The organism is Streptomyces sp. WG7 (genome assembly GCF_049975785.1).
GTDB lineage: Bacteria > Actinomycetota > Actinomycetes > Streptomycetales > Streptomycetaceae > Streptomyces.
In genome coordinates this window covers 57077-113301 of sequence record NZ_JBNGGE010000009.1, presented here as the reverse complement: position 1 = coordinate 113301, position 56225 = coordinate 57077, and the positions used below count along the sequence as shown (strand labels likewise).

50 protein-coding genes (2 of these 50 running past the window's edge) are annotated in these 56225 nt (G+C 72.8%); 20 read left to right on the top strand and 30 right to left on the bottom strand.

Annotated features, from left to right (window positions below; genetic code table 11):
* Together ACP4J0_RS12675 and ACP4J0_RS12670 are read right to left on the bottom strand one after the other, a co-directional pair.
* Positions 1-294 carry the 5' end (the start) of a deoxyguanosinetriphosphate triphosphohydrolase gene (locus ACP4J0_RS12675; RefSeq protein ID WP_426598743.1) on the bottom strand. It extends 987 nt beyond the left edge of the window, so 294 of the gene's 1281 nt are visible here — the first part of the coding sequence; it begins with the start codon at positions 292-294; its stop codon lies beyond the left edge, outside the window.
* 139 nt (positions 295-433) lie between these two features.
* Positions 434-1216, bottom strand: a complete 783-nt coding sequence (locus ACP4J0_RS12670) for a sirohydrochlorin chelatase (protein WP_426598742.1) — start codon at positions 1214-1216, stop codon at positions 434-436.
* Positions 1217-1380: 164 nt separating this feature from the next.
* Here ACP4J0_RS12670 and ACP4J0_RS12665 point away from each other — a divergent pair, with 164 nt between their 5' ends.
* From ACP4J0_RS12665 to ACP4J0_RS12655, 3 genes are all read left to right on the top strand, one after another.
* Positions 1381-2124, top strand: a complete 744-nt coding sequence (locus tag ACP4J0_RS12665) for a SanA/YdcF family protein (protein WP_426598741.1) — start codon at positions 1381-1383, stop codon at positions 2122-2124.
* 47 nt (positions 2125-2171) lie between these two features.
* Positions 2172-4352: a molybdopterin oxidoreductase family protein gene (locus ACP4J0_RS12660; RefSeq protein WP_426598740.1), complete on the top strand. Its 2181-nt coding sequence runs from the start codon at positions 2172-2174 to the stop codon at positions 4350-4352.
* Between the two features lie 126 nt (positions 4353-4478).
* A complete protein-coding gene (locus ACP4J0_RS12655; protein WP_426598739.1) occupies positions 4479-5408 on the top strand; it encodes a LysR family transcriptional regulator in 930 nt (309 codons plus the stop codon).
* Here the strand turns inward: ACP4J0_RS12655 and ACP4J0_RS12650 are convergent.
* From ACP4J0_RS12650 to ACP4J0_RS12640, 3 genes are all read right to left on the bottom strand, one after another.
* Positions 5357-6100: an SDR family oxidoreductase gene (locus tag ACP4J0_RS12650; protein ID WP_426598738.1), complete on the bottom strand. Its 744-nt coding sequence runs from the start codon at positions 6098-6100 to the stop codon at positions 5357-5359. The genes ACP4J0_RS12655 and ACP4J0_RS12650 overlap by 52 nt on opposite strands.
* Before the next feature lie 64 nt (positions 6101-6164).
* Positions 6165-6941, bottom strand: a complete 777-nt coding sequence (locus tag ACP4J0_RS12645) for an oxidoreductase (protein ID WP_426598737.1) — start codon at positions 6939-6941, stop codon at positions 6165-6167.
* A 218-nt stretch (positions 6942-7159) separates the two neighbouring features.
* Positions 7160-7747: an NADPH-dependent FMN reductase gene (locus ACP4J0_RS12640; protein ID WP_426598736.1), complete on the bottom strand. Its 588-nt coding sequence runs from the start codon at positions 7745-7747 to the stop codon at positions 7160-7162.
* Between the two features lie 289 nt (positions 7748-8036).
* Between ACP4J0_RS12640 and ACP4J0_RS12635 the strand changes: the two genes are divergently transcribed.
* Both ACP4J0_RS12635 and ACP4J0_RS12630 read left to right on the top strand, forming a co-directional pair.
* Entirely contained in the window at positions 8037-8570 is a 534-nt protein-coding gene (locus ACP4J0_RS12635; protein ID WP_426598735.1) for a hypothetical protein, read from the top strand.
* Positions 8571-8704: 134 nt separating this feature from the next.
* Positions 8705-9334, top strand: coding sequence for a class F sortase (locus tag ACP4J0_RS12630; RefSeq protein ID WP_426598734.1), 630 nt, complete (start codon positions 8705-8707; stop codon positions 9332-9334).
* A gap of 56 nt (positions 9335-9390) precedes the next feature.
* Here the strand turns inward: ACP4J0_RS12630 and ACP4J0_RS12625 are convergent, their stop codons facing one another.
* Positions 9391-10173, bottom strand: a complete 783-nt coding sequence (locus ACP4J0_RS12625) for a sulfite exporter TauE/SafE family protein (protein ID WP_426598733.1) — start codon at positions 10171-10173, stop codon at positions 9391-9393.
* Positions 10174-10353: 180 nt separating this feature from the next.
* On the opposite strand from ACP4J0_RS12625, the gene ACP4J0_RS12620 reads away from it, so the two are divergent.
* The 6 genes from ACP4J0_RS12620 (at position 10354) to ACP4J0_RS12595 (ending at position 17129) form a co-directional block, all read left to right on the top strand.
* On the top strand, positions 10354-11610 hold the full coding sequence (locus ACP4J0_RS12620; protein WP_426598732.1) for an NAD(P)/FAD-dependent oxidoreductase: 1257 nt from the start codon (positions 10354-10356) through the stop codon (positions 11608-11610).
* A complete protein-coding gene (nirB, locus tag ACP4J0_RS12615) occupies positions 11610-14222 on the top strand; it encodes a nitrite reductase large subunit NirB (protein WP_426598731.1) in 2613 nt (870 codons plus the stop codon). The genes ACP4J0_RS12620 and nirB overlap by 1 nt, the downstream gene beginning before the upstream one ends.
* Complete coding sequence (gene nirD, locus ACP4J0_RS12610) at positions 14219-14584, top strand: nitrite reductase small subunit NirD (protein ID WP_426598730.1); 366 nt, start codon at positions 14219-14221, stop codon at positions 14582-14584. The genes nirB and nirD overlap by 4 nt, the downstream gene beginning before the upstream one ends.
* Before the next feature lie 48 nt (positions 14585-14632).
* On the top strand, positions 14633-15217 hold the full coding sequence (locus ACP4J0_RS12605) for a TetR/AcrR family transcriptional regulator (RefSeq protein WP_426598729.1): 585 nt from the start codon (positions 14633-14635) through the stop codon (positions 15215-15217).
* An 82-nt stretch (positions 15218-15299) separates the two neighbouring features.
* Positions 15300-16067 (top strand): SDR family NAD(P)-dependent oxidoreductase, encoded by a 768-nt coding sequence (locus ACP4J0_RS12600; protein WP_426598728.1) that lies wholly within the window; start codon positions 15300-15302, stop codon positions 16065-16067.
* Positions 16068-16178: 111 nt separating this feature from the next.
* A complete protein-coding gene (locus ACP4J0_RS12595) occupies positions 16179-17129 on the top strand; it encodes an SMP-30/gluconolactonase/LRE family protein (protein WP_426598727.1) in 951 nt (316 codons plus the stop codon).
* 54 nt (positions 17130-17183) lie between these two features.
* On the opposite strand, the gene ACP4J0_RS12590 is transcribed toward ACP4J0_RS12595, so the two are convergent.
* Positions 17184-18116 carry an oxidoreductase gene (locus ACP4J0_RS12590; RefSeq protein WP_426598726.1) on the bottom strand — a complete coding sequence of 311 codons (933 nt, stop codon included), beginning with the start codon at positions 18114-18116 and terminating at the stop codon, positions 17184-17186.
* Between the two features lie 181 nt (positions 18117-18297).
* On the opposite strand from ACP4J0_RS12590, the gene ACP4J0_RS12585 reads away from it, so the two are divergent.
* Positions 18298-18753: an excalibur calcium-binding domain-containing protein gene (locus ACP4J0_RS12585; RefSeq protein WP_426598725.1), complete on the top strand. Its 456-nt coding sequence runs from the start codon at positions 18298-18300 to the stop codon at positions 18751-18753.
* Positions 18754-18793: 40 nt separating this feature from the next.
* Here the strand turns inward: ACP4J0_RS12585 and ACP4J0_RS12580 are convergent, their stop codons facing one another.
* Positions 18794-19996 (bottom strand): acyltransferase family protein, encoded by a 1203-nt coding sequence (locus ACP4J0_RS12580; RefSeq protein WP_426598724.1) that lies wholly within the window; start codon positions 19994-19996, stop codon positions 18794-18796.
* Between the two features lie 333 nt (positions 19997-20329).
* Positions 20330-23068: a pyruvate, phosphate dikinase gene (gene ppdK / locus ACP4J0_RS12575; protein ID WP_426598723.1), complete on the bottom strand. Its 2739-nt coding sequence runs from the start codon at positions 23066-23068 to the stop codon at positions 20330-20332.
* 477 nt (positions 23069-23545) lie between these two features.
* On the opposite strand from ppdK, the gene ACP4J0_RS12570 reads away from it, so the two are divergent.
* Positions 23546-25309 (top strand): CDP-alcohol phosphatidyltransferase, encoded by a 1764-nt coding sequence (locus ACP4J0_RS12570; protein WP_426598722.1) that lies wholly within the window; start codon positions 23546-23548, stop codon positions 25307-25309.
* Here ACP4J0_RS12570 and dusB read toward each other — a convergent pair whose 3' ends face one another.
* The 5 genes from dusB to ACP4J0_RS12545 form a co-directional block, all read right to left on the bottom strand.
* A complete protein-coding gene (dusB, locus tag ACP4J0_RS12565) occupies positions 25310-26473 on the bottom strand; it encodes a tRNA dihydrouridine synthase DusB (RefSeq protein ID WP_426598721.1) in 1164 nt (387 codons plus the stop codon).
* Between the two features lie 255 nt (positions 26474-26728).
* Positions 26729-31087 (bottom strand): cation-translocating P-type ATPase, encoded by a 4359-nt coding sequence (locus tag ACP4J0_RS12560; protein ID WP_426598720.1) that lies wholly within the window; start codon positions 31085-31087, stop codon positions 26729-26731.
* A gap of 9 nt (positions 31088-31096) precedes the next feature.
* A complete protein-coding gene (locus tag ACP4J0_RS12555) occupies positions 31097-31888 on the bottom strand; it encodes a hypothetical protein (protein WP_426598719.1) in 792 nt (263 codons plus the stop codon).
* A 141-nt stretch (positions 31889-32029) separates the two neighbouring features.
* Positions 32030-32644 (bottom strand): LysE family translocator, encoded by a 615-nt coding sequence (locus ACP4J0_RS12550; RefSeq protein WP_426598718.1) that lies wholly within the window; start codon positions 32642-32644, stop codon positions 32030-32032.
* Between the two features lie 174 nt (positions 32645-32818).
* Positions 32819-34201 (bottom strand): glycine--tRNA ligase, encoded by a 1383-nt coding sequence (locus tag ACP4J0_RS12545; RefSeq protein WP_426598717.1) that lies wholly within the window; start codon positions 34199-34201, stop codon positions 32819-32821.
* 170 nt (positions 34202-34371) lie between these two features.
* Between ACP4J0_RS12545 and ACP4J0_RS12540 the strand changes: the two genes are divergently transcribed.
* From ACP4J0_RS12540 to ACP4J0_RS12525, 4 genes are all read left to right on the top strand, one after another.
* Entirely contained in the window at positions 34372-35487 is a 1116-nt protein-coding gene (locus tag ACP4J0_RS12540) for a metal ABC transporter substrate-binding protein (RefSeq protein WP_426598716.1), read from the top strand.
* 20 nt (positions 35488-35507) lie between these two features.
* Positions 35508-36275 carry a metal ABC transporter ATP-binding protein gene (locus ACP4J0_RS12535; RefSeq protein ID WP_426598715.1) on the top strand — a complete coding sequence of 256 codons (768 nt, stop codon included), beginning with the start codon at positions 35508-35510 and terminating at the stop codon, positions 36273-36275.
* 10 nt (positions 36276-36285) lie between these two features.
* On the top strand, positions 36286-37188 hold the full coding sequence (locus tag ACP4J0_RS12530) for a metal ABC transporter permease (RefSeq protein WP_426598714.1): 903 nt from the start codon (positions 36286-36288) through the stop codon (positions 37186-37188).
* A 68-nt stretch (positions 37189-37256) separates the two neighbouring features.
* Positions 37257-37676: a Fur family transcriptional regulator gene (locus ACP4J0_RS12525; protein ID WP_055416814.1), complete on the top strand. Its 420-nt coding sequence runs from the start codon at positions 37257-37259 to the stop codon at positions 37674-37676.
* Between the two features lie 58 nt (positions 37677-37734).
* Here the strand turns inward: ACP4J0_RS12525 and ACP4J0_RS12520 are convergent, their stop codons facing one another.
* From ACP4J0_RS12520 to ACP4J0_RS12505, 4 genes are read right to left on the bottom strand one after another with little or no spacing between them, the layout of a single operon-like run.
* Positions 37735-38595: an isoprenyl transferase gene (locus tag ACP4J0_RS12520; RefSeq protein ID WP_426598713.1), complete on the bottom strand. Its 861-nt coding sequence runs from the start codon at positions 38593-38595 to the stop codon at positions 37735-37737.
* Positions 38596-38611: 16 nt separating this feature from the next.
* On the bottom strand, positions 38612-39361 hold the full coding sequence (gene recO / locus ACP4J0_RS12515; RefSeq protein ID WP_426598712.1) for a DNA repair protein RecO: 750 nt from the start codon (positions 39359-39361) through the stop codon (positions 38612-38614).
* A gap of 23 nt (positions 39362-39384) precedes the next feature.
* Positions 39385-39600 carry a hypothetical protein gene (locus ACP4J0_RS12510; protein ID WP_426598829.1) on the bottom strand — a complete coding sequence of 72 codons (216 nt, stop codon included), beginning with the start codon at positions 39598-39600 and terminating at the stop codon, positions 39385-39387.
* A complete protein-coding gene (locus ACP4J0_RS12505; RefSeq protein ID WP_426519720.1) occupies positions 39600-39806 on the bottom strand; it encodes a hypothetical protein in 207 nt (68 codons plus the stop codon). The genes ACP4J0_RS12510 and ACP4J0_RS12505 overlap by 1 nt, the downstream gene beginning before the upstream one ends.
* Positions 39807-39921: 115 nt before the next feature.
* Between ACP4J0_RS12505 and ACP4J0_RS12500 the strand changes: the two genes are divergently transcribed.
* Positions 39922-40755, top strand: coding sequence for a helix-turn-helix domain-containing protein (locus tag ACP4J0_RS12500; RefSeq protein ID WP_426598828.1), 834 nt, complete (start codon positions 39922-39924; stop codon positions 40753-40755).
* Positions 40737-41066 carry a DUF397 domain-containing protein gene (locus tag ACP4J0_RS12495; RefSeq protein WP_426598711.1) on the top strand — a complete coding sequence of 110 codons (330 nt, stop codon included), beginning with the start codon at positions 40737-40739 and terminating at the stop codon, positions 41064-41066. Before ACP4J0_RS12500 ends, ACP4J0_RS12495 begins: the two co-directional genes overlap by 19 nt.
* On the opposite strand, the gene ACP4J0_RS12490 is transcribed toward ACP4J0_RS12495, so the two are convergent.
* The 10 genes from ACP4J0_RS12490 to ACP4J0_RS12445 form a co-directional block, all read right to left on the bottom strand.
* A complete protein-coding gene (locus ACP4J0_RS12490) occupies positions 41063-42133 on the bottom strand; it encodes a hypothetical protein (protein ID WP_426598710.1) in 1071 nt (356 codons plus the stop codon). The genes ACP4J0_RS12495 and ACP4J0_RS12490 overlap by 4 nt on opposite strands.
* 138 nt (positions 42134-42271) lie before the next feature.
* A complete protein-coding gene (locus ACP4J0_RS12485; RefSeq protein WP_426598708.1) occupies positions 42272-42940 on the bottom strand; it encodes a response regulator in 669 nt (222 codons plus the stop codon).
* Between the two features lie 3 nt (positions 42941-42943).
* A complete protein-coding gene (locus ACP4J0_RS12480; RefSeq protein ID WP_426598707.1) occupies positions 42944-44239 on the bottom strand; it encodes a sensor histidine kinase in 1296 nt (431 codons plus the stop codon).
* A gap of 67 nt (positions 44240-44306) precedes the next feature.
* Positions 44307-46397, bottom strand: coding sequence for an MMPL family transporter (locus tag ACP4J0_RS12475; RefSeq protein WP_426598706.1), 2091 nt, complete (start codon positions 46395-46397; stop codon positions 44307-44309).
* Positions 46398-46550: 153 nt separating this feature from the next.
* Complete coding sequence (locus tag ACP4J0_RS12470) at positions 46551-47663, bottom strand: hypothetical protein (protein ID WP_426598705.1); 1113 nt, start codon at positions 47661-47663, stop codon at positions 46551-46553.
* 84 nt (positions 47664-47747) lie between these two features.
* Positions 47748-48728 (bottom strand): SCO2521 family protein, encoded by a 981-nt coding sequence (locus tag ACP4J0_RS12465; RefSeq protein WP_426598704.1) that lies wholly within the window; start codon positions 48726-48728, stop codon positions 47748-47750.
* Between the two features lies 1 nt (position 48729).
* Positions 48730-49695, bottom strand: a complete 966-nt coding sequence (locus ACP4J0_RS12460) for an SCO2522 family protein (RefSeq protein ID WP_426598703.1) — start codon at positions 49693-49695, stop codon at positions 48730-48732.
* A complete protein-coding gene (locus tag ACP4J0_RS12455) occupies positions 49692-50609 on the bottom strand; it encodes an SCO2523 family variant P-loop protein (protein ID WP_426598827.1) in 918 nt (305 codons plus the stop codon). Before ACP4J0_RS12455 ends, ACP4J0_RS12460 begins: the two co-directional genes overlap by 4 nt.
* 2 nt (positions 50610-50611) lie before the next feature.
* Positions 50612-52456, bottom strand: coding sequence for an SCO2524 family protein (locus ACP4J0_RS12450; RefSeq protein ID WP_426598702.1), 1845 nt, complete (start codon positions 52454-52456; stop codon positions 50612-50614).
* Between the two features lie 54 nt (positions 52457-52510).
* Complete coding sequence (locus tag ACP4J0_RS12445; RefSeq protein WP_426598826.1) at positions 52511-53284, bottom strand: SCO2525 family SAM-dependent methyltransferase; 774 nt, start codon at positions 53282-53284, stop codon at positions 52511-52513.
* A 255-nt stretch (positions 53285-53539) separates the two neighbouring features.
* Between ACP4J0_RS12445 and ACP4J0_RS12440 the strand changes: the two genes are divergently transcribed.
* The gene (locus ACP4J0_RS12440) at positions 53540-54079 is read left to right on the top strand and encodes a GNAT family N-acetyltransferase (protein WP_426598701.1); all 540 of its coding nucleotides are present in this window, start codon (positions 53540-53542) and stop codon (positions 54077-54079) included.
* 21 nt (positions 54080-54100) lie between these two features.
* Here the strand turns inward: ACP4J0_RS12440 and ACP4J0_RS12435 are convergent, their stop codons facing one another.
* Entirely contained in the window at positions 54101-54796 is a 696-nt protein-coding gene (locus ACP4J0_RS12435) for a TerB family tellurite resistance protein (protein WP_426598700.1), read from the bottom strand.
* A 184-nt stretch (positions 54797-54980) separates the two neighbouring features.
* A protein-coding gene (gene leuA, locus ACP4J0_RS12430; protein WP_426598699.1) for a 2-isopropylmalate synthase crosses the window boundary here: on the bottom strand, positions 54981-56225 show its 3' portion. Its footprint extends 477 nt past the window's final position; only the last 1245 of its 1722 coding nucleotides appear in the window; its start codon lies off the right edge, out of view — the gene reads right to left on this strand; the stop codon is at positions 54981-54983.

The window sequence follows — 56225 nt, the reverse complement described above, 5'->3', positions numbered from 1 at the left end:
CTCGACGAGGTCGGGGTCGCAGCCGAGGGCGGCGCCGAGTTCGCGGCCCACCTGGGCGCATTCGAGGGAGTGCGTGAGGCGGGTGCGGGGGCTGGCGTCCCAGACGGGGCTGCCCTCCCCCGGCGCGACGACCTGCGTCTTGCCGGCGAGGCGGCGCAGGGCCGAGGAGTGCAGGATGCGGGCGCGGTCGCGCTGGAAGGCGGTGCGGCCGGGGCGTTTGTCCGGCTCGGGGGCGTAGCGGGCGGCTGACGCCGGGTCGTACGGGGGCGGGGGCTGGGGTGCGGTGCCGTCCATGCCAGGAACAGTATGCGAGCGGGCGGCGGGCGCGGCGAGGCGGAAGGGCGGAAGGTGCGGCCGTCGTGGCGCCCTTGGAAAGCAGTCGTGGCGCCCTAGGGAGGCAGTCGTGGCGCCCTTGGGAGGCAGTCGTGGCGCTCTAGGGAACCGCCACTGCCCGGCGCCGCGGGGCGCGGCCCGTCCTCAGTTCCTCGTCGTAGCGGTGCAGGAGCAGGCGGGCCATCGCCGGGTGGGTGCCCAGGGGAGCCGAAGCGATCCACGGCGCCGCCGCCGCGCACTCCGTCGCGAAGCGGCCCGGCGCCGTGAAGCAGGAGGCGACGGCCACCCGGCGGTACCCCCGGGCCGTCAGGGCGCGGATCGCTTCCGGGACCGTCGGGGAGGCCGCCGACGCGTACGCCGGTACCACCGGGGCCGCGAGGCGTGCGGACAGGAGGGCTGCCGTGCGGGCGGTGCCGGCGCCGGACTGCGGGTCCCGGGAGCCCGCGGCGGCGAGGACGACGGCGTCGTCCGGCTCCGCGCGGGCCGGCCAGCCGGCCTCCAGGAGGCGGGCGTGGAGGGCGTCCACGAGCAGCGGGTGCGGGCCGAGCGGGGCGGCCACGCGGGTGTGTGCCGGTGCCGCCGCGGCCGTCTCGGGGATGTCCCGCTTGACGTGGTGGCCACGGCCGAGCAGGAGCGGGACCAGGACCGCCGCGCCGTCGCCGAGGGCGGCCAGCGTGTCGGGCAGCAGGGGCGCGTTCAGCTCGATGTGCCCCAGGTGCACCGGGAGGCCGGGGCGCAGGGCGCGGACCCGGTCGAGGAGGGCGCGTACGGTGCTCAGCGCGCGGGGGTCGCGGCTGCCGTGGGCGACGACGACCAGGGCGGGGGCGGGGGCGCCGCCGGTGGCCGCTGTGCTCGTGCTGCCTGTCACTGTCGTCACCGTCATGCACCGAGGGTGACGGCGGCACGTTGCCTTTCCGTTGCGTGGGTGTCACAGGGACTTTCCGTCGGTCCGCACGGCACCGCCCACCGCGTGTGAGCGGCCGGTGAACCGGACGGCGCGCCCGGACGTCCCTGGTGGCAGGAACCGACCGGGGAGGGAACCGTCCGATGCGCACCCCGAGACTTCGCAGACCGCGCCTGCCGCGCACCCGCCGGGGGCAGCGGCGGCTGATCCGGGTGGTGACGGCCGGGTGCGTGCTGGCACTGCTGCCCTCGACGTGGCTGCGCCTGGTCACGGAAGACCGGCTGCGCACCACGGCCGACGTGCCCCGCACCGACGTCGCGGTCGTCTTCGGCGCCGGACTGTGGGACGGGGAGCCGTCGCCGTACCTGGCGCACCGGCTGGACGCGGCGGCCGAGCTGTACCGGGCGGGCCGGATCGAGGTGGTGCTCGTGACCGGGGACAACAGCCGTGAGGAGTACGACGAGCCGGACGCCATGCGGGGCTATCTGGTCCGGCACGGGGTGCCCGACGGGCGGATCGTCAGCGACTACGCGGGTTTCGACACCTGGGACTCCTGCGTGCGCGCGAAGAAGATCTTCGGTGTCGACCGGGCCGTGCTGATCAGCCAGGGCTTCCACATACGGCGGGCGGTCGCGCTGTGCCAGGAGGCGGGGGTGGCGTCGTACGGCGTCGGGGTCGACGACGTCCACGACGCGACCTGGTACTACGGGGGCGCCCGGGAGATCCTCGCGGCGGGGAAGGCCGCGCTGGACGCGGTCCTCGAACCGGACCCGCACTTCCTCGGGCCGCGGGAGCCGGGGGTGGCGCGGGCCCTGGCCGACGCCGGACGAGCCGCCGCCTCACCACGGGCCGGGGGCGACGGGGAGGTCACCGTCCCGGCGGCGTAACAGACGGCCGCCCGGTCGCGTAACACGGGCGGCGCACCCTGGGCGGCATGCAGAACACCGCCACGCCCACGCCCACGCACTGCCCGTACTGCGCCCTGCAGTGCGGGATGAATCTGACGCCCGCCGCCGACGGGACCGTCGAGGTGTCCGAGCGCGCGGACTTCCCGGTGAACCGGGGCGCGCTGTGCGGCAAGGGGCGTACGGCGCCGGCGGTGCTGGCGTCGGGTGCCCGGCTGACCTCGCCGCTGGTGCGCGGCCGGGACGGGGCGCTGGTGCCGGCCACCTGGGACGAGGCGCTGGGGCGGATCGCCGGGAACCTGGCGCGCACGCGGGAGGAGCACGGCGCGGACGCGCTCGGGGTGTTCGGCGGGGGCGGGCTGACCAACGAGAAGGCGTACACGCTGGGCAAGTTCGCCCGGGTGGTGCTGGGCACCTCGCAGATCGACTACAACGGTCGGTTCTGCATGTCGTCGGCCGCGGCGGCCGGCACGAAGGCGTTCGGGCTGGACCGGGGGCTGCCGTTCCCGCTGGAGGACATCCCGAGGACCGGGTGCGTGATCCTCGTCGGGTCGAACCCGGCGGAGACGATGCCGCCGTCCCTGCGGTACTTCACCGAGCTGCGCGAGAACGGCGGCACGCTGATCGTCGTCGACCCGCGCCGCACGAAGACCGCCGAACACGCCGACCTGCACCTGGCGCCCCGGCCGGGCACCGACCTGGCCCTCGCGCTGGGCATGCTGCACCTGGTCGTCGCGGAGGGGCGGGTCGACGAGGGGTACGTCGAGGAGCGCACGACGGGCTGGGAGGAGGCGCGGGCGGCGGCGATGGCGCACTGGCCGGAGTACGTGGAGCGGATCACGGGAGTCTCCGTCCCCGAGCTGCGCGAGGCGGTACGGCTGTTCTGCGCGCCGGACGCCGCGATGGTGCTGACCGCGCGCGGGCCCGAGCAGCAGGCCAAGGGCACGGACACGGTGGGCGCGTGGATCAACCTGTGCCTGGCGACCGGGCGGGCCGGGCGTCCCCGGTCGGGGTACGGCTGCCTGACCGGGCAGGGCAACGGGCAGGGCGGGCGCGAACACGGCCAGAAGGCCGACCAGTTGCCCGGCTACCGCAAGCTGACGGACCCGGCGGCGCGGCGGCATGTCGCCGGGGTGTGGGGGGTGGACCCGGACTCGCTGCCGGGGCCCGGGCGCAGCGCGTACGAGCTGCTGGACGCGCTGGGCACGGACATCAGGTCGCTGCTGGTGATGGGCTCCAATCCGGTGGTGTCGGCGCCCCGCGCGGCGCACGTCGAGGAGCGGCTGCGGTCGCTGGACTTCCTGGCCGTGTGCGACGTGGTGCTGTCGGAGACGGCGGCGCTGGCGGACGTGGTGCTGCCGGTGACGCAGTGGGCGGAGGAGACGGGGACCATGACCAGCCTGGAGGGGCGGGTGCTGCTGCGGCGGCGGGCGGTCGCCCCGCCGGACGGCGTCCGCAGCGACCTGGAGGTGCTGCACGGACTGGCCGGCCGGCTCGGCGTGGAGAAGGGCTTCCCGACCGAGCCCGAGGAGGTCTTCGAGGAACTGCGCCGGGCGAGCGCGGGCGGCCCGGCGGACTACTCGGGGATCGACTACCGGCGGCTGGCGCGGGAGGGCGGGGTGTTCTGGCCGTGCCCGGCCCCGGAGAAGACCGCCGCCGGGACCACCGGCCCGCATCCCGCACCGCAGGAGACCACCACCGGGACCACCGGCCCGCATCCGGGCACCCCTCGCCTCTTCCTCGACCGCTTCGCCACCGACGACGGCCGGGCCCGGTTCGTGCCCGTCTCGCACCGTCCGAGCGCCGAGGAGCCGGACGACGAGTACCCGGTGCTGCTGACCACCGGGCGGGTCGTGGCCCAGTACCAGTCCGGCGCGCAGACCCGGCGCGTGGACGAGCTGAACGCCGCCGCGCCCGGCCCCTTCGTGGAGCTGCATCCCCGGCTGGCGGCGCGGCTGGGGGTGGCCGAGGGCGGTCCGGTGGCGGTCGTCTCGCGACGCGGCCGGGCGGTGGCTCCGGCGCGCATCACCACCGGCATCCGGCCCGACACGGTGTTCATGCCCTTCCACTGGCCGGGCGAGGGCCGCGCCAACACCCTGACCAACCCGGCCCTCGACCCGACCTCGCGGATGCCGGAGTTCAAGGTGTGCGCGGTGCGGGTGGAGGCGGCTGCGGCGACGGAAGCCGCGACCGTGGCTGCGACCGCGTAGGCGAGCATCAGCGCGGGTGAACGCGGGCCTGCGGCCGGTCCCGGAGGGGAACGGACGCGCTCCCCTACGCTTGCGACGAGACCACGGCGCGGACCGCGGTCCACCGCAGCGAGGGGACGGGATCCGATGAGCCTTCGTCAGTTCGAATACGCCCTGGCCATTGCCGAACAGGGCTCGGTGACGGCGGCGGCGGAGGTGCTGCGGGTCGCTCAGCCCTCGGTGTCCCAGCAGATCCGCGGCCTGGAGCGGGACCTGGGCGTGGAGCTGTTCTCCCGCACGCCGACCGGGCTGGTGCCCACCGTTGCCGGGCGCGCCTTCCTGCGGGAGGCGCAGGTCGCGGTGAGCGCGGCGCGGCGGGCGAGGGCGACGGCGCGGGCCGGTGCCGACGAACTGGTGGGTGAGCTGGTGGTCGCGGTGCAGATGGGCCTGGGCACTCGGCAGTTGCCGGGCGCGCTGGGCGCGCTGCGCCGCCGCTTCCCGCGCCTCGAGGTCACCGTCTTCGAGGAGCCGAACCCCACCGAACTGGAGCGGCTGGCGCGCGGGGGCGTGATAGACCTCGCCCTGATGGCCGGGCCGTGCGAGGGCGGCCTGTACGACGGCCACCACCTCGGCGACGAGGAGTTCGTCGTGGTGCTGGCCGCCGGGCACCCGCTGCTCGCCGCGGACCGCGTCGAGCTGCAGGAACTGGGGCGGGAGCCGTGGGTGCGGTTCGACACCAACAGCGCGCTCGACGGCGTACTGGTGGACGTACTGCGGGACAACGGGCTCGCCCCGACCACGGTCGCCCGCGTCTCCCAGACGGCGACGGCCGTGCGCTGGGCCGCCCACGGGCTGGGGGTCACGTTCGTTCCGGCCTCCGCGGTGCCCCCCGGTCACGAGCACCTCGTGCGCCCGGTGTCCCCGGCCGTGTCCCAGCCCGTCGTCGCGGCGGTCCGGCCCGGCGCGGGTCCCGCGGAGACGGCCCTGCTCGAGTTCCTGCGTCAGGAGACCTGGCACAAGTCCGCTCAGAGCTGGGTGGCCCCTCCGTCCACGGCGAGCTCGGCACCGGTGGTGTAAGTGGCGTCGAAGGCGAGGAACGCGGCCGCCCGGGCGATCTCGTCAGGAGTACCGAAACGCCGCATGGGGTTGTCCGCGACCCGCTCCGCCTTGAACCGCTCGGCGGCCTCTTCGGTCATCGTCGCGTCCAGGGCTCCCGTGTCGACGGGGCCGGGACTGACCGCGTTGACACGGATGCCACGCGGAAGCAGCTCACGGGAGAAGCTGCGGGCCATCGAGCGCAGCGCCGCTTTGCCGGCCGCGTAGCCGCTGGTGTCCGATATGCCGACGACGTTCGCGACCGAGGTGGTGAGGACGACGCCCGCGCCCGTGTTCAGCAGCGGGGCGAGCTTCTGCACGGTGAAGTAGGCGCCCTTGACGTTGATCGCGAACAGCTCGTCGTACGCCTCCTCGGTCGTCGCCCCGAACGGCGTGAGGGTTGCGATGCCGGCGTTGACGAACAGGGCGTCGACCGTGCCGAGTTCGCCCTTCACGCGGTCGGCCAGAGCATCCAGGTCGGTCAGTGAGGCCACGTCGCTCCGGACGGCCACCGCGTTCCCGCCGAGCCGCTCCCGCGCGGCGTCGAGCGTGGCCCGGGAGCGGCCGGTGATCACCACGCGGGCTCCGCCGTCCGCCAGCAGTTTCGCCGTCGCGAAACCGATGCCGCTGCCGCCACCTGTGATCACGGCATTCTTTCCGTTGTACTCATTCATTCTCAGGGTCCCTTTTCTGTTTCTCACGGCTGTCTGGGGCAGGTGTTCCGGAATTCCGCGGTTCTCACCCCCGGGGGAATTCACCGCCGTCCACGACGAGGCTGCTCCCGGTCAGCCAGCCCGCCCGGTCGGACACCAGGAAGAGCACGGCGTGGGCGATGTCGTCGGGACTGCCGTCGCGCCCCAGCGGCACGGTGTCGCCGGCGTTGGTCCGGCCCGGCGCCGCGTTCAGGCGCGCCCACTGCTCGCGCGTCGCCTCGCCGCCGGGGGTGGCGACTCTGCCGGGAGTCACGGTGTTGACCCGGATCCCGGACGGGGCCAGCTCCGAGGCCAGCCCCCGGCTGTAGTTCTCCAGCGCCGCCTTCGCCGCCGTGTAGTGCAGGAACTGTCCCACCGGGGTACGGACGGCGGCCGAGGAGACGTGCACGATCGCCCCCGAACTCCGTTCCCGCATCCCTGGTACCAGCAGCGCGTCCAGCCGCACCGACGCCAGGTAGTTCAGGTCCAGCGCGTCCTGCCACTCCTCGTCGGGGATGGCGAGGGCGCCTTCGTGGGGGCGCGCCCCACCCGCGTTGTGGACCAGGATGTCCACCCCGCCGAGCACCTCCCGCGCGGCCGCGGCGAGCGCCTCCGCTCCGCCCCTGGTCCGCACGTCCGCCGCCACGAAGGCGGCTCCCTCCGGGGCCGCGCTCGCCGCCGACCTCGCGGTCGTGAGCACCTCGGCGCCCGCGTCCAGGAGCCGGCGGACCACGGCCGCTCCGATTCCGCGGGTACCGCCCGTGACCAGGGCCCGCTTTCCCGAGAGTTCCCGCTCTGCTGATCCGTTCTCGTTCGCGGTCATACCACCGGCCCTTTCGAAAATTCGTGAACATTCACTCGACGGAAGAGGAATCGACGCGCCCGGATTGCGATTCCCAGGAGAAATCGCGGTGCTCGTCTCGTCGAGTTGTTTCACGGTAGATCCGGGAAAGGGCGAGGGGCAAAGACGAAATATCAGCGGGTGCCATAGGAGGTTCCTATGTCGCCCCCGTTCCCATGGCGCCCCGGCCCTGCCGCGCCCTACACGTCGTCGTAGGGCCGCTTCTCCTTCGCCTCCCGCAGGGCCCGACCCCACCAGACCAGTTGGTCGAGCATCGTCTTCGCCGCCGCGTCCGGTCCGGAGGGGTCGCTGAGCCTGCCCTCGTCGTCGAACGCGGCGCCCGCGTTGTGGAAGGAGACGGTGTCGCGGACGGTGACGGCGTGCAGCTCGGCGAAGACCTGGCGCAGGTGCTCCGCGGCGCGCAGACCGCCGGCCAGACCGCCGTAGGAGACGAGGCCGACGGGCTTGGCCCGCCACTCGGTGAAGTGCCAGTCGATGACGTTCTTCAGGCCTGCCGGGAACGAGTGGTTGTACTCGGGTGTGAGCACGACGAACGCGTCGGCGGCCGCCAGTTTCGGGGTGATCTCCGCCAGCGCGGCGGTCGCCTCCGGGGTCGGGGCGAAGGTCGTGGGCAGGTCGGTCGCGGCGACGTCCACGACGTCGGGGACCAGGTCGTCGTGGGCCCGGAGGTGGTCCAGGAGCCAGTCGGCGACGACGGGGCCGAAGCGGCCGTGGCGGTTGCTGCCGACGAGCAGGGTCACACGGAGCGGAGCGGTCGTTGTGGTCATGCGGGACAGCCTGTTACCTCGACCTTGGTTGAGGTCAAGCCGGGCGTCGGCGGGCCCGTTCGGAGGCACCGGTCACCCGTTCACACCCGCGTCCCGCGCCCTTCGGATCTTTTCCGGCGCACGCCCGCCACACGCCGGTGACCTGCCGGAACGGTGTCCGGCAGCGGCCCGCCGGACGCGCGGCCGACACCCGTTCATCCCATTCCCGGCGTGCTCTCGGGGAGCGGGCCGCCTCCGATGCGGCTTTCCTCGGTGGGGCAGGGCCACCGAAGAGCTCAAAGGAGCACCGATGCGACGTACCGCCCGCCTGCTGACCGGTACCGCGCTCGCCGTCGCGGCCGTCGGCCTCACCTGCCCGGCCTCCGTGTACGCCGGGGAGGCCGCGACGACCGGTGGGCTGGAGGTGTACCCGTCCTCGGTGGTGCCGGGCGAGCCGGCGACGGCGCGGACGGCGACGTGCGGCGAGGGCGGGTCGGCGGCCGGTGACGCCACCGCGGTGGGCGCCGGAACGTTCCCGCTGGCGCCGGGCACCGACGCGGGCGAGGCGGTCGGCCGCTTCGAGGTGCCGCCGAGCGCGCAGCCGGGGACGTACGAGATCGTCGCGACCTGCGGGAGGAGCGGCCTGCGGGTGACGGGCGACCTGGTGGTCACCCTGACCTCGGCCCGCGAGCCGGTGCATCCCAAGGGAAGCGTGAAGACGGGGGTCGGCGGTGCTCTGGGCCCCGACCCCGTGCAGACCGCGGCCGGTGTGGCGGCTCTGGCCGTCGCCGCCGCGGGCGGTACCTGGCTCCTGCATCGCCGGGCGAGAGGCGACGGGATCTGACGGGCACCCTCCGCTGCCCGTCCGCAGGTACCGCACTTCCCCACCCCCTCCGGGTCCGACCGCCCCTCGCGGCCCGGAGGGGGCCGGGGCTTTCGGCAGGGGGCCTCCACCGGGCCCGAGGGAGAGGGGACGCCATGCGCAGGGTCGGCGACACCGCGATAGCGGCCGTCACCGCGGTCGCCCTCTGCTCCGGGACCTGGCTGCTGCTCGACGCCCGTACCGGAGCCCCGCCGCAGCCCTCCACCGCGCAGGCCCGCACCGCACAGGCCCGCACCGGGCAGGCCGGCGAGGCCGCCGCACCCGCGCTGCCGCCCTCCCCGCCCGACCGCGTCCGCATCCCGGCGATCGGCGTGGACGCCCCGATGACGGGCCTCGGCCTGACGCCGTCCGGCAGCCTGGACGTGCCGCCCGCCGAGGAGGAGAACCTCGCCGGCTGGTACGAGGCCGGCACCACTCCCGGCGAGACGGGCACCGCGATCGTCGCCGGGCACGTCGACAACGCCGAGGGCCCCGCCGTCTTCTACCGCCTCGGCGCCCTGGAGAAGGGCGGCACCATCGAGGTCGACCGGCGCGACGGCGGCGTCGCGGTGTTCACCGTGGACGCGGTGGAGGTGTACGCCGCGCGGAACTTCCCCGACGCGAAGGTGTACGGCGCGGCGGACCGGCCCGAACTGCGCGTCATCACCTGCGGCGGCGACTACTCACGCGCCACCGGTTACCAGGGGAACGTGGTCGTCTTCGCGCACCTCACCGGCAGCCGGTGAGGCGGCCGGCGGGCCGGCCGCACCGCTCGCGGCCCGCGGCGCGGCGACCAGGACGCCTAGGCGAGCCACTGCTCGTACGCCAGGTTCGCCACCAGGGCGAAGACGACCGTCAGCAGGACGACGCGGACGAAGCCGCTGCCCTTCTTGAGGGCGGTGTGCGCGCCGAACATGCCTCCGGCCAGATTGAAGACGGCCATCAGGGCGGCCAGCTGCCACAGGACGGCGCCCTGCCAGGCGAAGGTGGCGAGGGCGCCCGCGTTGGTGCAGCAGTTGACGATCTTGGCGGTGGCGGAGGCGGCCACCAGGTCGAGGTGGAGTACGGCGGTGAGGGCCAGGACCAGGAACGTCCCTGTTCCCGGGCCGACGAGACCGTCGTAGAAGCCGATGCCGAGGCCCGCGAGGCCGATCGCGGCGAGGATCCGGCGGCGGGAGGCCGGGCCGGTGGCGGGGGCGGTGCCGAAGGCGGGGCGCAGGATCACGAAGGCCGCGACCGCCAGCAGCACCACCATGATCACCGGCTTGAGCACCTCGGTGCTCATCCCGGCCGCGAAGAAGGCCCCGCCCGACGATCCGGCCAGCGCCGCGAGCCCGATGCGTACGGCGGTACGGACGTCCACCGGGGCCTTGCGGGCGTACGTCACCGCCGCGCCCGTGGTGCCGACGATGGCGACCGCCTTGTTGGTGCCGAGCGCGTGCGCGGCGGGCGTCCCGGCGGGCAGTCCGAGCAGCAGCGCCGGCAGCAGCAGGAGTCCGCCGCCGCCGACCACGGCGTCGATCCAGCCGGCCGCGAGGGCCGCGAGGCACAGCAGGACGACCGTGGTCAGCGATATGTCGGGCATGATCGTGACCCTATGGACGCCATGGATGCCCCGTCCATCGAGATGAGCGACTTCTGAGGTTGCCCGGGTGCGCCCGCCGGACGCCCTCACACCCGCCCCCCGCCCCCGCTGAGGGCAGCGTTCCCCGCGGGAAACAGACGCGATGCCACCGGGTAACACCCGCACCGCACGCTCGGTGCCATGACCTCGAATACGCGTGTGGTGGTGATCGGCGCCGGACTCGCGGGCGTCACGCTCGCCCGGCGGCTCGGTGAGCTCGGCACGCCCGCGCTGGTCGTCGGCGACGAGGAGCACCGCCCGTACAACCGGGTGCTGCTCGCCGAGGTGCTGGCCGGCCGGTACGGCCCCGAGGTGACCGCCCTGCCCGCGCCCGCCGGGCTGCTGCGCGGCCGGGTCACCGGCATCGACCGGGCCGGGCGGACCGTCCGGTGCGCCGACGGCTCCGTGATCGCGTACGACACGCTCGTCCTGGCCACCGGTTCCAACGCCGTGCTCCCGCCGCTGCGCGGCCTGTTCACGCCGGACCGGGAGCTGCCCGAGGGCGTGCACGCGTTCCGGACGATGGACGACTGCCTGGGGCTGTCCAAGGCGCTGCGGCCGGGGGTGCGGGCGGTCGTCGTCGGGGGCGGGCTGCTCGGGGTCTCCGCCGCCCGCGCGCTGGCCGTGCGCGGCGCCCAGGTCGTCCTCGCCCAGCAGTCCGAGCGGCTCATGGAGTGCCGGCTCGACCCGGCCGCCTCCGCGCTCGTCCGGCGGCACCTGGAGAACCTCGGCGTCGAGGTGCACACCGAGTGCCGGGTGCGGGACGTGCGGAGCGTCGGCGGGGCGGTCCGGTCGGTGGAGATGGCCGACGGGTACGCCCTCGGCGCCGACGTCGTCGTCCTCGCGTGCGGGGTCCGGCCGCGCGTCGGGCTCGCGCGGGAGGCGGGCCTGGAGGTCGGCAAGGGCGTGGTGGTCGACGACGAGCTGCGCACCAGTGACCCGCACATCCGCGCGGTCGGCGACTGCGCCCAGCACGCGGGACGCGTGTACGGGCTGGCCGCGCCCGCCCTCGAACAGGCGGGCGCGCTCGCCGGACTGCTCGCCGGGGACGGCACCGCCGCCCGCTACACCGGCACCCGTTCCCTGACCCGGCTCACCCTCACCGGGCCCGGCACCCCTTCCGGGCCCGGCAGCCCCTCCGGGCCCGAGAGCCCTTTCGACCTCGCCGCGTTCGGTGAGACCGACCCCCGCCCCGGCGACGACGTCGTGCAGCTCGCCGACGCCACCCGGGGCACCTACCGCAAGGTCGTCGTCCGCGACGACCGGCTGGTCGGCGGGGTCCTGGTCGGCGAACTCGGCACCGTCGGCGCGCTCGCGCGCGCCTGGGAGGGAGCAGAGCCGCTCCCGTCCGACGGCGGCCCCCTGCTCCACCTGCTCACCCATGACGGAGGCTCCTGATGACCGCCACCCCGGGGCCCGCCCCCACCATCGTGCTCGTCGGCCACGGCATGGTCGGCCAGCGTTTCCTCGAAGCGCTCGCCGAGCGCGGCCTGACCGGCACGCACCGCGTGGTCGTGCTGTGCGAGGAGCCGCGCCCCGCCTACGACCGCGTCCAGCTCACCTCGTACTTCTCGGGGAAGACCCCCGAGGACCTGTCGATGACCGACATGGCCTTCATCGAGGAGCACCGCATCGAACTGCGCGTCGGCGACCCGGCGGAGAGCATCGACCGTGCGGCGCGCAAGGTGACCGCCCGCTCCGGGCTGGTCGTCGACTACGACGTGCTGGTACTGGCCACCGGCTCCTACCCGTTCGTGCCGCCGGTCCCCGGCAAGGACGCCGAGGGCTGCTTCGTCTACCGGACGATCGAGGACCTGCTCGCCATCGAGGAGTACGCGAAGACCGCGACGACCGGCGCGGTGGTCGGCGGCGGGCTCCTCGGCCTGGAGGCGGCCGGCGCGCTCCAGGGCCTCGGACTCACCTCGCACATCGTGGAGTTCGCGCCCCGCCTGATGCCCGTACAGGTCGACGAGGGCGGCGGCGCGGCGCTGCTGCGCACCATCGAGGACATGGGCCTGTCCGTCCACACGGGCGTCGGCACCCAGGAGGTCCTGACCGGCGAGGACGGCGCCGTCACCGGCATGAAACTGTCCGACGGCTCCGAACTCGCCACCGACCTCGTGGTGTTCAGCGCCGGTGTCCGCCCCCGCGACCAGCTGGCCCGCGACTGCGGTCTCGCGGTCGGCGAGCGCGGCGGGATCAGCGTGGACGAGCAGTGCCGCACGGTCACCGACGAGCACGTGTTCGCGATCGGCGAGTGCGCGCTGGCGGCCGACGGGCGGGTGTACGGGCTGGTGGCGCCGGGTTACGAGCAGGCCGAGACGGCCGCCGCGACGATCGCCTCCGACGAGGCCTCGTTCACCGGCGCCGACCTGTCCACCAAGCTGAAGCTGCTCGGCGTGGACGTGGCCTCCTTCGGCGACGCGCACGGCACCGCCGAGGACTGCCTGGACGTCGTCTACTCGGACTCCCGGGCGGGCCTGTACAAGAAGCTGGTCGTCGGCCGCGACGGCACGCTGCTCGGCGGCATCCTGGTCGGCGACGCGGAGGCGTACGGCACGCTGCGCGCCTTTACCGGCTCGGTCCCGCCCGTCTCCCCCGAGTCCCTGGTGCTGCCCGCCGGGGCCGGAGCGCCCGCCCAGCTCGGCCCGGCCGCGCTCCCCGACGACGCGGTGATCTGCTCCTGCCACAACGTCACCAAGGGCACCATCCGCGGCGCGGTGACGGAGCACTCCTGCACGACCGTGCCCGAGGTGAAGAAGTGCACCAGGGCCGGCACCGGCTGCGGCTCCTGCGTCAAGGTGCTCGGCCAGCTGGTCACCGCCGAGCTGGAGGCGAACGGCGTCGAGGTCGACAAAGGCCTGTGCGGCTGCTTCTCCCAGACCCGCGAGGAGCTGTACGAGATCGTCAGTACCCTGCGGATCACCTCCTACCGGGAGCTGCTGGACCGGCACGGCCGCGAGGGAGCCCGGGGCGGTGACGGCTGCGAGGTCTGCAAGCCGGCGGTCGGCTCGGTCATCGCCTCCCTCGCCCCGGCGATCGGCGCCAGCGGCTACGTCCTGGACGGCGAGCAGGCCGCGCTCCAGGACACCAACGACCACTTCCTGGCCAACCTCCAGAGGAACGGCTCGTACTCCGTCGTCCCGCGCATCCCCGGCGGCGAGATCGCCCCGGAGAAGCTGATCGTCATCGGCGAGATCGCCCGGGACTTCGGGCTCTACACGAAGATCACCGGCGGTCAGCGCATCGACATGTTCGGCGCCCGCGTCGAGCAGCTGCCGGTGATCTGGGCGCGGCTGGTGGACGCCGGCTTCGAGTCCGGGCACGCGTACGGGAAGTCGCTGCGGACGGTGAAGTCCTGCGTGGGGCAGACCTGGTGCCGCTACGGCGTCCAGGACTCGGTGCGCATGGCGATCGACCTGGAGCTGCGCTACCGGGGCCTGCGCTCCCCGCACAAGCTGAAGTCGGCGGTCTCCGGGTGCGCCCGCGAGTGCGCCGAGGCCCAGTCGAAGGACTTCGGCGTGATCGCCACGTCCAACGGCTGGAACCTGTACGTCGGCGGCAACGGCGGCGCCACCCCGCGCCACGCGGACCTGCTCGCGCAGGACCTGTCCGACGCCGAACTGGTCCGCCTGATCGACCGGTTCCTGATGTTCTACATCCGCACCGCCGACAAGCTGGAGCGCACCTCCACCTGGCTGGAACGCATCCCGGGCGGCCTGGACCACGTACGGGACGTGGTCGTGCACGACTCGCTCGGCATCTGCGACGAGCTGGAGTCCCTGATGCGGGCCCACGTCTCGCACTACCGCGACGAGTGGGCCGAGACCATCAACGACCCGGAGAAACTGGCCCGGTTCGTGTCCTTCGTGAACGCGCCCGACACCCCCGACCCGGTCGTGGGCTTCGTGCCCGAACGCGACCAGATGAAGCCCGACCTGCCGCTGCTCGACATCGGCCTGCGGCGCCCCTCGGAAGACGACCTCCTGGAAGGAAGCACCCGGCGATGACCCTGGCACCCGAGTCCCTGGCACCCGAGACGACCGACCTGAAGGTACGGCTGCGCCTGACGGACGACTGGTTCACGGCCTGCGACCTGGGCGCCCTGCTCCCGGGCCGCGGCGTGGCGGCCCTGCTGCCGGACGGCGGCCAGGTGGCCCTGTTCCGGGACCGGAACGGCGAGCTGTACGCCATCGGCAACCGGGACCCGTTCACCGGCGCGGCGGTCCTCTCCCGCGGCCTGACCGGCACCCACCAGGGCCGCCCGTTCGTCGCCTCCCCGCTGCTCAAGCAGCGCTTCGACCTGGCGACCGGGCAGTGCCTGGACGACGAGGCGGTGCGGGTGGAGACGTACGAGGTGAAGGTGGCCTGAGACCACTGTTCTTGACCGATCGTTTCAGAACGCCCTAGGCTGCGTCACGTGGCCAGGACCAAGGAGTTCGATCCGGACGCCGCGCTGCGGGCAGCCCTGGAGCTGTTCTGGCGGCGCGGCTACGAGGCGACGTCGATGTCCGACCTCGTCGAACACCTCGGCATCGGGCGCGCCAGCATCTACGCGACCTTCGGCAACAAGCACGAGCTGTACCTGAAGGCGCTGGAGCGCTACGAGCAGGGACTGCTCCCGGAGCTGCTGGAGGAACTCGCCCGGCCGGGCCCGGCCCTGCCGGGCGTACGGTCCCTGGTGCGGCGCTACGCCGTCGAGGCGGCCACCGATGACCTGCGGGAACGCGGCTGCTTCGTCACCAACACGGCGGCCGAGCTGGCCCCGCGCGACCCGGTCGCCGCACGGCGGGTCGAGCGCAACTGGGACCAGCTGGAGACCGCGCTGCACTCGGCGCTGATCCGGGCCCGGGCCCAGGGCGAACTGCCCGCCGGCCGCGACCCGCTGACCCTCGCCCGCATGCTGCTGGTCCTGCTCCAGGGGCTGCGGGTGGTCGGCAAGGCGTCGCCGGACCCGGCACGGGTGCGGGACGCGGCGGACCAGGCGCTGGCCCTGCTCGACTGAGGCGCGGGGACGCTCCCCTCTCCGGAGGGGTGTTTCCCACGACCTCATAATGAACCGTTCGGTCAAGAAAAAGGGGAGATTCATGACCACCCAGCGCTTCACCGACAGGACCGCCCTCGTCACCGGCGCGGGCTCCGGCATCGGACGGGCCGTCGCCCTCGGCCTCGCCGCCGAGGGCGCGCACGTCGTCGTCGCCGGGCGCGGGCGGGAGCCGCTCGACGAGACGGTGGCCCTGATCGAGGAGGCGGGCGGCAAGGCACTGGCCGTCACCGCCGACGTCACCCGCGCCGCCGACGTACAGGCCGTCGTGGACGCCGCCGTGGAGCACTTCGGCTCCCTCGACGTCGCCGTCAACAACGCGGGCGTCTTCCGCGGCGGAGCCCCCCTGGCCGACCTCGCCGAGGAGGACTGGTACGCGCAGCTCGACATCAACCTCAGCGGCGTGTTCCTCGCCGTCCGGGCGGAGGTCCGCCGGATGCGCGCCCAGCCGGCCGGCGGCGCCATCGTGAACATCGCCTCCACCTTCGGCCTGCACAAGCGCAGCCCGGGCGCCACCGCCTACGCGGCCACCAAGGCGGCCGTCTCGGTGCTCACCCGGGGCGCCGCCCTGGACCACATCGCGGACGGCGTCCGCATCAACGCCGTCAGCCCGGGCGCCACGGCGACCTCCATGTCCCTGCTGCCCGGGGAGACGGAGGCGGGGCGGGCCGAACGGATGAGGAGCGAGACGCCGCTCGGCCGGGTGTCGGAGGTGGCGGAGGTCGCGGCGGCCGTGCTCTACCTGGCGTCGGACGACGCGGCGTCGGTGGTGGGCACCGACCTGGTGGTGGACGGCGGGCAGACCGCCTGACTCCCGGGGCGACTGTCGGTTTCCTGCCAAACCCGGCCGACGCCTCGAATTCGCCCCGGCCGTCGGGTTTCATCGAGTCCCCACGCCCCTTCTCCGACGGAGGCCCGCACCATGACTCGGACCCACCCACCCCGGCCGTCCCGGCGCACGGTGCTCGGCGGTGCCGCCCTCGCCGCGCTGACGGTGGCCGCCGGTACCGGCCCGGCCGAGGCCACCGCCCCCGGGGCGACGTGGCCGTCCCAGTTCCCGCTTCCCGACGGCTGGCTGCCCGAGGGCATCACCATCGGGCGGGGACCGTACGCCTACATGGGCTCGCGGGCCGACGGCGCCGTCTACCGCACCGACCTGCGCACCGGCGAGGGCCGCGTCGTCCACGAGGGCGCCACGGGCCTCGCCGCCATCGGCCTGAAGCTGGACCACGACGGCCTGCTGTACGTCGCCGGGGGCGGCGGCGGCACCGCGCGGATCATCGACTCCCGCACCGGCAGACTGCTGCGCACCCACCAGCTCACGGACACCACCGGCCACTTCGTCAACGACGCGGCCCTGCTCGGCGACCGCGCCTGGTTCACCGACTCGTACGGGCCCGTCCTGTACGGCGTCCCGCGCGGCCGGCGCGGCGGTGTACGCGCCCTGCCGCTGACCGGCGACTGGGAGCACACGCCGGACGTCATCAACGCCAACGGCATCGTCTCCACCCCCGACGGGCGGGGCCTGATCGTCGTCAGGATGACGGCGGGCGAGCTGTACCGCGTCAGCCTCAGGACCGGCCGCGCCACCCGCATCAGGCTGGTCGGCGCGGACGACGTGGTCCACGGCGACGGCCTGGTCCGTGTCGGCCGCACCCTGTACATCGTCCAGAACCGGCTCAACCTGGTCAGCGTGTGGGACCTGGACGCGAGGGCCGGCACGGCGACCCTGCGCCGCACGATCACCGACCCCCGCTTCGACGTCCCCGCCACCGCCGCCCGCTTCGGCGACCGCCTCTACCTCGTCAACGCGCGCTTCACCAGCCCGCAGACTCCCGAGACGACGTTCACGGCGGTGGCGGTGGCCCGCTGAGCCACCCGGGCCGACCGGGCCGCCCCGGCCGACCGGGCCGACCGGGTTCCGGCCTCAGCCCTTCAGCGCCTCGTACGTGACACCCGTCAGCCGCTCGGAGGCGGCCCACAGCCGCTCCCCCATCGCGTCGTCGGTGGTCCAGGGCGCCCGCCAGGAGGGGGCGGGCGCCCCGCGCCACATCGCGAAGGACGGGCCGGTGAAGGAGTCGGCGGGCACGCCGGGCGCGGTCGCCGCGTACAGGACGGGCAGCGCGCCCGCCTCGGCGGGCTGGGCGACGACCCGGCCCGCGAGCGTCATCAGCCGCTCGGCGACCCGGCGCCCCTCGGCACGAGGTCCGGCGGTCAGCAGACCGGTCTCCGCGTACCCCGGATGGGCGGCGACCGCGCACACGTCCGCCCCGCCGTCCCGTGCCGCGAGCCGGCGGGCCAGCTCGTGGGTGAAGAGCAGGTTGGCGGACTTGGAACGGGCGTAGGCGGTCCAGCGCCCGTACCGCCGTACGTTGTTGAGGTCGCGCGGATCGACGTTGGCCAGCGTGTGCATGAGGCTGGAGACGGTCACGACCCGGGCGCCGGGCGTGGCGAGCAGGGTGGGCAGCAGCAGCCCGGTGAGGGCGAAGTGCCCCAGGTGGTTGACGCCGAACTGCGTCTCGAAGCCGTCCGCCGTCGTCGCGTAGGGCAGCGCCATCACGCCGGCGTTGTTGACGAGGAGGTCGACCCGCTCGTAGGGCAGCGCGTACGCGAACTCGCGGACGGAGGCCAGGTCGCCGAGGTCCAGCCGCGCCAGTTCCACGGCGGCGTCCGGCACCTCGCCCCGGAGGCGCTCCACGGCGTCGCTCCCCCGCGTCCGGCTGCGGCAGGCGAGCACCACGCAGGCCCCCTTGCGCGCCAGTTCCCGGGCCACCACGTAGCCGAGGCCGCCGTTGGCACCGGTGACGACGGCGACGCGCCCGTCCAGGCCGGGCATGTCGCCCACGTTCCAGCCGGTCATCCGCGGCTCCTTCCCTGGTCCGGACCTCTCTCACCGTACGCGCCGGCGCTTCGGAGCGGAGAGCTACCGTCCGGTCACGTCACGTTCGCGTCACGAGTCCTCCATATGCCCACCACATCATCTGCACCTCAATACGTTCGTCACCTCATATCCGCTCATCCACACCATCCCGGGACTCTCGATGAACCTGCTCCGCAAGCCCGCCGCCGTGGCCGTCGCCGCGCTGGCCCTGGCCGCCCTGCCGACCGCCGCCCAGGCGCACGAGGGCACCCACCCGTTCAAGAACTGCACCGAGGCGTACGACGCCGGGTACTCCAACATCAAGAAGGGCGACGAGCACTACGCCGAGCGCCTGGACCGCGACCAGGACGGCGTCGGCTGCGACAAGCCGCCCGCGGACTTCGTGCCCGCCGGCGACAAGGACACCGGCGACGGTGCGGGCTCCGGGAGCGCGGAGAAGTCCGGGAGCGGCGAGGCGGGCGCGAAGGAGGCCGCCGGTCAGCAGGGCGCCGGCCTGGCCGAGACCGGCGGCGACGACAGCACGCCGTACCTCGCGGCGGGCGGCGCGGCCGTCGTGCTCGCCGGCGGCGGACTGCTGCTGGCGGTGAACCGGCGCCGGAGCAACGCCGCCCGCTGACGCGGCACTCTTCCGGCGGCGCCGCCCCTCCGCGGGGTGCTCAGCGGCGCGGCGGCGGTTTCAGGCTGAACGCGGCGCTGCTGAGCCAGCGCCGCGCGGCCCGGGCCACCGGGCGTTCGACGAACCGCTGCGCGACGTAGGACAGCGCGACCAGGGCGGCCACGGTGATCCCGACCATGACCCAGGGGTCGGCGCGGTCGCCGAAGCGGTGCAGGACGGTCACGCCGATGATGTCGTGCAGCAGGTACAGCGGGAAGGTCAGCGTTCCGGCCACGGTCAGTCCGCGCCAGCGCAGACGGCTGGTCCAGCCGAGCGCGATCGCGGCGATCAGCAGGAAGAACACCGTGATCAGCAGGATCAGCCAGCCGCGCCAGGGCGCCCAGTCCCCCCAGCTGTTGCGGCCGCCGTCGGGCGCCAGCAGGAAGTGCAGCGCCAGCAGCCACGACATGGCGACGATGCCCCACAGCAGCGGGGTCGGCCGGTAGCGGTACATCAGGTAGAAGGCCATGCCCGCGATGAAGTACGGGGCGGACGGCGGGTTCACCAGCAGCGTCAGCAACGGCATGTCGGCGCTGGGTGCCAGCACCGCGGCGACCGTCCACAGCCCGCAGAAGATCACCACTCGCTGGTAGGTGAGGCCCTTCCACACCACGACGGAGAAGGTGAGGTAGAAGCAGAGCTCCGGCCAGAGCGTCCAGTAGACGGAGTCGAGGTTGTCCACCCCGAGCGGCTTCTGCAGCATCGTGAAGTTCGCGAAGAGCTCCCGCGGGTTGGGGTGCCCGAACGGGGTGTCGACGAGGTAGATCACGCTCGCGGACACCACGATCGCCACCCAGTACATCGGGTACAGACGGGTGACGCGCGATATGAAGAAGTCCCGCGGGGTGCGTCCCCACGCGCTCATGCAGATGACGAAGCCGCTGATCAGGAAGAACAGGTCGACGCCGAGCCGTCCGAAGGCGAAATAGCCGTGCGCCTCGGGGAAGATCTCCTGGTACGGGCGGCCCCAGATCCACTCCATCGTCTTGGGTTTCTGACCGACGAAGTGGAAGAAGACCACGGCCAGCGCCGCCAGGAACCGCAGCCCGTCCAGAGCCGCGAGCCGGTTCTTGTGCACGACCGGTCCGGCCTCGGCCGCTTTCGCCTCCACAGCGCTCCGCGCCGACGGTCCCGACGCGATCCGCTCCGCGCTGCCGCCCGAATCAGTCGCGGGAACCGACTCGCTGTAGTTCGTCTGGGTCATTCCCCACCCGTTCCGGTGAATCTCGTTCTGTCAGAATTCCCAAACTGTACGCACAGGCGCCCCCGGTCATTCCCCCAGGGTTCCAGTGGCCCCGGACGCGCCTCCCGCGGGCGAGACGGCACCCCCGCAGGGCTGCCGCCGCCCGTGCGAGAGGCGGCACCCCCGCACGGGTGCCGCCTCTTCTCGTGGTCCGGAGCCGCCGCCGATCGGTGAGGGTGGTCGGGTGACAGACGGCGGCTCCGGGGTCTTCGCCCCGCGCCCCGAAGGGTGCGGGGAACTGCGCGACCAGTCACAGCGGGCCCGCTGTGACGTACCGGTCTCCCGGCGGAGCGCTCAGCGGTGGTCGCTGCCCTTCGACCGGGACGCCGCGCGGCCGGCCTCCAGCCGGGCCACCGGGATCCGGAACGGGGAGCAGGAGACGTAGTCCAGACCCACCTCGTGGAAGAAGTGGACCGACTCGGGGTCACCGCCGTGTTCGCCGCAGACGCCGAGCTTCAGGTCGGGGCGGGTGGCGCGGCCGGCCTTCGCGGCGGCGGCGACCAGGGAGCCGACGCCGTCCTTGTCGATGGTCTCGAACGGGGAGACGCCGAAGATGCCCTTCTCCAGGTACGCCGTGAAGAAGGAGGCCTCCACGTCGTCCCGGCTGAAGCCCCAGACCGTCTGGGTCAGGTCGTTGGTGCCGAAGGAGAAGAACTCCGCGGCCTCGGCGATCTGCCCGGCGGTCAGCGCGGCGCGCGGCAGCTCGATCATCGTGCCGATGGACAGCTTCAGCTTGGCGCCGGTGGCGGCCTCGACCTCGGCGATGACCTGGTCGGCCTCCTCGCGGACGATCTCCAGCTCCTGGACGGTGCCGACCAGCGGGATCATGATCTCGGCGCGCGGGTCGCCCTTGGCCGCCCGGCGCTCGGCCGCGGCCTCGGCGATCGCCCGGACCTGCATGGTGAACAGGCCGGGGATGACCAGGCCGAGGCGGACGCCGCGCAGGCCCAGCATCGGGTTCTGCTCGTGCAGCCGGTGCACGGCCTGGAGCAGGCGCAGCTCGTTCTCGTGCGGCTCCTGGCGGGACTCGGCGAGCGCGACGCGTACCGACAGCTCGGTGATGTCCGGCAGGAACTCGTGCAGCGGCGGGTCCAGCAGGCGGACGGTGACCGGGAGGCCGTCCATCGCCTCGAACAGTTCGACGAAGTCCCGCTTCTGGAGCGGGAGCAGCGCCTTCAGGGACTCCTCGCGCTCGGCCTCGGTGTCGGCCAGGATCAGCCGCTCCACCAGCTCGCGCCGGTCCCCGAGGAACATGTGCTCGGTGCGGCACAGGCCGATGCCCTGGGCGCCGAAACGGCGGGCCCGCAGCGCGTCCTCCGCGTTGTCGGCGTTGGCGCGCACCCGCAGCCGGCGCTTGCGGTCGGCGAAGGCCATGATGCGGTGCACGGCCTCGACCAGTTCGTCGGCGTCCTCGGCGCCCGCGTGCATGCGGCCCTCGAAGTACTCGACGACCGGCGACGGCACGACGGGGACCTCGCCGAGGTAGACCTTGCCGGAGGAGCCGTCGATGGAGATGACGTCGCCCTCCTCGACGACGTGCCCGCCGGGCACGGTCATCCGGCGGCGCTTGGTGTCGACCTCCAGCTCCTCGGCGCCGCAGACACAGGTCTTGCCCATGCCGCGCGCGACGACGGCCGCGTGGGAGGTCTTGCCGCCGCGCGAGGTCAGGATGCCCTCGGCGGCGATCATGCCGTCCAGGTCGTCGGGGTTGGTCTCGCGGCGGATCAGGATGACCTTCTCGCCGGAACGCGACCACTTCACGGCGGTGTACGAGTCGAAGACGGCCTTGCCGACCGCCGCGCCCGGCGAGGCGGCGATGCCCCGGCCGACCTGCTCGACCTTGGCGTCGTCGTCGAAGCGGGGGAACATCAGCTGCGCGAGCTGGGCGCCGTTGACGCGCTGGAGTGCCTCGGCCTCGTCGATGAGGCCCTGGTCGACGAGCTGGGTGGCGATGCGGAAGGCCGCGCCCGCCGTGCGCTTGCCGACGCGGGTCTGGAGCATCCACAGCTGGCCGCGCTCGATGGTGAACTCGATGTCGCAGAGGTCCAGGTAGTGGTTCTCCAGCGTCTCCATGATCTGCATCAGCTGGTCGTACGACTTCTTGTCGATCGACTCCAGCTCCGCGAGGGCGACGGTGTTGCGGATGCCCGCGACGACGTCCTCGCCCTGGGCGTTCTGGAGGTAGTCGCCGTAGACGCCCTGGTGGCCGGAGGCGGGGTCGCGGGTGAAGGCGACGCCGGTGCCCGAGTCGGGGCCCAGGTTGCCGAAGACCATGGAGCAGACGTTGACGGCGGTGCCGAGGTCGTGCGGGATGCGCTCCTGGCGGCGGTAGAGCTTGGCGCGCTCGCCGTTCCAGGAGTCGAAGACGGCCTTGATGGCGAGGTCCATCTGCTCGCGCGGGTCCTGCGGGAAGTCCCGGCCGGCCTCGGTCTTGACGATCTTCTTGAACTTGGTGACGAGCTTCTTGAGGTCGGCGGCCTCCAGCTCGGTGTCGACGCTGACCTTCTTGGCCGCCTTCGCCGCCTCCAGCGCCTCCTCGAAGAGGTCGCCGTCGACGCCGAGGACGGTCTTGCCGAACATCTGGATCAGGCGGCGGTAGGAGTCCCAGGCGAAGCGGTCGTCGCCGGCCTGCTGGGCGAGGCCCTGCACCGACGTGTCGGAGAGGCCGATGTTGAGGACCGTGTCCATCATGCCGGGCATGGAGAACTTGGCTCCGGAGCGGACCGACACGAGGAGGGGGTCGTCGGCCTGTCCGAGCTTCTTGCCCATCTTCGCTTCGAGGGCGTCGAGGTGCGCACTCACCTCGTCACGCAGTGCCGCCGGCTCCTCGCCACTGTCGAGGTAGGTCTTGCAGGCCTCGGTGGTGATGGTGAAGCCGGGAGGGACCGGCAGACCCAGGTTGGTCATCTCGGCGAGGTTGGCGCCCTTGCCGCCGAGGAGGTCCTTGAGGTCCTTGTTGCCCTCGGTGAAGTCGTAAACGAACTTCGCCGCATGCGCTGCGTTCGCTACGTGGGGATCTTTGTTTTCCGACACGGGTCTCGACTCCTCGAGGACGCGGTGGCTGCCCTGACGGCGAGGAATGTACCCAGATCAAAGGCTCATGGGTACGTCCACTTGCGCGTCATGCGCCCGTAACCACTCGTCCGCCAGCGGATCGAAAGTCAAGGCTTGGCAAGCGAACGACGGCCTGTGTTTTCACTTCTTGAACGAATGAACGCCCAGATGCGCCGAGTGGCGCTCATTCGAGCAGCGGTCTCCCCGTTTGAGTTCGATCGATGAACGATCAAGGTATGGCACTCAGTGCCACCCTTTGGAGAAGTGGAACCGCCCAAGATTCGCTCATCTGAGCAGTACCTCTATCAGAGGTGGCGAGAATCACGCTGCCACAGACCCCCGGATTTCACCATGCGGACGTCTGAACGGACCGCTTCCGGCGGACGTACGACAGTGCGGACCCCGCCCCCTCGCCGGGTCCGCCGTCCACCGGGTTTCGTACGGAAGGACCTCCGGGTGCCTGTCATCACGCCTTTCCACCGGCCACCGGGGACCGCCGACGACCCCGGCAGCGCACCCGGACCCGCCGCGCCCCCGTCCCTCGGGGCCCGCCTGCGCCACTGGCGTGCCTGGCGCACCCGCCACCCGCGCACCGCCGCGGCGGTGCGCGGGACCACGACCGCCCTCGCCGCCGTTCTCGTGCTCGGCGCGCTGCTGCTGCCCGACAGCCTCGCCGCCCTGGAGCCGAACCGGTTCGCGCGGATCCCGGTGGAGGCGGTCGTCGCAGCGGTGCTGCTGCTCCGCCTGCCGCGCGTGCCCCGCCTGGTGCTGGCGGCGCTGTTCGGGGCCGGCCTGGGCGCGCTGACCGTGCTGAACCTGCTCGACATGGGTTTCACCGAGTACCTGGGGCGGGGCTTCGACGTCGTCCTGGACTGGGGCCTGCTGGACGACGCCCACTCGTACGTCGCGGACTCGATGGGCGGGGCGGCAGCGGCCTGGGCGGCGGTGGGCGCGGTCGTGGGCGTCCTGCTCCTGCTGGTGCTCATGACGCTGGCGGCGGTCCGGCTCGGTGAGCTGCTCGCCGCGCACCGGGAACGGGCGGCCCGGGGCGCGCTGACGGCGGCCACCGTGTGGATGACCTGCGCGGCGCTGGGCGTGCAGACCTTCGGCGTGCCGGTCGCCACCAGGAACGCCTCCGCGGCCGTTCAGGAGCAGGCGCGCCGGGCGGTGGACACGCTGCGGGACGAGGCGGCGTTCGCGAAGGAGGCGGAGGCCGACCGCTTCGGCGCCACGCCCGGCGCGCAGCTGGTGCCGGACCTGCGCGGCAAGGACGTGATCTTCACGTTCATCGAGAGCTACGGCCGCACCGCCCTCGAGGACCCCGTCGTGGCACCGGGTGTCGGCCGGACGCTCGACACGGGTACGAAGGCTCTGGCCGGGGCGGGCTACCGGGCGCGGAGCGGCTGGCTGACGTCGGCGACGTACGGGGGCGGCAGCTGGCTCGGCCACTCCACGTTCATGTCGGGCCTGTGGGTCGACAACCAGCAGCGCTACCGCACCGTCACCGCCGGCGACCGCCTCACCCTCACCGAGGCGTTCCGGAAGACCGGCGCCTGGGACACGGTCGGCGTCATGCCGGGTGTGCGGAAGGCCTGGCCGGAGGCGGAGTGGTACGGGCTCGACAAGGTCTACGACGCGTTCGACGTCGGCTACGAGGGCCCGAGGTTCAGCTGGTCGACCATGCCGGACCAGTACGCGCTGGAGGCCTTCCAGCGCCTGGAGCACGGCAGGGAGCGCGACCGGCCGCTGATGGCGGAGATCATCCTGACCTCCAGCCACCAGCCCTGGGCACCGCTCCCGGAGCTGGTCGGCTGGGACGAGATCGGCGACGGCTCGGTGTTCGACGGCATCGAGGCGCGGGGGGTGCGGGCGTCCGACGTCATCGCCGACCCCGCCCGGTCGAAGGAGGAGTACGGCAGGTCGGTCGAGTACTCGCTCACCAGCCTCGTCCAGTGGCTGGAGCGCTACGGCACCGACGACACCGTCCTCGTCTTCCTCGGCGACCACCAGCCGCTCGCCCGGGTCAGCGGCAGCGGGGCGGGCCGGGACGTGCCCGTCTCGGTCGTCGCCAGGGACCCGGAAGTGCTCGACGCGATCGACGACTGGAACTGGACGGAGGGCCTCCAGCCCGCCCGGGACGCCCCGGTGTGGCGGATGGACTCCTTCCGCGACCGGTTCCTGACGGCGTACGGCTCCACCCCGCACCCCACCCGGGGCTGATCAGCCGCCGGAGGTGTCCAGCTCCGCGTCCTCGCCGACGCCCGCGCAGTCGTACGGGTCCTTCAGCCAGCCGTCCGGCAGGACCACCCGGTTGTTGCCGGAGGTACGGCCGCGGGGGCCGTCGGCGCCGGTGGGCCAGGGCTGGTCGAGGTCGAGCTCGTCGAGGCCGGCGCGCAGTGCCTCCAGGGAGGAGGTGATCGCGAGCCGCTTGCGCATCTCGGAGCCGACCGCGAAGCCCTTCAGGTACCAGGCGACGTGCTTGCGGAAGTCGATGACGCCGCGCGCCTCGTCGCCGATCCACTCCCCGAGCAGGGTGGCGTGCCGCACCATCACGTCGGCGACCTCGCGCAGGGTGGGCCGTACGTAGTCGCCGCGTCCCTCGAAGGCGGCCACCAGGTCGGCGAACAGCCACGGCCGCCCCAGGCACCCGCGTCCGACCACGACACCGTCGCAGCCGGTCTCGCGCACCATGCGCAGCGCGTCCTCGGCACACCAGATGTCCCCGTTGCCGAGGACGGGGATCTCCGGGACGTGCTCCTTCAGCCGGGCGATGGCGTCCCAGTCGGCGGTGCCGCCGTAGTGCTGGGCGGTGGTGCGGCCGTGCAGGGCGATGGCGCTCACGCCCTCCTCCACGGCGATCCGCCCGGCGTCGAGGAAGGTCAGGTGGTCGTCGTCGATGCCCTTGCGCATCTTCATGGTGACGGGCAGGTCCCCGGCGCCGGTGACGGCCTCGCGGACGATGGCCCGCAGCAGGTTCCGCTTGTACGGGAGGGCCGAGCCGCCGCCCTTGCGGGTCACCTTGGGCACGGGGCAGCCGAAGTTCAGGTCGATGTGGTCGGCGAGGTCCTCCTCCGCGATCATGCGGACGGCCTTGCCGACGGTCACCGGGTCGACGCCGTACAGCTGGATCGAGCGCGGCGTCTCGGTCGCGTCGAAGTGGATCAGCTGCATGGTCTTCTCGTTGCGCTCGACCAGCGCCCGGGTCGTGATCATCTCGCTCACGAACAGGCCCTTGCCGCCACTGAACTCCCTGCACAGGGTGCGGAACGGCGCGTTGGTGATCCCGGCCATCGGCGCCAGCACGACGGGCGGCGCGACGGTGTGCGGGCCGATCTGCAACGGCCGGGCGGTGGTGCTGGGGGCGGGCGTGGTGGGCGTGGACATCTCTCCATTGTCACGTACGCGGGACGGTGCTCGCCGCGCCCCGGCGCGGGGGCGACGTACGGCACGGGGGCCACGTACGGCACGAGGGTCACGTAGGGCACGAGGGTCACGTTCGGCGCGGGGGCCACGGACGGCGCGAGGGCCACGGACAGGCCGTGGCCGACCGCACCGGCCCGGCAGCCACCGGGCACCGGCCCGCCGTGCCCGGTGGCGGGCGGCCACGGCGGCGGGCGGCCACGGCGGCCGTCGGCCCGGTCACCCCCGGGCGGGCAGCCGTTCCGCCACCTTCGGCCAGTACGTCACGACCGCCTCCTCCACCGCCGGCAGCGCCCGCTGCCCCGCCAGCGCCAGGACGATCGCCGCCGCCACGCCCGCCCAGGCCAGGGGCCCCAGCGGTGTGCAGCCGAAGAGCTGGCTGGCGCCCGGCGTCTGGACCAGGGCGACCAGGGCGGCGGCGGAGCCGAGGGAGGTGACCTGGACCAGGCGGCTGCCGCGGCGGTCGGCGAGGGTCTGGGCGAGCTGGGTGCCGACCACGGCGCACAGGGCCATCGTCGTGGAGCGGCGCCGCGTGCCCGGTGTGAAGCGGCCGAAGAGCCAGGCCGCGGTCGCGCCGAGGGCCGTGGTCATCGCCCGGTGCCGGATCTGGCGGATCAGGGGCTCGCCCAGCACCGCCGTGCCGAGCGGGGTGCCCGCGTCGTCCTCCTCCTGCTCGGGGTCGCCGGTCTCCGTGACCGCCACCGCCATCGCGGGGAACAGGTCCGTGAACAGGTTGACCAGCAGCATCTGGCGGGTGGACAGCGGGGCGGAACCGCCGAGCACGGTGCCGAGGATGCCGAAGCCGACCTCGCCCGCGTTGCCGCCGATCAGGATGGCGATGGCGTCGGCGACGCTGTGCCACAGCGCCCGGCCCTCCCGCACCGCCTCCACCAGGACCAGCAGGTCGTCGCCGGTGACGACGAGGTCGGCGGCGTTGCGGGCGGCGGCCGAGCCGCGGGCGCTGATGCCGACGCCGATGTCGGCGGCGCGGATGGCGGCGGCGTCGTTGGCGCCGTCGCCGACCATGCCGACGACCCGCCCGGCGTCCCGCAGGGACTCGACGACCTGGAGTTTCTGCTCGGGCGCCACCCGGGCGACGACGTCCGCGTCGCGCAGCATCCGGGAGCGTGCCGTGCGGTCGGCGGCGGCGAGTTCGTCGCCGGTGACCACGACCGCGTCCTCGGGCCAGCCCAGGTCGACGGCGATGGCGTGGGCGGTCTGCGGATGGTCGCCGGTCAGCACGACGGGCCGTACGCCCGCCTCGCGCAGCCCGCGCACCAGCGCCGGGGACGTCTCGCGGGCCACGTCGGCCAGCCCGAGCATGCCCGTGAACTCCAGTTTCTCCGGCTGCTGTTCGAGGACGTCGGCCGCCTTCTCGCCGCTGCGCAGCGGCCGGGAGGCCACCGCGATGATGCGCAGTCCGTCGCGGGCCAGGCCCTGCGCCACCTCGGAGGTGTGCGGCGGCAGGTCGGCGCAGGCGGGCAGCACGGTCTCCGGGGCGCCCTTGACGACCAGCACCGGCGCGCCGTCGCCGGCCCGTCCGACGGCGGCGGCGTAACCGCGCGAGGTCTCGAAGGGCAGGCCCTCCTCCTGCGTCCACTCCGGGTCCGGACCGGCGGCGTCGAGTACGGCCTCGTCGGTGGCGTGGGTGGGGCGGGCGCCGTCGCCGTTGAGGCGGGGGCAGGCGCGCGCGGCGATCCGTACGGCGTCGGCGGCGTCCGGGTCGCCGGCCTTGCGGACCGTGCCGTCGGCGCCGGCGACCCGGGTCAGCCGCAGCTTGTTCTCGGTGAGCGTGCCCGTCTTGTCGAAGCAGATGGTGTCCATGCGGCCCAGCGCCTCCAGGGTGCGCGGGGTGCGCACGAGGACGCCGCGGCGGCTGAGCCGGCGGGCCGCCGCCAGCTGCGCCACCGTCGCCACCAGCGGCAGCCCTTCGGGCACGGCGGCCACCGCCACCGACACGCCACCGGCGACGGCCTGCCGGATCGGCGTCCCCCGCAGCAGTGAGAGCCCGGTCACCGCGGCCCCGCCGGCGAGGGTGAGCGGGAGCGCCTTGCGGGTGAGTTCCTGGAGCCTGGCCTGCACTCCGGCCGCCGAGGGCGTACGGGCGGCCAGCGAGACCGCCCGGGCTGCCTCGGTGTGCTCGCCGGTGTCCACGACGACGGCCTGGGCGCGGCCGGCCACCACGGTCGTGCCCTCGAAGACCATGCAGTGCCGCTCGGCGACGGGCGCGTTCGTCACCGGGTCCACGCACTTGTCCACCGGCAGCGACTCACCGGTGAGCGCGGACTCGTCGACCTCCAGGCCGTCCTCCCACAGCAGCCGGGCGTCGGCGGGCACGACGTCGTCGGCCTTGAGGTCGACGATGTGGCCCGGGTGGAGCTTGGTGGCGTCCACGACGCGGGGCTCGGCCGACGGGTCGTGCGTCTCCTCCTCGGCGACCCGCGCCTTCTGCTTCTGCTGCGCGAGCAGCCCGGACAGCGCCCGCTCGGCCCGCAGCCGCTGGAAGCCGCCGACCAGCGCGTTCAGGTCGAGCGCGCCGACGACGAGCAGCGCGTCCATGACGGAGCCGAGGATCGCCTCGGCCGCCGAGCCGACCGCCAGCACCGGGGTGAGCGGATCGTCCAGCTCGCCCCGCACGGCCTGCCCCAGCTGCCACGTCCACTTCACCGGCGCGAGCACGGGGACGCGGCCCGCCCGGTCGGCCGCCGCCTTCGTCCGCGCCGTCAGCTGTTCGGCGAGGGACGGCTCCGGTTCCTTCTCCCGGGCCAGGCGCTCCCGTACGCCCGTGGGGTCCAGCGTGTGCCACGCCACCCGTGCCCGGGGGTGCGGGGCGCGGGCCATCGCCACGGTGAGCGCGGCGCGCGTCCCGGACAGCAGGGCCGCCGCCGCGCTCACGTCGACGGGCGCGTGCCGCAGTCCGGGCAGCGCCGAACAGCCGCCCTTGCCACCGTTCTTGCCCTTCTCGCGCGCCTCGCCGACCGCCACCAGCAGTCCGGACAGCGCGGCACCGGACCGGGCCAGCGTCTGCGACCGGCGCCCGATCGCGCGGGCCGCGGGCACCGCCCGCAGCAGCCGCCACACGTCGGCGAGTCCTTGCGGGGCGATCACGTCCGCGCCCCATGCCACGGGGGCGTCCTCGTCGGCCAGCGCGACGGCCACGTCCCCGCCGAGCAGCCCGGCCAGCAGCGAATCCTCGTCGCCGGGCCGGGGCCGTACGACGGTGATGACGCCGCCCTCGGCGCGCAGTTCGTCCACGACCTGCCGCAGCGGCCGCGTCCCGCTGACCACCTGGTCCGCGAGGCCGGTGAAGTCGGCCAGCGCCGGGTCCTCCACCATCACGACGCGCAGTCCGGCGCGCCGCGCGGCGTCCAGGACGTCCTCGGTCCACGGGTCCGCGCCCGCGTCCGGCGCCCGCAGCGCGCTCGGGTGCAGGACGACCGTGGCGGCCATCTCCAGCTGCCGCAGCCGTTCGGGGTCGCGCACGAGGACACCGGTACGCGACAGCGCGGCGCTCAGTACGGCGTGGAAGGCGGCGGGCCCGTAGCGCGCGGCCTTGGGCGAGCCGGCCAGCACCGCCTCGGCGGCCTCGGCCACGTCGTGCTTGACCAGCAGGGTCGCCACCGCGCCCGCCACGCTGCCGGTGGAGGCGTGGGCGGCGTAGTTCTGCGCCGGGGAGGACCGCAGCGGGGGTCGCAGGGCGGGGTCGGCGGGCAGGCTGCCCCGGTCCGGCAGGCACAGCCGGTCGTGCACGACCTCGAAGGTCGCCGTCCGGGTCACCGCCTCCGTCAGCTGGCAGGCGCGCAGCGCGCCGTCGAGCACCAGTGAGGTGTAGCTCTGGCCGGCGCCGTGGACGGCCGCGTTGGCGGCGGCCAGCGCGACGTCCATGCGGTGGTCGCCGAGCCGTTCGCGCAGCCAGGCGCGGAAGGTCGGGTTCTCGCGCAGCAGCGTCGCGACGGCCGTCACCAGGCGGGGCGAGGGCGGCAGCCGCAGGCGGGCTCCGGTCACGGCGGCGGCGATGCCCAGGACGTCGGCGCCGAGGGCGGTGGCCGCGACGCGCACCGAGGCCGGGTCGCCGGGGTGGGCGAGCTCCTCCACCGGATCTCCCGGGCCCCGTTGCTCCGCCCGGGTCAGTCCGTGCTCCTCGGCGAGTTCGGCGGCCCGGTCCACGACCCGGTCGGTCAGCGCCTCCTCGGTGGCGGTCACGACGAGCCGGGCGAGGCCGGTGTCCCAGTAGGCGAGCACCACGTCCGGGTGCTCGGCCAGGGCCGCCGCCACCCGCCGCGCGACGCGTTCGGTGCCGCCCGCCCGGCGCACCTTCTCGGTCGCGGCCGGCCGGAGCGCGAGGTGTGCCCGGTGTCCGCCCCGCCAGTCCGGGGTGCCGCCCGGCAGTGCGGCGCGGGCGACCCGTGCCGCGCGCGCGGCGAAGTCGGCGCCGCGCACACCGGCCCGTGCGGTGCCCGCCACGGCGCCGGCCGCGGCGCCCACCGCGGGTGCGGTGCCGCGGGCGAGCAGCCGGGGCCCGGCCAGGACGAATCCGGTGACGGCGCCCTGGGAACGCGTCAGAAGTCCACCGACCATCGTTGTCCCTCAGCCCGCCTTCCGCGTGGACGTGGTCGTCTTCCGGCTCCGGCCGCCCGAGGCACCGGCGGGCCGGCCGGCGGACGCCTTGGCCTTGGAGGTGGCGCGCGAGGCGGATGTGCCGCGGGAAGCACCGGCCGTCGTCTTCTTGGCGGTGCTCTTCTTCGCGGGGCTCGTGGCGGCGGTGCTCTTCCTGGCGGGCCGCGTGGCGGCGGTGCCCTTCTTCGCCGCGCTGCTCGTCCTCTTCGCCGCGCTGCCCGTCTTCTTCGCGGCGCTCGTCCCGGCGCTGCTCGTCTTCTTCGCGGCGCTCGTCCCGGCGGTGCCCGCCTTCTTCGCGGCGCCCGTCCTGGTGGCGGTCCTGGCCGCCGGGCTCTTCCGGGCGGCGGCCTGCGTGCCCGCGGTCTTCCTGGCGGTGCTGCGCCGCGCGGAGCTCTTGTCCGCCGTACGGGACGCGGCCGTACCGGACTTCCCCGCGCCGCCGTCCCCGCCGGAGGTCTCCGCCCCGTTCTGCAGCACCCGCGCGGCCTCCGCCTCCGGCGACTTCTGCGGCCGCGGCCGCGTCAGCCACGCCACCGCCGCCCCGGTGGCCGCCACCGGCCACTCGACCAGCCCGGCGATGCCCAGCACCCCGGCCCCCGTGTACACGACCGCGCGCCGCCCGCGCGGCGACACGGCCCCGATCCTGTCCAGCGCGCCCTCGGCGGCCCTGCCGACCGTCCCGGCGCCCGGCACCTTCCGCAGCGCCGACGCGGCCGCGTGCAACGGCCTCGGGAGCGTCTGCGCCGATTTCTGCTCAGCCATGACTGTTCGTCCTCGCCCTGTGCAAGCTCGTGCAAGCTGTGGAAACCCTGGGAACATCACCTTCCGCATTGATCCGGGTTCCCGCACTTCGGGCACTCATCCCGACGATGTCGGCGCGCGCTCCGGAAAGGCCGCTGAGCGCTATCGCGCCGTGAACGCCAGCTTCGCCCCCAGCGCCACGAACGACCCCGCGAAGCTCCGCCGCAGCCACGCCATCACCCTCGGCCTGGAGATGACGTGGCTGCGCACGGACGCGGCCAGGACCCCGTACCCGGCGAACACGACGAACGTCACCAGCATGAACACGCCGCCGAGCAGCAGCATGCGCGGCAGGGCGCCGGCCTGGCCCGGGTCCACGAACTGCGGCAGGAAGGCGAAGAAGAACAGGGTCAGCTTCGGGTTGAGGATGTTGATCAGCACACCTCGCAGGATCACCCGCCCGGCCGGAACGGGCCCGGCCCGGTCGCCGGCCACCACGAGCGCCTCCTTGTCCCGGAGGGTGGCCCACGCCATGTACAGCAGGTAGGCCACACCGGCGTACTTGAGGACCTGGAAGGCGGTGGCGCTGGCGTGCAGCACCGCCGCGACCCCGGTGACGGTGGCCAGCAGGTGCGGCACGATACCGAGCGCGCACCCGAGGGCTGCGACGACGCTCGCGCGGCGTCCGCGCGAGAGGGCGGCGGCGAGGGTGTAGACGACTCCGGTGCCGGGGGTGGCGACGACCACGAGGGTGGTCAGCAGGAACGCGATGCTCATGGCCACCACCCTGGCGCCGGGACGGCCCGCCCCACAGGGCCAATCAGTCACCGCCGTAGGGGACCACTACCGAAAAACGCCCGCCCTCCACCCGACCGAGTCGGATGGAGGGCGGGCGAAGGCCGGGGGCCCAGGGGGCGGAACAACCCCCTGGTGCGCCGACGTCGGCGAAGGTCAGCAGCCGGCCAGGCGGGAGGCCAGGTACCCCTCGATCTGGTCCAGCGACACGCGCTCCTGCTTCATCGTGTCCCGCTCGCGCACCGTCACGGCGTTGTCCTCGAGCGTGTCGAAGTCGACGGTCACGCAGAACGGCGTACCGATCTCGTCCTGACGACGGTAGCGGCGGCCGATGGCGCCGGCGTCGTCGAAGTCGATGTTCCAGTTCTGCCGCAGCGCCTGGGCGAGGCCCTTGGCCTTGGGCGACAGCTCCGGGTTGCGGGACAGCGGCAGCACCGCGACCTTCACCGGTGCCAGGCGCGGGTCGAGGCGCAGCACCGTGCGCTTCTCCATCTTGCCCTTGGCGTTGGGCGCCTCGTCCTCGATGTACGCGTCGAGCAGGAAGGCGAGCATCGCCCGTCCGACACCGGCCGCCGGCTCGATGACGTACGGCGTCCAGCGCTCGCCGGCCTCCTGGTCGTAGTAGGCGAGGTCCTGGCCGGAGGCCTTGGCGTGCGAGGAGAGGTCGTAGTCCGTCCGGTTGGCGACACCCTCCAGCTCGCCCCACTCGCTGCCGCCGAACTGGAAGCGGTACTCGATGTCGGCGGTGCGCTTGGAGTAGTGGGAGAGCTTCTCCGCCGGGTGCTCGAACCAGCGCATGTTCTCCTCACGCATGCCGAGGCCGGTGTACCAGTTCCAGCGCTGCTCCATCCAGTACTCCTGCCACTTCTCGTCCTCGCCCGGCTTGACGAAGAACTCCATCTCCATCTGCTCGAACTCGCGGGTGCGGAAGATGAAGTTGCCGGGCGTGATCTCGTTGCGGAAGGACTTGCCCATCTGGGCGATACCGAACGGCGGCTTGCGGCGCGACGTGGTCTGCACCTGGGCGAAGTTGGTGAAGATGCCCTGCGCGGTCTCGGGCCGCAGGTAGGCGACGGAGCCGCTGTCCTGGGTCGGGCCGAGGTGGGTGGAGAGCAGACCGGAGAACTGCTTGGGCTCGGTGAAGGTGCCCTTGTTGCCGCAGTTGGGGCAGTTGAGGTCCGCGAGGCCGTTCTCGGGGGCGCGGCCCTTCTTCTCCTCGTAGGCCTCTTCCAGGTGGTCCGCGCGGAAGCGCTTGTGGCAGGAGGTGCACTCGGTCAGCGGGTCCGTGAAGGTGGCGACGTGGCCGGAGGCGACCCAGACGTCGGGGGCCAGGATCACGGACGAGTCGAGACCGACGACGTCCTCGCGCGAGGTGACCATGTAGCGCCACCACTGGCGCTTCAGGTTCTCCTTGAGCTCGACACCCAGGGGTCCGTAGTCCCAGGCGGCCTTCTGACCGCCGTAGATCTCACTGCACGGGAATACGAAGCCACGGCGCTTGCTCAGGCTGACGATGGTGTCGATCTTGTCGGCGGCCACGGTGCTCTCTTCATTACGACGACGGGCGACGAAGCGAGATGCTTCCAGAGAATGCCTCAGGTTACCGGCGCGGACTGCCCCCCGGCCAAATCGGGGGCCCACCTGGTCTCCCGCCCGGCGTACCGGCCGTTTGTTGACAACCGTTTCCATATTTGTTGAAAATGAATGCCATGAACGTACGACGACGACACATATCCGGCATAGCAGTCACCGCGGCCGCCGCGCTCGGCCTCGGCACCCTCTCCGCCTGCTCCAGCGACAGCACGGCGGCGGGCAACACGGACAAGTTCGACGTCGTCGCGTCGTTCTACCCCATGGCCTTCCTCGCCGAGCAGATAGGCGGCGAGCACGTCAACGTCAGCAGTCTGACCCAGCCCGGCCAGGAGCCGCACGACCTGGAGCTCAGCACCAAGCAGCGCGCGCAGCTGGAGGAGACCGACGCCGCGCTCTTCCTCAAGGGCCTCCAGCCCGCCGTCGACGAGGCCATCGGCCAGTCCGGCGTCAAGACGAAGATCGACGCGGCCACGCTGACCTCCCTGGAGGAGCACGGCACCGAGGCCGGCGGTCACGCGGCCGAGGAGGGCCACGCCGGGGAAGAGCACGCCGGGGAGGGCCACACCGGGGAAGAGCACGCCGGGGAGGGCCACACCGGGGAAGAGCACGCCGGCGAAGGCCACACCGAGGAAGAGCACGCCGGCGAAGGCCACACCGAAGAAGGCCACGCCGAGGAAGAGCACGGCCACGACCACAGCCACGAGGCCGGCGGCAAGGACCCCCACATCTGGCTCGACCCGGTCAAGTACGCCGAGGTCGCCGAGGGCGTCGGCAAGGCCTTCGAGAAGGCCGACCCCGACCACGCCGCCGACTACAAGAAGAACACCCAGGCCCTGGTCGGGAAGCTCGTCGAGCTGAACACGAAGTTCGAGACCGGCCTGAAGGACACGAAGACCAAGGTCTTCATCACCACGCACTCCGCCTTCGGCTACCTCGCCGAGCGCTACGGCCTGACCGAGGAGTCCATCAGCGGCCTCAGCCCCGAGTCCGAGCCCAGCGCCGCCCGGGTCAAGGAGCTTGAGAGGATGGCGAAGGCCGACGGCGTCTCCACGATCTTCTACGAGACGCTCGTCAGCGACAAGACCGCGAAGACGGTCGCCAAGGACGCGAACCTCAAGACGGACGTCCTCGACCCGCTCGAGGGCATCACCGACAAGTCCCGCGGCGACGACTACTTCCAGGTCATGGAAGCCAATCTCAAGGCCCTGCGGACGGCCCTGGGAGCCAAGTGATCGACCCATCGGAGGGCGGCATGAGCGAGCCCGTCATATCCCTGCGCGGCGTCCGCGCCGAACTCGGCTCACGCCCCGTCCTGCGCGGCATCGACCTCACCGTGGGCCGCGGCGAGGTCGTGGCCCTGCTCGGCGCCAACGGCTCGGGCAAGTCCACCGCCGTGCGCACCGTCATCGGCCAGGTGCCGGTCACGGCCGGGGAGATCGAACTGTTCGGCACCCCGCGCCGCCGCTTCCGCGACTGGGCGCGCGTGGGCTACGTCCCGCAGCGCACCACGGCCGCGGGCGGCGTCCCCGCGACGGTGACCGAGGTCGTCTCCTCCGGCCGCCTCTCCCGGGCCCGCTTCGGCATCCTGCGCAAGGCCGACCACGAGGCCGTACGCCGGGCCATCGACCTGGTCGGCATGGCGGACCGGGCCAAGGACTCCGTGGACGCCCTCTCCGGCGGCCAGCACCAGCGCGTGCTGATCGCCCGCGCGCTCGCCTCCGAACCCGAGCTGCTGATCATGGACGAGCCGATGGCGGGCGTCGACCTGGCCAGCCAGGAGGTCCTCGCCGCCACCCTGCGCGAGCAGGTCGCGGCCGGCTCCACCGTCCTGCTCGTCCTGCACGAGCTGGGCCCCCTGGAGCCCCTGATCGACCGGGCCGTGGTGCTCCGCGACGGCTGCGTCCTGCACGACGGCCCGCCCCCCAAGGCGGTCGGCCAGCACGCGCTGCCCGGCCACGACCACGTACACCCGCACGCGGCGGCCGGCGCCGAACCGATCCGCACCGGACTGCTGAGCTGAGAAGGCCCCCATGGAATTCCTGAACTACGCCTTCATGCAGCGGGCGCTGCTGGCCGCCGTCCTGGTCGGCATCACCGCCCCCGCCGTCGGCATCTACCTGGTCCAGCGCCGTCAGGCCCTCATGGGCGACGGCATCGGCCACGTGGCGATGACCGGCGTCGGCCTCGGCTTCCTGCTCACCTGGTCCCCGGTGTGGATGGCCACCCTGGTCGCCGTGCTCGGCGCGGTCCTCATGGAGCTGATCCGCTGGTACGGCAGGACCCGCGGCGACATCGCCCTCGCCATGCTCTTCTACGGCGGCATGGCCGGCGGCGTGATGTTCATCAACCTCGCGCCGACGGGCTCCAACGCCAACCTCAACTCGTACCTCTTCGGCTCCCTGTCGACGGTGAGCGAGTCCGACGTCACGGCGATCTGCGTGCTGGCCGCCTTCGTGGTCCTGGTCACCCTGGGCCTGCGCCGCCAACTGTTCGCGGTCAGCCAGGACGAGGAGTTCGCCCGGGTCACCGGCCTGCCGGTGCGCGCGCTGAACCTGCTGACCGCCGTCACGGCGGCGGTGACGGTGACCGTCGCGATGCGCGTCGTCGGACTGCTGCTGGTGTCGGCGCTGATGGTGGTCCCGGTGGCCGCCGCGCAGCAGCTCACCCGCAGCTTCGCCGCCACCTTCGCGATCGCCGTCGCCATCGGCGTCAGCGTGACGATCGGCGGCACGGTCACGTCGTACTACCAGGACGTGCCGCCCGGCGCGACCATCGTGCTGCTCACCATCGGCGCGTTCGTGCTGCTCACCGCGCTGGCGGCGCCACTGGCCCGGCGACGCGCGCGGGCGGCCACCGCGGCGCGGGCCGCCGCGGATCCGACGGAGTGCACGATTCCGGCCACCCGGGGGGCCACGGACGAGGTCGGCGTCTGACCGCCGGCCTGCCGGGCTGGCACAATGGCCCGGCAAGCCGCAGACCGCAGACGTGAGGAGGGATCCCGGTGACGACCGCTGGACCGCCCGTGAAGGGCCGTGCCACCCGGCAGCGGGCCGCCGTGTCGGCGGCCCTCCAGGAGGTCGAGGAGTTCCGCAGCGCGCAGGAGCTCCACGACATGCTCAAGCACAAGGGTGACTCGGTCGGGCTCACCACGGTCTACCGCACCCTGCAGTCCCTCGCCGACGCCGGCGAGGTCGACGTCCTGCGCACCGCCGACGGCGAGTCCGTCTACCGCCGCTGCTCCACCGACGACCACCACCACCACCTGGTCTGCCGCACCTGCGGCAAGGCGGTCGAGGTCGAGGGCCCCGCGGTCGAGAAGTGGGCGGAGGCCATCGCCGCCGAGCACGGCTACGTCAACGTCGCGCACACCGTGGAGATCTTCGGCACCTGCGCGGACTGCGCGAACGCCTCCGGCGGCTGAGCCGTGGGGGCCGGGGCTTCGCCCCGGGCCCCTGTCGTCGGCCTGAACGGCCTCGTCCTCAAACTCCCCCAGAGGGGGCACCCTCATACGGGCCGGCTTTCCCCTCCATGGCCAGGAGCTCCTCGTTGGGAATCGCGCCGCCGAAGCGGCGGTCCCGGGAGGCGAACTCCAGGCACGCGCGCCACAGGTCGCGCCGGTCGAAGTCGGGCCACAGCACGTCCTGGAACACCATCTCGGCGTACGCGCTCTGCCAGAGCAGGTAGTTGGACGTCCGCTGCTCCCCGCTCGGCCGCAGGAACAGGTCCACGTCCGGCATGTCCGGGTAGTACAGGTACTTGGCGAGCGTCTTCTCGTTCACCTTCGACGGGTCGAGCCGCCCGGCCCGCACGTCCTCGGCGAGGGCCTGCGCGGCGTCGGCGATCTCGGCGCGTCCGCCGTAGTTCATGCAGAAGTACAGGGTGAGCCTGTCGTTGTCCTTGGTCTGCTCCTGGGCGACCTGGAGCTCCTTGGCGACCGACTTCCACAGCTTGGGCATCCGCCCCACCCAGCGCACGCGGACCCCCAGCTCGTCGAGCTGGTCGCGGGTCTTGCGGATGAAGTCCCGGTTGAAGTTCATCAGGAAGCGCACCTCGTCCGGCGACCGCTTCCAGTTCTCCGTGGAGAAGGCGTACAGGGAGATGTTCTCCACGCCGATCTCGATCGCGCCCTGGAGCACATCCAGCACCCGCTCGGCCCCGACCTTGTGCCCCTCGGTGCGCGGCAGGCCGCGCTCCTTGGCCCAGCGCCCGTTGCCGTCCATGACGATCGCCACATGCTCGGGCACCAGCTCGCCGAGCCTCGGGGGCCGCGCGCCGGACGGGTGCGGCTCCGGCGTCCTGTACTCCCGGCGCTGACGCCCCAGGAACCCGCGTACGGCCATGTGTCTCTCGTCTCCTTCAGGATTTTTCGACGTATCGCAGGGAGCGCAGGCCGCGCTCCAGATGCCAGTGCAGGTAGGCGGACACCAGCCCGCTCCCCTCCCGGACGTACCGCGGCTCGCACGCGTCCGCGGTCCCCCAGTCTCCCGTGAGCAGCGCTCCGAGCAGTTCCAGGGCCTGCGGCGAGGGTACGACGCTGCCGGGCACCCGGCAGTCGCCGCAGACGGAGCCGCCCGAGCCGACCGAGAAGAACCGGTTCGGACCGGGCATACCGCACTTCGCGCAGTCCCCGAACGTGGGCGCGTACCCGTTCACGGCGAGGGAGCGCAGCAGGAACGCGTCCAGCACGAGGTTCGGCGCGTGCTCGCCCCGGGCGAGGGTGCGCAGCGCGCCGACCAGCAGCAGGTACTGCTGGACCGCCGACTCGCCCTCGTGGTCGGTGAACCGCTCGGCCGTCTCCAGCATGGCCGTGCCGGCGGTGTACCGCGCGTAGTCGGTGACGATCCCGCCGCCGTACGGCGCGATGGTCTCGCTCTGCGTGCACAGCGGCAGCCCGCGCCCGACCAGCTCGCTCCCCTTGGAGAAGAACTGCACGTCCACGTGCGAGAACGGCTCCAGCCGCGCCCCGAACTTCGACTTCGTCCGCCGCACCCCACGGGCCACGGCGCGTACGCGTCCGTGACCGCGCGTGAGCAACGTGATGATCCTGTCCGCCTCGCCCAGCTTCTGGGTGCGCAGCACGATGCCGTCGTCGCGGAACAGACTCATGGCGTCCATTGTCCCGCATTGCCTCAGGGCACCTCGCCACGGCTCCGGGCGTTGGTGTACGCCGTCGCCGCGCTGAGCCGCTCGGACGGAGTGGCGTGGCGCACGTCCCCCGGCGCGGCGTCCCACTCCCGCCCCCCGCCGTACGGCCGCATCTGCACGTACGGCCCCTCATGCCCCATGACGACGCCGACCCGCCCGCTCCGGGTGTCGACGGCATAGGACCCGATCGGCGGCATCATCATCGCAGCACCGCCGCGAGTCGCAGCGCGGTCTCGACGGAACACCTGCCCAATTCGATGAGCGGACAGGGGGCCTCCCGCGCAAGACTCACCGGGTCGAGCCCGAGTGACGGCAGAGTAATTCCTGCCTCAGTGAGCGCTGCGCGCAATTCTTTCACCGCTACCTCCGCTTCTTCGGCGCAGAGCGCCGAGTGTCGTGCCTCCACCCTGTTCCCCTTCACTTTGCGGTTTCACTCTTCGTATCCCAAGAATGCCCCTCCGTGACTACACTCGGGAGGAGTTCTCGCACTACAAGTGCTGGTCAGTGCAGGGGGGTTGGTTATGGCCAACGGTTCACGGCAAGCGGCGTGGGAGTTCTTCGGTATTGAACTAAAACGCCGTCGGGAGGACGCCGGAATCACTCAAGTCGAGCTGGGGGCGCGGGTATTCGTCTCCGGTGGATACATCGGCCAGTTCGAACAGGCAATTCGGAAACCGCAGCTGGATGTAGCCCAGCGGATTGACGGGGTACTGCAAACCGACGGTATTTTCGAGCGGTTGTGCAGGAAGCTGATTGACGATCCTCGGTATGCGGATTACTTCGCGAAGGTCGCCGAGTTGGAGGGACTGGCGACGACGATCTGCGAGTTCGCGCCGGCGCTGGTGCCGGGACTGCTACAGACGGCGGACTACGCGCGGGCGGTCACGCTCGCGATGAACCCCTTCGCCCCGGACGAGTGCATCGAGGGGAAGGTGTCCGGCCGCATGGAGCGAGCGAAGATCCTCGCGGACGCTACACGGCCCGTGTATTGGGTGGTCCTGCACGAGAGCGTACTGCGCATTCCGGTCGGCGGACCGTTGACGATGGCCGAGCAACTGGAGCACATCGCCGCACTGACGCGGGTGCGCACGGTGCTGGTGCAGGTACTGCCGTTCACGGTCGGGGCTCACCCCGCCATGACAGGATCACTGAAGCTCATGGAGTTCGACGACGCTCCTCCAACGGCCTATACAGAAGCGGTGTATTCGGGGAATCTGCTGGACGATCCGCCCGTGGTGAAGCAGATCCGTTCGGCATACGATCTGATCAGGGCCGCTGCGCTGTCACCCGAGGCGTCCCTGGCCCGGATCGAGTCGGCGGTGGAGGACCACAGACGATGCGCGAGTACGAACTGAGCCACGCCCGCTGGCGCAAGAGCAGCCACAGCGACGGCAACGGCGGCGACTGCGTCGAGGTCGCGTACGACTTCCCCGGCGCCGCCCGCTGGCGCAAAAGCACCTACAGCGGCGGCGACGGCGGCGAGGAGTGCGTCGAGGTCGCCGACGGAGTCCCCGGCATCGTCCCCGTCCGGGACAGCAAGGTGGCCGGCGGCCCGGTGATCGTCGTCGGGCCCGCCGCCTGGACGGAGTTCGTACGCACCGCCGGATCGGACGTCACCCGCGCGGCGACACGACCGCGCGGGGACCTGCCCCGGGGCGTGGACTAGGGCTGGGGCGACCGCGATCGCGATCGGGACCGGGACCGGGACCGATTCGGTGAGGAGTTGCGCAGACGCTCCTGCTCCCACTCCTCGAACTCCGGGACCACGCCGGGGTCCAGTCCCGCCATCAGCTGGCGTGCCGAGGCGTACTGCATCTGCCTGCGGATCTCATTGGTGTGCGGCAGTTCTCCCGCCTGCTCACGCTGCGCGGCGGACCGGGGGTCGAGGGTGTCGAAGCTCACCCTGAACGCTTCGTTGGCCATGGGGTCGTGGGGCGCCATGATCGAGTAGTCCAGGTCCCGGTAGACCTCGCTCTGCCCGACGCGCCCGTTCAGACCCGCGTGCGTGATCGGGATTCCGTGTATGTCGATCGGAGTGGAGTACTGCGGGACTCTCGGCGCCTGGAAGGACGGAACGGGGCCGTCCTGTGCCGGGACCTCCACCATCGGCGGCAGGTGCCCCGACGCGGCGTACTCGTAGCGGCGGTGGGAGAGGTTCGTGCCGTCCGTACCGGGGGCCAGGTTCTCGCGCCGCTGCGGCGTGCCGTTGACCGGGTCACCGTGGTGGTAGGCGGTGGAAAGGTGCAGGTGGGAGGTCCTGCCGCCGGGATGCACGCCGGCGTCGCGCATGTAATCGGCCGCCGAACGGTTGCCCATGACGGTGTTCTGGGAAGGGACCCGCTGTTGGGGGAGGGACCCGATGAGCTCGGGGTCGATGTAGTTCGTGTCCGCGCGTTCGTATTCCGGCAGCTCGTCGTAGTAGTGGGTGCTGTTCCTCCTGGAGGACGGCCGGCCCCTGCCGTCGTCGCGGGCTCGCTGGACCGGCAGGCCCGTGCCACCCACCGGGGCGGTGCCCCCGCGGCGGCCCTTGCCCAGGGCGGCGGTGACGGCGGCGTTCCCGACGCTGCGCTGGAGCGCGAGCAACGAACCGGCCGTGGGGTGGGACAGCGTCGCGGCGGCCTCCGCCGCGCCGGCGGCGCGCGTGGTGGGAGACACCGCCCGTGCGGGGCGCCGTACGGATCCCCTGTCCTTGATCAAGTCGGCGTGTTCCGCCGGCCCTTCGTGAGCGTGCATGAGTGTCCTCTGCGGTGGGAGGGGATCCTCAACGATCGGAGACCGACACCCTACAGCGGCCCCGCACGACGAGACGATCGGCCGCGACCGCAATCCCCGTGACCCGGGCGGGAGTTGGGCGAACCCGTGCCCCGGGGGTCAGGCGCCTCCCGGCGTCACCAGGCCCGACTCGTAGCCCACGATGACCAGTTGCGCCCGGTCCCGCGCCCCCAGCTTGCCCATGATGCGGCTGACGTGGGTCTTCGCGGTGAGTGGGCTCAGTCCCAGGGAGTCGGCGATCTCGGTGTTGTTGAAGCCGCGTGCGACCAGTGTGAGCACCTGGCGCTCCCGGTCCGACAGGCAGTCGGGGCCGCCGCCGCCCGCCACCGGCACCGCGGGACTGCGCAGGAAACGCTCGATGAGCCGTGCCGTCGGGCCCGGTGACAGGAGCGCGTCACCCGCCGTCACGGTGCGGATCGCGTCCAGGAGTTCGGCGGGCTTGGTGTCCTTGACCAGGAAGCCGGAGGCGCCCGCGCGGAGGGCCTCCACGATGTTGTCGTCGGTGTCGTAGGTGGTGAGGACCAGCACCTTCACGCCCGCCAGGTCCTCGTCGGCCGCGATGAGCCGGGTCGCCTCGATGCCGTCCAGGTCGGGCATGCGGATGTCCATGACGACCAGGTCGGCGCGTTCCGTGCGGGCCAGGTCGACGGCCTGGCGGCCGGTACCCGCCTCGCCGACGACCTCCATGTCGGGGGCCGACGCGACGAGCAGGGCGAACGCGGCGCGGACGAGGTTCTGGTCGTCCGCGAGCAGCACTCGTATGGTCATCCGTCAGTCGTCTCTCTTCGGGGTCACGGTCGTCAGGGGTGCGGGGGCGGGCGCCGAAGGCGCCGAAGGTGCCGGGGACGCCGTGGGGACCGGCAGCACGGCCCTCACCCCGAAGCCGCAGGCACCCCCGCCCCGCGGCCCGGCGTCGAGTGAGCCACCCACGCTGCGGGCGCGTTCGCGCATGCCGACGAGGCCGAAGCCGGGGGTGCCGTCGGGGTCGGGGCCGATCCCGTCGTCGGTCACGGACAGGCTCAGGACACCTCGCCCGGCGTGCACCTCGACGCGGACGGACGGTTCCGGGCCCGCGTGGCGTACGGCGTTGGTCAGCGCCTCCTGCACGATGCGGTAGGCGGCGGCGCCGACCGCCGGCGGGACGTCGCCGGCGCGCACCGACAGGTCCACCCGCGCTCCGGCCAGCCGGGCGGCCTCGGCCAGGTCGGGCAGGCCGTGCAGTCCGGGCAGCGGGCCGCGGGCGTCGGGGGCGTCCTTCTCCCGGAGGACCTCCAGCGTGGTCCGCAGTTCGCCGCGCGCGCTCCGGCAGGTGTCGGCGATGTCGTCGAGGGCCTTGGCGACGGCGGCCCGGTCCAGCCGCTCGGGGTCGGCGGTCAGGACGTGCGCGGCGACGGAGGTCTGCACGCCGATGAGGGTGATGCTGTGCGCGAGCAGGTCGTGCAGGTCCCGGGCGACGCGCAGGCGCTCCTCGGCGACACGGCGCCGGGCCTCCTCCTCGCGGGTGCGTTCGGCGCGCTCGGCCCGCTCGACGATGGAGGCCACGTACTGGCGGTAGTAGCGGACGTCGACCCCGGCGAAGAGGATGGCGACCACCCAGCCGGAGATGCGGATCAGCTCGACGGCCTGGTGGGTGTTGACGGTGAGCATGACGCTCACCGACGCCGTGAGGACCGCGACGCCGGTCAGGATCGTGCGCAGCGGGCGGCCGGTGACGGCGAGCGTGTAGAGGGCGACGTAGGAGGCGGCACCGGGCGCGGTGTGGTTGTTGTCCATGGCGTGGTACGGCCCGACGAAGGCGAACACCGCCGCGAGCACCAGCAGCGGGTGGCGTCGCCGCCACACGATCGGGACGTGCGCGGCGACCAGCAGCGCCCAGCCCACGGAGTCCGGGCGACGGCCCTCGTCGGTGAACGACGCCAGGCAGACCGCGCCGGCGAGGAGGACCACGGCGAGCACCGCGTCGTTGCGGTCGCGGTGCGGCGCGGTGAGCGGGTCGCGGTTGATCGCGGCCATGATCCGCTCACCGACGCGGGAGGGCCCGGACGCTGCCGGAGTGGTTGCCTGCACGCGCCCATCCTCCGCGACGGACGCGCCCCTCCGGGAGAGGAGGGGCGCACTCCGGTAGCCGGGCCGCTCAGACACCGACGGACTCCCGCTCCCCCGCCCGCGCCGGCGCCTCGGGCGCCCGGGACAGCCGGCCCGGCCACCACACCCGGCGCCGCAGGACGACGCTCGCGCTGGTGACGAGGTAGGTGCGGACGAGGAAGGTGTCGAGGAGGACGCCGACCGCGATGACGAAGCCCAGCTCGACGAGTTGCACCATCGGCATGTTGGTGAGCACCGCGAAGGTGGCCGCGAGGACGAGCCCGGCGGAGGCGATGACACCGCCCGTGGTGCGCAGCGCGGTGAGCGCGGCCCGCGTCGGTTCGGCGCCGTGCAGGGACTCCTCGCGCATGCGGTGCATCAGGAAGATGCCGTAGTCGACGCCGAGGGCCACCAGGAACACGAAGGACAGCAGGCCCAGGCCCGGGTCGGTGCCCTCGAAGCCGAAGACGGGGCCGAAGACGAGCCCGCCGATACCGAGGGCCGCGCCCCACACGGCGACGACGGCGGCGACCAGGATCAGCGGTGCGACCAGCGAGCGCAGCAGCACCACGAGGATCAGCAGGACCGACAGCAGCACGATCGGGACGACGATGACGGTGTCCCGGGCGCTGGTGTCCTCCAGGTCGATCTGCTGGGCGCTGGGGCCGCCGACGTAGGAGCCGTCGAGCTTGTCGCGCAGGGCTTCGATGGTGGCGGTCTCGGCGGCCGACTGGGGCGGGGCGGCGGCCAGGACGGTCAGCTCCGTCCAGCCGTCACCGCTGCGGCCGGCCTCGGCGCTCTCCACACCCCGTGTGTCGCGGGCCTCGGCGAGGACGGCCTCGGCTCGGTCGGCCGGGGCCATGACGGTGATGGGCTGCGTGCCGCGCTCCGGGTAGGCGGCGGCGAGGGTCTCCATGGCGGCGATGGCCTCGGGCTTGCTGGTGAAGGTGTCCTCCTGCTTGAGGGAGCCGGGCAGGTTGAGCGAGCCGAGGGCCAGCGCGCCGAGCAGGAGGGCGCCGCCGACGAGGACGGTGCGGGGCCGGCGCTCGGCGGAGCTGCCCATCGCGGTGAACAGCGACCTGCGGGCCTTGGGCGTGCTGCCGTAGCGGGGTACGAGGGGCCAGAAGACGCGGCGGCCGAGCAGGACCAGGATCGCGGGGAGCAGGGTCAGCATGGCGGCCAGCGCGCACAGCACGCCGACCGTGCCGAGCGGGCCCATGCCCCGGCTGGAGTTGAGGTCGGCGGCGAGCAGGCACAGCAGTCCGGCGGCGACGGTCCCGGAGGAGGCGAGCACGGCGGGGCCGCAGCCGCGCAGGGCGGCGACCATGGCGTCGTAGGGGCGTTCGATGCGGCGGAGTTCCTCGCGGTAGCGGGAGACGAGCAGCAGCGCGTAGTCGGTGCCGACGCCGAAGACGAGGATCGTCATGATGCCGGAGCTCTGGCCGGAGACCGAGGTGCCGAACCACTGGTTGAGGCCGTAGGCGACGCCCATGGAGAGGTAGTCGGCGATCCCGGCGACGGCGAGCGGGACCAGCCACAGGAACGGGCTGCGGTAGATGAGGATCAGCAGGAGGGCGACGACGGCGGCCGTGGTGTAGAGCAGCGGGCCGTCGAGGGAGTTGTAGACCTCGCTCGCGTCGGTGGCGAGGGCGCCCGCACCGCCGACCTCGACGCTCAGCCCGTCGCCGCCCTCGGCGACGTCCCGTACGGCGTTGGCCAGGGCGTCGCGGGCCTCCTCGTCCTGGCCGGGCTCGGTGGAGGCGACCGGGTACATGAGCGTCGTGCCGTCCTCGGACGGGATGGCCGCCGGGCGGTCGGTCAGCCGGTGCGCGGACGCGATCTCGGCGATCTGGTCGGCGGCGGTGGCCTTGTCGGCGGCGGTCAGTCCGGCGTCGCGGTGGTAGACGACGACCATCTCGGTGGCCTCGCCGCCCGGCAGCCGGTCCTGGATCTTCGCGACCTGCGTCGAGTCGGCGCTCGCCGGCAGGTAGTCGACGGCGCGGTCGCGCTGCACGTCCGAGAGTTTCGACGCGAACGGCGAGGCGATCGCCAGTACGGCGATCCACAGTCCGAGCACCAGCCAGGGCACGGCCCGGCGTCGCCCCCCGCTCGTCCCCGCACCTGTCCTTGCTGCCCCCATGTGACGGACTCCCCTCCGGTCGGATGTCTGGGTCGGTCTCCAGACTTCCGCCGGCGGGACGCCGATACGTCGGGCGCGAGAGCGAGTCCGCGGCTACCTCCCGGGGTGACGCGGGGCCCTCGTTACTCCCCGGGGAGTACCCCGAGGTGCCGGTCAGGCCCGGTCGACCATCCAGTTGCCGTCCTGCTCGGCATCGACCCGCACCTCCAGCTCACGCAGGCCCATGCCCGCGTCCCAGAGTTCCCTGAAGCGCTTCAGCCGGTCCCGTACGTAGTCCTGGCGCGCGGTGAGCCGGGTGCGGACGTTGACGTCGCGCAGGTCCTGCTCGATCTCGAACGACACCCCCTCGTCGTAGAGGATGAAGTCGTTCGTGGTGCCGCGCTGGAGGTGCGGGGGCAGCTCGGGCAGGACGGCCACGCGTACGTCGATGCGCCGCAGTTCCTGCTCCTCGCACAGCCGCAGCAGCCGGTCGTCGAGCTCGCGCGCGCTCTCCAGCAGGAACAGCCGGCGCACCGACACGCCCTGCTCGTCGATCGCCGTCTGCTGGGCGTCGAGGTAGCGGCCCGCGGGCTCGCTGTTCCAGAACTCCCGGTCGACGGCGGTGCTGGTGGCGCAGATGGACTGCTCGGCGGCGCGGGTGAGGGTGAGCATCCAGTCGTGGTTCTCGCCCGGGCACTCGGTGGTCAGGTTGGTGAGGTCCGCCATGTGGCCGACGACCCGCGCCATCTCCAGGTGGACGAAGGTGTGCAGGATCGAGGGTTCCGGCAGCAGGACGTCGGCGAAGCCCTTGGCCAGGTCGGGCACGCTGTCGATGCGGACCGGGCCCAGCGGGCGGGACTCGGCGGCCCCGTGGTCGGCCTGCGCGACGTGGGTCTCGACCAGCTGTTTCACGTCCTGGGTGTGCCGGGTCAGCCCGGACTTCAGCTCGTCGTCGTAGCGGTTCAGGCCCTCCCGCACGGCGGCGGTGTTCTCGGCCAGGGCGCTCTCCACCCGGCGGGTGTGCTCCTCCAGCCGGGCGTGCCCCGGGCGCGGGGCCAGGCCGATGACGTACTGGACGAGCATCGCCGCGCCCGCGCAGAGCACGGCGGCCGCGAACTGGCGCGGTGTTCCGTCGTCGGGGCTCAGCAGGGCCGTGACGCCCCAGAAGAGGGCGCCGACGACCAGGGCGATCAGCAGCATGCGCGCCCAGGGGGACTCCCCCCTCAGGGCGGCCGGGCCGGGCGGGCGGTTCGTGTCGTCGGGTCGGGGTGACTGTGCCGTGCTCATCTCGCTTCTCCCCCCGTTGGGATACGCGTCGGATCGGGGTCGATCGGGGTGCGGGGATGTGCGTGGGAGGCGTCGGCGCCCCGGTCAGGGGACCGGTTCCACCTCCTGGTGGGGTGCGGGAATGGCGTGCAGGGTGAGCTGGTCCCGGATGCGCTGCACCAGCGTCCGCCACTGCCGGGTGAAGCCGGGCCGCTCCTCCAGCGGGTCCCACAGCGGGGCCAGTTCCGGCCCCACCCGGGCGCGGGGCATCCACAGGTGCAGCAGGTGGTCGACGGCCGGGCGCAGGGTCCGGACGACGGCGCCGGCGTCCCGGGCGGCTCCGGTGCCCAGGCGGACGCCGTCGAGCATGCGGACCACCGTGGTGAGCAGCCAGTCGTGCAGGGCGAGGTCCTCGCAGAGTGCGGCGAGGCCGTCGGCGGGGGTGCCCTCGGGCACCCGGAGGCGGACGGTGCGCAGCTCGTCCTCGGCGAGGGTGAACCGCTCGATGGACGGGCCGTCGCCCGGATCGGCGGGCAGGGCGGCCCAGCGCAGCCGGGTGGGGCGGGACCGGAAGGGCGGGCGCTGGTCGAGCAGGGGGTGGCGCAGCAGCCGGGTCAGCAGCCCGTCGGCGATCAGTCCGGCGTCGAGGTCGCCGTGGCGTCCGCCGCCGAGCACGCCCCGCGCGACCGCCTCGTGGGGCAGCTTCCCGAGCGGCTCGACCATGCCGGGGCGCACCAGGTACTCGCCCCACGGCCGTCGCTGGTCGGGACCGGTGGCGGGGACGCGGAAGCGGGCGGAGGTCTGCAGGACGCGCCCCTCGGTGAGCGCGGCCCGTGCGGCGACGGTGCCGACCGCGCGGATCCGGGCGCCGTTGGCGCTGGGCAGCGGGCAGTCGACGCCGGTGAGGGTGTCGGGAGAACGCGCGTAGAGGCTCGGACGCTCGGAGGTCAGCACCCGTTCGTCGGCGCGCAGGGACAGGAGCTGGGCGGCGGCCCGGATGTCGAGGGCCTGCCGGGCGGGCAGCAGGCAGGTGCGGACCTCGCCGCAGGCGAGCACGGCGCGCGGTGAGATCTCCGCCGGCGCCATGTCACAGCCCCGAGTAGTACACGTAGGAGATGCGGTCGGCGACCGAGTCGGGGACGGCCGTGCGCTCCCGTCCGGAGCGGTCGGCGACCTGTGCCAGCGCTCCCGGGTCGACCTCGGTCTGGTCCAGGATCACGCGGACGGCGTGCTCGACGGGCAGGAAGCGGGTGGGCAGGACCGAACAGGTGCGGTAGGCGGAGAAGGGGTCGGCGCGGTCGTTGAGCCGGAGCAGGGGGGGCAGTTCGTCCCAGTCGTCGGGGAAGCCGGCGACGGTGTGCGGCTGGGGGACGAGGACCGCCTCCCCCTCGTTGCGCAGCAGTCCCAGGCGGGCGAGCTGCCACACGGCGGCGAGGAAGGGGCAGGACCAGGTGCGGTGCCCGTCGGCGTCGTCGCTCCACAGTTCGACGTCGAGGAAGACGGAGTGGCGGCGGGCGGCGGTCTCCCTGGGCGGCTGCCACTCGACGGCCCGCTTCATGGCCTGCGGGGCGCGGGCGACGGGGCTGCGTTCGCCGTTGGCGAGCCATCCGGTCTGCGCGGCGGGCGGCCGCAGGCCGTAGCTGCCGGGCGGCGGGGACTCGACGATGCGGCCGGCCACCGCCTCGGCGACGGGCACCTTGCCGGCGGTGGCGCAGCCGGACTCGCGGGCCAGGTAGTCGATGGTCAGCCCGGCCCGCTCGGCCTCCGCGAGCAGCATGGGGACGACCGCGGCGGGCGTGGAGAAGCGGGTGAAGTAGTCGTCGATGAGGAAGCAGGTGCTGATCCGGGCGCGTTTGCCGCCGGCCCGGGCGGTGGCGGCGGCGCGGGCCGCCTCCACCCAGGGGCGTACTTCGGTGAAGTGCCGGCGCAGGCGCTCGGGTCCGGCCTCGAAGTCCTCCATGTAGAGGTGGCCCAGCTCCAGGGAGAGGTGGGCCAGCGGCACCGACTGGGTGCGCGGCTCGGCGGCGGTCTCCCGGAACACCGCGTCCGTCATGGCCGCCCCCAGTGCGAGTCGTCCGTCAGGCGCCGCGCGATCTCCTCCAGCGCCTCCAGCGTCTCCTTGTTGGCGATCTGGGTGGAGAGCACGTCCTCCTCGGTGATGAGCTGCTCGCGCCACTGGAGTATGGGCTCCAGCGGTACGACGCCGAGGACGACACTGTCGCCGATGCGGTGCTCGGCGGCGAGCCGGCGCAGCGCCTCGTCGCAGGCCTGCATCCAGGCGGCCTGGGCGGGCGAGCCCTGGGACCACAGCGGCGACTCGGGGTCGGGTACGGCGGCCCGCACGAAGCGGATGGCGGCCAGCAGGCTCTCCTCGTCGTGCCCGCGTTCGACGCCTCCGCCGACGATGCCGTGGTCCGCGTGGACGAGCCCCGAGGCGGCGATGACGTGCTGCCGGGTCCAGCGGTGGAAGACCAGCCAGCGGAAGGGGACGTTGCGCATCCGGGGGTGGGCGGTGGCCGCGAGGACCAGGTCGACGGCGTAGCTGCGGCCGGCGCTGAGGTCGACGACGGTGATGTCGAACTCGCCGTTGATCCGCAGCAGCAGGTCGATGCACCGCTCCAGGGACTCCTCGCCGATGGCGAACTCGCCGCCGCCGGCGTCGCCGGGGAACAGGACGAGGCGGCCGGACTGGTTGGGGCGGGCGCGCAGCAGGGGGTGCTCGGTCTGCCGCCACACGTCGATCCTGACCGGCTCGGCGACCTCGCCCTCCAGGTAGGAGTGGAGGCCGCGTTCCTCGGTGCCGCGCATCGCGCCGGGCACGTCGAAGACGGCGGCGGCGGTGGGCGAGCCGAAGTCGAAGTCCACGTAGGCCACGTGGTCGCCGGTGAGGGCACGCTGGTACGCCAGGTTGGCGCTGGTCACCGAGCGCCCCGTGCCTCCTTTGTCGGAGGCGGCGAAGACGAGCACACTCACACCTCCTGCGCGGCGGCACCCCTGGCCTGGGCCAGGGTGTCGAGTTCCTGGAGCACGGGCAGGGCCAGGGCGAAGGCGGTGGCGGGCCGGTCGTCGACCAGGCCGCGGGCGCGGTCGAGGCGGCTCTCGATGCTCCGCATGGCCCGGGCTCTGCTGCCGTCGGCGGCGGCGGAGGCCTCCAGCTGCTCCTTGCCGAACAGATGGGTGGCCTCGCTGAGCAGTTCGCGGGCCAGCTCGGCGAGTTCGGGGCTGCGGATGGGCTGCTGCTCGTACAGGTTGCGGGCGGCGACGAGGCATTCGGTGACGCGCTCGGTGATGCTCCAGGACATGCGCAGGCCGACGTTGCGCGCGTCCGGGTAGACGGCCCGGACGTTGTCCCAGAGGCCGGCGCCGTCCTCCTCTTCGATCCGCCGCTTCCACAGGTGCTCGAAGGCCTGCTCGGCGAGGCGCAGCAGCCGGTCCTGGGCGCCGATGTTCCGGGAGAGTTCGGCGAGCTGGATGATCCGCTTGAGGAGCTGGGCGGAGAAGTCGGTCATCCGCCACATGAGGAGCCCGCCGGAGCGCTCGGACCCGGCGAGCGGCATGGTGACGCCGGGGTTGTGCAGCCGGATGGCGGGGTCGTCCCTGGTCATCCGGCTGGTGACGCGGCCGCGGTCGGCGAGGCGCTCCATGATGGCGACGGTGCGGGTGAGGTCGTCGTCGGTCGCCTTCCGGCGCACCAGGTCGTGGACGAGGATGGCCGCGACGGTCAGGGAGAAGTACTCGGACTCCAGGCGCAGGCCGGTGGTCTGCCAGGGCAGGTCCTCCAGGGGCCAGCGCTCGGTGCCGAAGCGGGCGATCGCGGACCAGTACTGCTGGCTGAGCTCCCAGCGCAGGCGCAGTGCCTCGGCGAGTACCTGCTGGTCGGCGTCGAGCAGGCCGAGGGTGAGGGTGCGGTCGGAGAACAGGTCCTGGATGCCGTCGAGGGCGACGACGGTGAAGTACACGTAGGGCAGCCGGTCGGCTATGCCGGCGGGCTGGCCGGGGACCGGGGTGCTCAGGTCGGTGATCTCCGGGGCGTCCTGCACGACGCCCCAGGCCCAGCCGCACTCGAAGAGCTGGCTCTCGTCGCGGATGCCCTCGTCGACCTCGATGCCGCGGCTGAGGCTCTCGATGATGGTGGCGCGCAGGGGGCGTAACCTGCGGGAGAACTGCTGGAGGACGGCCCGGTCGGACTGTCTGCCCTGTCCGACGACCTCGATCAGCCGCTTGCCCTGTTCGGACTCGGCGTCGAAGACGTTGACGGTGAAGGAGCGCAGCAGACTGACCATGGCCGCGGTCAGCCGGGCGTTCGTGGCCTCTCTCAGCTCGGTGATCGCCCTGCGCACCTCGGGGCGGGTCGTGGTGCCCTCGTAGACCTTGAGGAATCCGAGGGTGGCGAGGCAGAGCGTGACGGACATGGAGTAGGAGTCGACCACGCCCAGCTGGCTCTGCTCGTGGGTGATCTCACCGCCGGGCTCGGCAGGCCGGAAGTAGTGTCCGCCGGCGAAGGTGGGGCTGTCGTCCGTCCCGGTGTGGGTGCGCATGAACTGGCTGAGCGCGGTGATCAGGTTGGGCGGGATCTCCAGCCGGCTGCCGACCCGGTCGAGGGCGCGCAGGACGTCACGTTCGGTGGTGTCCGGCTGGTCCAGCCGGAAGGCGGGGACCTCGGTGGCCGGATACAGGAGGCAGAGCAGGCGTTCGGCGTCCGCGACGCTGCTCAGCCCGTCGGTGTCCCCCCACAGGAGTTTCCCGTCGTCGAACGCGTGACGGGCCATGGCCTGCCAGATGTCCAGCAGATGCTGGCGTGGCTTGATCTGCATCCCCGCACCCCTCGTACAGATCTCGTTGCCCTGTGTTCAGCATGGTCCCCGTTCCTACGGGGTGGCAATCTCCGAATTGCGCCGTCCCAGGGCGAGAAGCATTCCCTCGTGTCCCGGCCGCACCACGTGGTGCAGATCGTGGATCTCCAGCTCTCCGGTGTACGGTTCCAGGCTCTCCCTGACCCGGTCCTCGTTCACCCGGTAGGCCGGGTAGTCGTGTTCACCGACGCGGTAGCCGAGCGACTCCTTCATGAACGCGGCGGCGAACGGCGCGCCTTCACTGAGCGCGTTCATGAAGCACCGCACGCCCCGGCGGAACTCGTCGGGGCACTCGGACATCGAGTCGGCGACGAAGAACATCGTCCCGAGGTCCCAGCGCCGGTTTCCTTCCTCCAGGTCGAACAGGTTGCCGCGCTCCACCCGGACGATCTCGCTGACCAGGTTCTTCGCTTCGACGGCACGGTAGGCGGGCGACTCGCTCAGCACCTCCCAGAACGCGTCCCACGCGGTGTCGTACCCGCCCGGGGACACCTGCTTCTCCAGGTATTCGACGTTCGGGTGCGCGTATTCCAGCAGCAGCACCTTCTCGCACCACGGCAGCATGGAGAGCGCGGGGTAGAGATTCGCGCCGGCGCCGACGTCGACGCCCCGCACCGATTCCGGAACGCCCCCGGCGAAGCAGCGGCCGAAATAGTCGCGCATCAACCGGACGATCAGCAGATCGACTTCGAGCGGCGTCCGGTAGTTGTTGTCGACATACACCTCTGGATCGAATTGCGACCAAGGTGCGTCGGCGTTGCGATCCATAGTCACCCTGCCGCGTTCCATTCGATTCCGGACAAGCCCCAGTGTCGTGCACGGTAAGCCACCAGGACACGTCGAGACAGCCGGGAACACGCCAGTCCTCTTCCGTCGGGTGCACGTCCGGCGCACCGTCGCACACCCGAACTCGCCCTTGCACAGGGGAAGTTGGAAGCTCACTCTAGCCAGAAGGAGCCACCGGCCGCCACACGAGGTCTCATTCCTTCGGGTGCGCCGCCGGTGTCGTCGAGTTGACGTCCGCACGTCCTGACTGGGGGTTGCATGACCGCCGAACCGCTGGAACGCTCCTTGGACCGCCACGAGCAGTTCCCCGGGGAGCCGTACCCGGACACCCTGCCACTGGTCCTGCGGACGGCCCGGGAGTCCGACCTGCCCGAACTCCGGCGGCTCGACGAGGAGGTCTTCCAGGAGGTCGCCTATCCCGGCTTCCTCCTGCGCCAGCTCTTCGACATGTACGAGGAGCACTTCCTGGTGCTCGACGACGGAACGGGCCGGCTGCGCGGCTACGTCCTCGCCGCCACCAGGGCGCTCGGCGGGGACAGCTGGATCCTCGGCCTGTGCGTCACCCAGGACCGGCGCCGGCACGGGCTGGGCCGGGAGCTGATGACGGAGGTCCTGAGCCGGCTGCGCCGGGACGGCATAGGGGTGGTCCGGCTCACCGTGGAACCCGCCAACCTCGCCGCCATCCTGCTCTACCGCTCCCTGGGCTTCCGCCCCGAGGAACCCGACGGCGGCCTGCGCCCCGACTACTTCGGCCCGGGCATGCACCGCCAGATCATGCGCCTGGACATTCCCGGGTAGGGGGCGGGCCGGGAGGCCGGGCTACGAGGGCGTGCCCGCCGACTCCAGGAGGCGGGTCACGTCGTCGGAGCAGAGGGTGAGGGCCGCGCCGACCGTCGCGAGGGTGTCGCGTTCGGCGGGGGTGTAGGGGCCGTCGGCCAGGGCGATGCGGGCGCCCTGGAGCAGGATCGACTCGCGGCCGACGGTGGCGAGGTGCGGGGCCAGCGGGTCCAGGGCCTCGTGCAGTTCTATGGCCAGGCCGGGCACGCAGGGCTCCCCGCGGACCCGGCCGGTGTCCGCCTCCAGCGCTTCGACCAGCGCGTTCAGCTGGTCCTCGGTGCAGTCCTCGAAGCCGGCCGCGCGCACCGCGACGGCCGCCGTCTCCAGTGACGTACGGGAGCAGGTGCCGCCCGCGGTCAGGACCGCGAGGGCGACGGTGTGGACGGCGTCGCGGAGCATCGCGGAGAAGCGGGTGGTGGTCGGGTGGTCGAGGACGTCGGTGCCGTAGTGGCGGCGGCAGGCCGCGCACTCGACGGTGGGCGCGGACTCGCCGCGCGGCAGCACGGGCACGCCGAGCAGGGTGAAGCGGCGGCGGCCGGTGAGCCGCTGGTAGTTGCGGTCGCCTCCGCAGCCGGGGCAGAAGAACTCGCCGTCGCCGACGGGTGTCCACGCGGTGCGCGTGCCCAGCATGCGTGGCAGCCGGGCAGCTCGGCCGTTCCGTCCCCGTCCAGGCAGCACGTCGCACCTCCGTAACCGCGCGACAGCATCGTCGCGCTGGCGTGATGTTAGCCACATCACCGACGTGGAGTCAGTACCCGGGACGAGACCTTTCCGTGACCTGCACATGGAGATGGCCGGTATACGACGGGGCCCCGCCCGCCGTTTTCCGGCGAACGGAGCCCCAAACCGCCGATTCGGCTGGTCAGCGAGTAGCGCGGTTGACGGCGGAGACGACCGCCTTCAGCGAGGCGCGCGTGGTGTTCGCGTCGATTCCGATGCCCCACAGGACCTTGTCGCCGATGGCGCACTCGATGTAGGACGCGGCCTGCGCGGAGGCGCCCTCGCTCATCGTGTGCTCCTGGTAGTCCAGCAGGCGTACGTCGATGCCGACGCCCTGCAGGGCGTGGAAGAACGCCGAGATCGGACCGTTGCCGGTGCCGACCAGGGTGGTCTCCTCGCCGTCGACGGTGGCGTCGACGGTGAGGGTGTCGATGCCGTCGCGGTCGGTCGTGGTCTGGCCGTTGGCGACCTGGATGCGGCCCCAGGGGTTGTCCGGGTTGGGCAGGTACTCGTCCTGGAAGACGTCCCAGATGGCCGTCGGCGTGATCTCGCCGCCCTCGGCGTCCGTCTTGGCCTGGATCAGCTTGGAGAACTCGATCTGCATCCGGCGCGGCAGGTCCAGCTTGTGGTCGTTCTTGAGGACGTAGGCGATGCCGCCCTTGCCGGACTGCGAGTTGACGCGGATGACCGCCTCGTAGGAGCGGCCGACGTCCTTGGGGTCGATCGGCAGGTAGGGGACGGCCCACTCGATGTCGTCGACGGTGACGCCCTTGGCCTTCGCCTCGGCCTCCATCGCGTCGAAGCCCTTCTTGATGGCGTCCTGGTGGGAGCCGGAGAAGGACGTGTAGACCAGGTCGCCCACGTACGGGTGGCGCGGGTGGACCTCCATCTGGTTGCAGTACTCCCACGTGCGACGGATCTCGTCGATGTCGGAGAAGTCGATCTGCGGGTCGACGCCCTGGGAGAACAGGTTCATGCCCAGGGTGACCAGGTCGACGTTGCCGGTGCGCTCGCCCTGCCCGAACAGGCAGCCCTCGACGCGGTCGGCGCCGGCCATCAGCGCCAGCTCGGCCGCCGCCACCGCCGTACCGCGGTCGTTGTGCGGGTGGACGGACAGCACGACGTGCTCGCGGCGGGAGAGGTTGCGGTGCATCCACTCGAAGCGGTCCGCGTGCGTGGACGGCGTGGAACGCTCCACGGTGGCGGGCAGGTTGAGGATGATCTCGCGGCCGGGGCCGGGCTGGTAGGTGTCCATCACCGCCTCGCAGACCTCCAGGGCGAAGTCCAGCTCGGTGTCGGTGAAGATCTCGGGGCTGTACTGGTAGCCGAACTCCGTCTCGGGGCCCAGCAGCTTCTCCGCGTACTCCATGACCAGCCGGGTGCCGTC

Excerpts from the sequence above, each read along its gene's own strand:
- ACP4J0_RS12530 (WP_426598714.1), top strand. The coding sequence starts at position 36,286 with ATGGAATTCCTGAACTACGCCTTCATGCAGCGGGCGCTGCTGGCCGCC.
- ACP4J0_RS12620 (WP_426598732.1), top strand. The coding sequence starts at position 10,354 with ATGACCTCGAATACGCGTGTGGTGGTGATCGGCGCCGGACTCGCGGGC.
- ACP4J0_RS12600 (WP_426598728.1), top strand. The coding sequence starts at position 15,300 with ATGACCACCCAGCGCTTCACCGACAGGACCGCCCTCGTCACCGGCGCG.
- ACP4J0_RS12535 (WP_426598715.1), top strand. The coding sequence starts at position 35,508 with ATGAGCGAGCCCGTCATATCCCTGCGCGGCGTCCGCGCCGAACTCGGC.
- ACP4J0_RS12475 (WP_426598706.1), bottom strand. The coding sequence starts at position 46,397 with ATGGGGGCAGCAAGGACAGGTGCGGGGACGAGCGGGGGGCGACGCCGG.
- ACP4J0_RS12460 (WP_426598703.1), bottom strand. The coding sequence starts at position 49,695 with ATGACGGACGCGGTGTTCCGGGAGACCGCCGCCGAGCCGCGCACCCAG.
- ACP4J0_RS12595 (WP_426598727.1), top strand. The coding sequence starts at position 16,179 with ATGACTCGGACCCACCCACCCCGGCCGTCCCGGCGCACGGTGCTCGGC.
- ACP4J0_RS12655 (WP_426598739.1), top strand. The coding sequence starts at position 4,479 with ATGAGCCTTCGTCAGTTCGAATACGCCCTGGCCATTGCCGAACAGGGC.
- ACP4J0_RS12555 (WP_426598719.1), bottom strand. The coding sequence starts at position 31,888 with ATGGCTGAGCAGAAATCGGCGCAGACGCTCCCGAGGCCGTTGCACGCG.
- ACP4J0_RS12540 (WP_426598716.1), top strand. The coding sequence starts at position 34,372 with ATGAACGTACGACGACGACACATATCCGGCATAGCAGTCACCGCGGCC.
- ACP4J0_RS12450 (WP_426598702.1), bottom strand. The coding sequence starts at position 52,456 with ATGCAGATCAAGCCACGCCAGCATCTGCTGGACATCTGGCAGGCCATG.
- ACP4J0_RS12635 (WP_426598735.1), top strand. The coding sequence starts at position 8,037 with ATGCGACGTACCGCCCGCCTGCTGACCGGTACCGCGCTCGCCGTCGCG.
- ACP4J0_RS12440 (WP_426598701.1), top strand. The coding sequence starts at position 53,540 with ATGACCGCCGAACCGCTGGAACGCTCCTTGGACCGCCACGAGCAGTTC.
- ACP4J0_RS12495 (WP_426598711.1), top strand. The coding sequence starts at position 40,737 with ATGCGCGAGTACGAACTGAGCCACGCCCGCTGGCGCAAGAGCAGCCAC.
- ACP4J0_RS12470 (WP_426598705.1), bottom strand. The coding sequence starts at position 47,663 with ATGAGCACGGCACAGTCACCCCGACCCGACGACACGAACCGCCCGCCC.
- ACP4J0_RS12585 (WP_426598725.1), top strand. The coding sequence starts at position 18,298 with ATGAACCTGCTCCGCAAGCCCGCCGCCGTGGCCGTCGCCGCGCTGGCC.
- ACP4J0_RS12580 (WP_426598724.1), bottom strand. The coding sequence starts at position 19,996 with ATGACCCAGACGAACTACAGCGAGTCGGTTCCCGCGACTGATTCGGGC.
- ACP4J0_RS12490 (WP_426598710.1), bottom strand. The coding sequence starts at position 42,133 with ATGCACGCTCACGAAGGGCCGGCGGAACACGCCGACTTGATCAAGGAC.
- ACP4J0_RS12485 (WP_426598708.1), bottom strand. The coding sequence starts at position 42,940 with ATGACCATACGAGTGCTGCTCGCGGACGACCAGAACCTCGTCCGCGCC.
- ACP4J0_RS12660 (WP_426598740.1), top strand. The coding sequence starts at position 2,172 with ATGCAGAACACCGCCACGCCCACGCCCACGCACTGCCCGTACTGCGCC.
- dusB (WP_426598721.1), bottom strand. The coding sequence starts at position 26,473 with ATGTCCACGCCCACCACGCCCGCCCCCAGCACCACCGCCCGGCCGTTG.
- ACP4J0_RS12590 (WP_426598726.1), bottom strand. The coding sequence starts at position 18,116 with ATGACCGGCTGGAACGTGGGCGACATGCCCGGCCTGGACGGGCGCGTC.
- nirB (WP_426598731.1), top strand. The coding sequence starts at position 11,610 with ATGACCGCCACCCCGGGGCCCGCCCCCACCATCGTGCTCGTCGGCCAC.
- ACP4J0_RS12510 (WP_426598829.1), bottom strand. The coding sequence starts at position 39,600 with ATGATGCCGCCGATCGGGTCCTATGCCGTCGACACCCGGAGCGGGCGG.
- ACP4J0_RS12500 (WP_426598828.1), top strand. The coding sequence starts at position 39,922 with ATGGCCAACGGTTCACGGCAAGCGGCGTGGGAGTTCTTCGGTATTGAA.
- ACP4J0_RS12645 (WP_426598737.1), bottom strand. The coding sequence starts at position 6,941 with ATGACCGCGAACGAGAACGGATCAGCAGAGCGGGAACTCTCGGGAAAG.
- ACP4J0_RS12640 (WP_426598736.1), bottom strand. The coding sequence starts at position 7,747 with ATGACCACAACGACCGCTCCGCTCCGTGTGACCCTGCTCGTCGGCAGC.
- ACP4J0_RS12630 (WP_426598734.1), top strand. The coding sequence starts at position 8,705 with ATGCGCAGGGTCGGCGACACCGCGATAGCGGCCGTCACCGCGGTCGCC.
- ACP4J0_RS12665 (WP_426598741.1), top strand. The coding sequence starts at position 1,381 with ATGCGCACCCCGAGACTTCGCAGACCGCGCCTGCCGCGCACCCGCCGG.
- ACP4J0_RS12550 (WP_426598718.1), bottom strand. The coding sequence starts at position 32,644 with ATGAGCATCGCGTTCCTGCTGACCACCCTCGTGGTCGTCGCCACCCCC.
- ACP4J0_RS12445 (WP_426598826.1), bottom strand. The coding sequence starts at position 53,284 with ATGGAACGCGGCAGGGTGACTATGGATCGCAACGCCGACGCACCTTGG.
- ACP4J0_RS12670 (WP_426598742.1), bottom strand. The coding sequence starts at position 1,216 with ATGACGGTGACGACAGTGACAGGCAGCACGAGCACAGCGGCCACCGGC.
- recO (WP_426598712.1), bottom strand. The coding sequence starts at position 39,361 with ATGAGTCTGTTCCGCGACGACGGCATCGTGCTGCGCACCCAGAAGCTG.
- nirD (WP_426598730.1), top strand. The coding sequence starts at position 14,219 with ATGACCCTGGCACCCGAGTCCCTGGCACCCGAGACGACCGACCTGAAG.
- ACP4J0_RS12650 (WP_426598738.1), bottom strand. The coding sequence starts at position 6,100 with ATGAATGAGTACAACGGAAAGAATGCCGTGATCACAGGTGGCGGCAGC.
- ACP4J0_RS12625 (WP_426598733.1), bottom strand. The coding sequence starts at position 10,173 with ATGCCCGACATATCGCTGACCACGGTCGTCCTGCTGTGCCTCGCGGCC.
- ACP4J0_RS12560 (WP_426598720.1), bottom strand. The coding sequence starts at position 31,087 with ATGGTCGGTGGACTTCTGACGCGTTCCCAGGGCGCCGTCACCGGATTC.
- ACP4J0_RS12520 (WP_426598713.1), bottom strand. The coding sequence starts at position 38,595 with ATGGCCGTACGCGGGTTCCTGGGGCGTCAGCGCCGGGAGTACAGGACG.
- ACP4J0_RS12465 (WP_426598704.1), bottom strand. The coding sequence starts at position 48,728 with ATGGCGCCGGCGGAGATCTCACCGCGCGCCGTGCTCGCCTGCGGCGAG.